Consider the following 56,008-nt stretch of genomic DNA (forward strand, 5'->3'; position numbering starts at 1 on the left):
CCGTCGCGGCGGCGGTGCTGGCGGTGTGGATCGGCCGCCCGGCGGCCGGTCCCGGCACCGACCGGCCCGCAGGACGAGAGACGGAGGCCCGCGCGGCATGAGCGACCTGACCGTCCTGTGCGTCACCGGCTGGTGCCGCAACGGCAGCACCATCATCGGCAACGTGCTCAACGAGGTGCCCGGCTTCTTCCACGTCGGCGAGCTGCACTTCCTATGGGGGAACTCCACCGGCCGGGGCGTCAACGACCTGTGCGGCTGCGGCGTCCCGCTGACCGCCTGCGACATCTGGTCGCGGGTGCTGCCGGTCGGCCGCCCGGCGGGGATGACGCCGGACGCGCACGCCGCGGCGGTGATCGGCCGCCAGCGGTCCCGGGTACGCACCCGGCACACCTGGCGGGTGCTGCGCCGGGGCCTGCACGACGACGAGATCCGCGCGCACGCCGACCTGATGGGCGAGGTCTACCGGGCCGCCGCCGAGCGCACCGGAGCGCACACCATCGTGGACACCACGAAGATCCCCGGCGAGGCCGCGCTGCTGCCGTACGTCGCGGGGATCACCCCGTACTACGTGCACCTGGTCCGCGACCCGCGCGCGGTGGCGCACTCCTGGCGGGAGCCGAAGCAGTACGTCTACGCGATGTCGGCGGCGCGCAGCACCGCGTACTGGCACGGGTTCAACCTGGCCTCGGCGGCGATCACCCGGCGGTTCCCCGAGCGGTCGACGCTGCTGCGCTACGAGTCGTTCACCGCCGACCCGGCCGGCACCGTCGACGCGCTGCTGCGGCTCTGCGGGGCCGACCCGGCCGGCAACCCGGTGCGCGGACGGACCGTCGAGCTGCACACCAACCACACGGTGACCGGCAACCCGGACCGGTTCCGCACCGGGGTCACCGTCATCCGGGACCGCGACGACTCCTGGCGGAGCACCCTGTCCCGGGCGGACCGGCTGGCCGCGACGGCCCTGGCCCAGCCGCTGTTCGCCCGCTACGGCTACCGGTCCGCCCCGCGCGGGGCGGACCGACTGTCACCGACCAACGGATCAGGGAGGTAACGAGAGTGGATCTCGGGCTCAAGGGACGGGTGGTCCTCGTCGCGGGCGGGTCCAGCGGAATCGGGCTGGCCTGCGCGAAGGAGTTCGCCGCCGAGGGCGCGCACGTGGCGATCTGCGGCCGCGACCCGGACCGGCTCGCCGCCGCCGAGCGGGAGCTGGCCGGGGTGGCCGCCGGCCGGGTTAACGCCACCAGCGTGGACGTCACCGACACCGACGCGGCCCGCCGCTGGGTGGACGGGGTGGCCGCCGACCTCGGCGGGGCCCACGTCCTGCTGGTCAGCGGCGGCAGCCCGCCGGTCGGCACGGCCGCGCTGTTCGAGGTGGCCGACTACCGGGCCGCCGTCGACCGGGTGTTGCTGCCGGCCGTGGGGCTGGCCCTGGCGGCGCTGCCGCACCTGCGCACCGCAGGCTGGGGACGGCTGCTCTTCGTCGCCTCCGAGACCGCGAGCGTGCCGATCGGCCCGCTGGTCCTCTCCGGGGTGACCCGGGCCGCGCTGGTCCGCTTCGCCCAGGGCCTCGCCGTCGACGTGGCCCGCGACGGGATCACCGTCAACGTCCTCGCCCCCGGCGGGGTGCGCACCCCACCGATGGAGCGGGCCGCCGCGCGGCTGGCCGGCGACGGCGACGTCGAGGAGCGGCTCGCGGCCATGGGGCACCACAGCGCGCTGGGCCGGCTGGCCGACCCCGGGGAGATCGCCGCCGTGGCCGCGTTCCTGGCCAGCGAGCGGGCCTCGTTCGTCACCGCGGGCGTGCACCTGCTCGACGGCGGCGCCAGCGTCACCGGCCCGGAGCTGCCACACATGACCGGCGTCCGCAAGGACACCTACGCCTGACCCTTCCCCGGACCGGTGGCGGCGACGCCGACCGGCGGCACAGCACGAAGGAGTGCGTGATGTCCACGACCAGCCCCACCTTCACCGAGCGGGACGTCTCCGAGTTCTTCGACGAGACCACCCAGACGTACCTCAGCTTCTGGGACAGCGAGGGCGTCCTGCACACCGGCTACTTCGCCGACGACGCCGACACCGACTACCACGCCGCCGCCGACCGGACCTCCGACCTGCTCGCCACCGAGGCGGGCGTCGACGCCGGCTCGACGGTGCTGGACGTGGGTTGCGGCTGCGGCAACTTCCTGCTGCGCCTGGCCGGGCAGACCGGCTGCCGGGGTGAGGGCCTGGACCTGAGCATCGAGCGGGTCCGGTTCGCCCAGGCCAAGCGCGCCGAATGCGGGACGCCGGGGATCGACTTCCGGCATGGGTCGGCCACCGCCCTACCGTACGAGCCGGGCAGCTTCAGCCACGTGGTCAGCCAGGACGCGCTGTTCCTGGTGCCGGACAAGCCGCGCAGCCACGCCGAGATGCACCGGGTGCTCGCCCCCGGCGGGATCCTGGCGATCACCGACTTCCTCCAGCCGACCACCGAGATCGGCGAGGCCGCCCGCCGGCACGTCTACGACCGGGTGCGGTGGAGCGGCGGCTACTCCCTCGACGGGTACGCCGGGGCGCTCACCGACGCCGGCTTCGAGGTGCTTGTCGCCCGCAACCTCGACGAGCACATCCGGCAGACGTACCGGGTGCTCGGCGAGACCGCCCGGGAGCGGGCCGCCAACACCGACGACCCGGCCGCCCGGGAGTGGATCCTCGGCTTCGCCGCGTCCTGCAAGGAGATCCAGGCGGCAATCGACCGGGGCGAGTTCGGCTGGGGCATGTTCGTCGCCCGCAAGCCCGCGGCCGCCCGGTGACCGACGAGCTGCGGCACCCCACCGCCCAGTGACCTGACTCGTGCGACACCCCCGCCGCGCGGTACCGACCCGACCCGACCGAAGGTGTGAACCCCCATGCAACGAACCGACGTCATCAAGCGGACGATCGCCGAGGTCGTGGCGGACCGCAAAAAGCAGCTGTCGCCGGGGCAGGTGTTCGCCGACGCCTTCGCCAAGGGTGGCTTCGACACCCGCGTCGACTACGACGTCACCATCACCGACTCGCTGACCAGCTCCCGGCGCAAGCCGCGCTACCCGTCACGGAACGTGCTGAAGGTGGTGGACCTGTCCCGGGATCCGCAGGAGTTCTACTGGCACGAGAGCCCGCCCCGTGCGGGCGACCCGGCGGTCGACGGCGCCGACCTACGCCGGGAGGCGGCCAACCACTTCCACCTCTCCCCCGTCCCGCCGCTGTACACCACGAAGGCGTGGGCGCAGGTGCCGGAAGGGCTCTGGGACGACCCGACCAGCTTCGCGGAGTTCATCAACTACCGCCTCGTCGTGCGCCTGTGCACCGCCGAGAACGTCACCATCCTGCGCGGCGAGGGCGGGCTGCTGACCATGCCGGGCATCGCCCGGATCACCGATCCGGGCCCATTCGGTTCCACCATCCTCTCCGCCTGCAACGAGGTGGAGCAGAACGGCAGCACCGCAGACGGGCTGATCATCAACCCGGCGGACTACTACCGGCTACTCGGCTCCGGCACCCTGATGCGCGACATCGAGGAGAACGGGGTCTTCATCGTCCGGACCCGGCTGGTCGACCCGGGCACCGCGATCGTCGGCGACTTCGGCCACGGGGCGCTGCTCCTCGACGCGGGCCGCTCGATGATCTCCTTCGCCGAGCCGCCGCCCGGCACGTTCGCCGAGCCGGGGCTGGCGCTGACCGCCGAGATCTACGAGCGGGTGGTGCTCAACCTGCCCACCTGCTTTTACATCGTGAGCCTCTAGGCGGCCCCGATGTCGACGACGCCCGCGCCACGCCCGCCCGGCGACGACCCCGACGTGCTGGTCGTCGGCGCGGGCATCGTCGGCCTCTTCTGCGCCTGGTTCCTGGCCCGCGACGGTCACCGGGTCACCGTCGTCGACCGGGGTGAGGTCGGCGACCCGGCGGCCTGCTCCTCGGGGAACACCGGCTTCGTCGGCACCCAGGGCTCCGCGCCGCTGGCTGAGCCCGGCGTGCCGGCCAAGGGGCTGCGCTACCTGCTGAACCCGGAGAGCCCGTTCCACATCCGGCCCCGCTGGGATCCGGCCCTGCTCACCTGGCTCTGGCACTTCCGCCGGCTCTGCACCGAACGCGACGCCCGGGCCGCCTTCGACGTTCTGCTGTCGCTCAAGCAACGCAGCCTGGCCATCCTGCACGAGGTGTGCGCGGCGGGACCGCTCGCCGACACCCTCACGGCCCAGGGCATGCTGCTGGCCTGCAAGACCCCGGAGGGCTTCGACCAGGCCCGCCGCTCGGTGCCGGTGGCGGTCGCCCGGGGCGTTCCGCTGCGGGTGCTCGAACCCGGCGAGCTGGCCCGCCTCGAACCGGGCGTCGAGTTCGACGTGGCCGGGGCGCTGCTCAACGCCGAGGGCGCCGCGCTGCGCATCCCGGCGTTCCTCGTCGAGTTCGCCCGGGTGCTGCGGGACATGGGCGTGGACATCCGCACCCACACCGAGGTCCACGACTTCGAGGTGGCCGGGGACCGGGTCCGGGCCGTGCGCACGAGCCGGGGGGACCTGCGCCCGGCCGAGGTGGTGATCGCCGCCGGGATCTGGTCCGTGGCCTGCGCCCGCAAGCTCGGCCTGGACCTGATGCTCCAGCCGGCGAAGGGCTACGCGGTCACCGTCGCCGCCCCGGAGACTCCGCCCCGGTTGCCGATCCTGCTCAGCGAGGGCAAGGTCGCCGTCATGCCGCTCGGTGACCGGCTGCGCCTCGCCGGCACCCTGGAGCTGACCGGAATGGACACCTCCGTGGCGCCCCGGCGGGTCGACGGCATCGTTCGCACCGTCCGGTCGTACCTGCCGGGGCTGGACACCGACCGCCGGGTGCAGGTGTGGAGCGGGCTGCGCCCCTGCACCCCGGACAGCCTGCCGCTGCTCGGCCGCGCCGGGGCGTACCGGAACGTCTGCGTCGCCGCCGGGCACGGCCACATCGGAATGGGCCTGGCGCCGGCCGGCGGCCGGCTGATCGCCCAGCTCGTCGGCGGTGTCCGTCCGGAACTGGACCTGGCCCCCTTCGCCGTGGACCGCTGGCGGCGCCGCTTCCCGCGCCGCCGCCCGACCCCTGGGAGTACGCGATGACCGCCGCGCCGATCGGGATCCTCTGCCTGAACACCTCGTTCGAGAAGGTCCCCGGGCACATCCGCAACCCGACCACCTTCGACTTCCCGGTGATCTACCAGGTGATCGAGGGGGCGACGCCGCAGCGGCTGGTCCGGGAGGCCGACCCGACCCTGCTGGAGCCGGTGATCGCGGCGGCGAAGGACCTTCAGGTCGCCGGGGCCGTGGGGATCACCGGTGCGTGCGGCTTCCTGGTGCTCTTCCAGGCCGAGCTGGCCGCCGCCGTCTCGGTGCCGATCTGGGCGTCCAGCCTGGTCCAGCTCCCGATGGTGCACCGGATGGTCGGGCGGCCGGTCGGGCTGCTGGTCGCCGACGAGGCCGCGCTGACCCCACGCCACCTTGCCGCGATCGGCGCCGAGTCGGTGCCGGTGCGGGTCATCGGCATGGCCGACCAGCCGGAGTTCCGCGAGGTGATGATGGAGGGCCGCCGCGACGACCTCGACACGCACCGGCTCGGACGGGAGGTGCTCGACCGGGTCGACCGGCTCGCCGAGGCCCACCCGGACCTCGGCGCGCTGGTGATCGAGTGCACCGATCTGGTGCCCTACGTGCACGCGATCCAGGCCCGGCTGGGTCTGCCGGTCTTCGACATCGTCACCCTCACGAACATGGTGCACGCCACCCTGACCCGCCACCCGTACCCCCGCCACCCCTGACCCGCACCCCGCACCCCGCACCCCGCACCCCGCACCCCGCACCCCGCACCCCGCACCCCGCACCCCGCACCCCGCACCTGCGCGCAATTTCACGGAAAGAGTGGTCATTCCCGGACGGGATAGCCACTCTTTCCGTGAAAGAGCGGGCAAGCGGGCAGGAGCTGCCGCGAGCGCGGGACGGCGGGGCGGGGGTCAGGGGCGGCGCGCGTACGGGGCGATGGGGTTGGTCAGGGTGCCGGCGAACTGGAGGGCCGCCGACGGGTCGGACAGGTCCACCATCTGCTCGTTGTTGCGCAGCTGGAGCCGGTTGAGGCAGGAGTGGGTGAACTCCGGGGCGAACAGGTCGTAGCGGCGCAGCCGGTCGGCCAGGTGCGGGACGCGGTCGGCGTAGTCGCCCGCGCAGTCCGCGACCGCCCGCCAGAACTCCTCCTCGGTGAGCAGCCCCGCGTCGGTGAACACGACGTTGAGGTGGCGCAGGAAGCAGGAGAACACGTCGGTGAAGATCGACAGCAGCTTCTCGTCGTCGGGGATGTCGGCCCGGACGCGGTGCACCGCCTCGGGCAGGTCGGCGTTCGGGTCCATCACCACGATCTCCTCGGCGATGTCCTTGAAGATCGCCCGCTCCACCGCCCCGTCGCGCAGCACCAGGATGACGTTCTCGCCGTGCGGCATGAACGCCAGGTCGTACGCGTACAGGGAGTGCAGCAGCGGGACGAGGTACGCGTCGAGGTACCGGCGCAGCCAGACCCCCGCCGGCAGGCCCGATTCGGCGACCAGCGCGGCGGCGAACGACCCGCCGGCCGAGTCGACGTGCAGCAGCGACGCCATGGTGGCCAGCCGCCGCCCCGGCTCCAGACCGGGGACGGGGCTCTCCCGCCACAGCGCCGCCAGCATCTTCCGGTACGGGGAGTACCGGTCGGTGGCCGCCTCGAACCGGCGGTTGCGGTACCCGATCGCGGCCCGCTCCCGGATGATCGTCAGCCCGGTGGCCCGGAGCACCTCGTCGCGGTCGATCAGGTCGGCGAGCCAGTCGTTGATGGCCGGGGTGGCCTCCATGTACGCCGCCGAAAGCCCCCGGATGAAGCCCATGTTCAGCACGGACAGCGCGGTCTTGACGTAGTGCCGTTCGGGGCGGGTGACGTTGAAGAAGGTGCGCACGGACTGCTGGGGAAGGTACTCGTCCGGGCCGGGGCCGACCAGGACGAGGCGGCGCTCGGCCACGTCGGCGGCGAAGGTGACGGCGAGCCGGTTCCACCACTGCCACGGGTGCACGGGGATGAACAGGTAGTCGGCCGGGTCGAGGCCGAGCCCGGTCAGCGTGGCGGCGAAGCCGGCCAGCGCGTCGTCGCCCAGTTCGTCGCGCAGCAGGGTGTCGGCGTCGGTGTCGGTGGAGCAGGTGAAGGTGGTGTGGTCGCGGTGCGCGGCCAGCCAGAGCAGCCGCACCGGCCGGCCGACCTCCGGGGCGTACCGGTGATACTCGTCGATGCCGAAGCCGATCCGGCCGTTGTTGGCGACGAAGCCCGGGTGGCCCTCGGTCATCCGGGTCTCGATGGTCTGGAAGTCGGCGCGGGCCAGCTCGGCGGCGCCGATCTCCGGCCGGTCCAGCTTGTACGCCCACCCGGCCAGGGTGGAGGTGATCTCCTCCAGGTACACGGGCAGCACCCGGTCGGTGAGGCCGAGCGCGCCGCGCAGCTCCACGCACAGGTCGAGGGCGTCCAGGGGCAGCTCCGCGCCGTCGCGGCGGCGGGTGATGCTGTCCGGGTCGATCCGCCAGTGGTCGAGGGCGAGCCGGCGGGCGGCGAACCGGTAGGTCACGGTGCCGTCGTCGCTAACCACCTCGTACTCCCCCGGCTCGCCGGGGGCGGCGGCGGGGCCGACGGGTTCGGGGGTGAGCAGCCGCTCGTGGGCGAACTCGGCGAGCGCCTTGCGGACCAGCAGCCGGTTGGCCCCCGCCCAGGTGTCGGGGGTGAGGTGGGCGACGGCGTCCTGGGGGTCCACGGTGGTCGGTCCTTCGCTGCTGGTCGGGGCCGGGCCGGTGGCGGCGGCGAACTGGGCGCGGGTGCAGAAGCTGAGCAGGCCCGTCTTGTCGGGCAGGGCGAGGGGCCCGACGGGGACGAAGCCGACGGCGGCGTTCAGCGCCTGCACGGCGGTGTTGCGCACGTCCGGCTCGACCACCACCCGGCGGTGCGCCGGGTCGGCGAACAGCCAGTCCATGACGGTGGTGATGACGGCCCGGGTGAAGCCGGAAACCGGAGGGTCGGCGGGCGCGCAGAGGAAGTGCATGCCCACGTCGCCGGGGCGGGCCGGGTAGCGGCCGGCCAGCTCGACCCGCGCCGGGTCGTACCGCTCGACGAGGAAGGCCGGCTCGCCCCGCCACAGCCCGACGAACGCGTCGTGGTGCTCCTCGGCGGCGATGCGCGCGTACTCGGCGGCGACCCGGGCCACGTCGGCGTCGGCCATCAGCCAGAACGCGGCCTTCGGGTGGGTCACCCAGGAGTGCAGCAGCGCGGCGTCGGCGACCGGGTCGAGGGTACGCAGGGCGAAGTCGCCCAGCCGGGGGTCGGTGCGGGTGTGCACGACCTCGGTCACGCACCCACCCCCGCCGACACGCCGAACTCCTGGAACGCGATCCGCCGCTCGACCGGGTAGTGCTCGCGGCCGAGCAGCTCACGGATGATCACGGCGTTGCGGTACGGGCCCATGCCCAGGTCGGGCGAGGTGACGCTGTGGGTGTGGGTGCCGGCGTTCTGGAGGAACACCCGGCCGGCGTGGTCGACGCTGTAGTCGCGGGCCACGTCGAACCGGCCCTGGGTGTCGAAGCGCAGCAGGTGACGCACCGGGTCGAGGAAGTCCGGCACCGCGTAGCGGTACCCGGTGGCCAGCACCAGGCCCTCGGTGGCCAGGGAGAACTCCCCCTCCTGCTCGACGTGGCGCAGCCCGAGGGTGTACCCGCCGGCGGCCGGGTCGTGCCGGGCGCTGGTCACCTCGGTGTTGGTGAGCAGCCGGCTGTCCACCGGCCCGTGCACGCTCTTGGCGTAGAGCAGGTCGTAGATCTCGTTGATCAGGTCGGCGTCGATGCCCTTGAACAGCCCCTTCTGCTCGGCCTCCAGCCGGTAGCGGGTGGGCTCGGGCAGGGCGTGGAAGTAGTCGACGTAGTCGGGGGAGGTCATCTCCAGGGTGAGCTTGGTGTATTCCAGGGGGAAGAACCGGGGCGAGCGGGTGACCCAGTTCAGCCGGTAGCCGTACGTGTCGATGTCGCCGAGCAGGTCGTGGTAGATCTCGGCGGCGCTCTGCCCGGAGCCGACCACGGTGACGCTGTTCTTCTCCCGCAGGGCGGCCCGGTTCTCCAGGTACGCCGAGGAGTGCACCACGTCGCCGTCGAGCCCGGCGCAGGCGGCCGGGACGTGCGGCGGGGTGCCGGTGCCGAGCACCAGGTGCCGGGCCCGGTGGGTGACGGTCTCCCCAGTGGCGGTGACGCTCACGTGCACGGTGAACAGGTCGTCGGCCTCGTCGTGGGTGACGGCGGTGACCCGGTGGCCGAAGCGCACCCCGGCCAGCTTCGCCGCCGCCCACCGGCAGTACGCGTTGTACTCGCTGCGCAGCGGGTGGAACCGCTCGCGGATGTAGAACTGGTACAGCCGCCCGGACTCCTTGAGCCAGTTCAGGAAGGAGTACGGCGAGGTGGGGTCGGCGAGGGTGACCAGGTCGGCCAGGAACGGGGTCTGCAACCGGACGGTCTCCAGCAGCATCCCGGGGTGCCAGTCGAACGAGTCCCGGGCCTCCAGGAACAGGCAGTCCAGGTCGGTCAGCGGCTCGGTGAGGCAGGCCAGGCCCAGGTTGTACGGGCCGAGCCCGACGGCGATGACGTCGTGGGTGGACATGGGTTCGCTTTCTGCGCGGGGTCGGGGGGTGGGCACGTTCGCGGTCAGCCGACCGGGCAGGGGGTGACGGCGGTGGCCCGCTCGTGCGCGTACCGGCCGGCGTGTTCGGCGATGAGGTCGACGACGTGCGCCACGTCGTCCAGCGTGGTCTCGGGGTTGAGCAGGGTGAACTTCAGGTACTGCCGGCCGTCGACCTTGGTGCCGGCGACGACGGCCGCGCCGGAGGCGGCCAGCGCCCGGCGGGCGTACCGGTTGGCGTCGTCGGCCAGCCCGGCTGCGGTCCCGGTGGGCAGGTAGCGGAACACCACGGTGCTCAGCGCGGACCGGGTGACCACCTCGAAGCGGGGGTCGCCGGCGAGCAGCCGCCACGCCCCGTCGGCCCGGTCGATCACCTCGTCGAAGAGCGCGCCGACCGCGTCGGGGCCCATCACCCGCAGGGTGAGCCAGAGCTTCAGCGCGTCGAATCGGCGGGTGGTCTGGAGGCTCTTGTCGACCTGGTTGGGCAGCTGCTCCCCCGTCGCCCGGGGGGCCGGGTTGAGGTAGTCGGCGTGGTAGGTGGCGTGCCGCAGCGCCTCGCCGTCGCGGACCAGCAGGGCGCTGGAGGAGACCGGCTGGAAGAAGGACTTGTGGTAGTCGACGGTCACCGAGTCGGCGCGTTCGATGCCGGCGAGCAGGTGCCGCCGGGTGGGCGAGACCAGCAGCCCGCAGCCGTACGCGGCGTCGACGTGCAGCCGCACCCCGGCGGCGGCGCACCGGTCGGCGATGGCGTCGAGGGGGTCGATGGAGCCGAAGTCGGTGGTGCCGGCGGTGGCGACGACCGCCATCACGGTGAGCCCGTCGGCGTGGCAGCGGGCCAGCTCCGCGTGCAGGGCGTCGGGGCACATCCGGCGGTCGGCGTCGGTGGGCAGGGCGATCACCGCGTCGGCGTCGAGGCCGAGCAGGCTGGCCGACTTCTGCACGCTGAAGTGGCCGGCGCCGGAGGCGATCACCCGCAGCCGGGGCAGCAGCTCACGGCGGGGCGTCGGACTGCGGGCGCACGCCTCCTCCCGGGCCAGCAGCAGCGCCTGGAGGTTGGACAGGGTGCCACCGCTGGTGAACACGCCGTCGGCGGCGGGGCCGAGGCCGATCCGCTGGGCCGTCCAGTCGATCAGGCGGCGCTCGATGAGGGTGCCGCCGGCGCTCTGGTCCCAGGTGTCCAGGGAGGAGTTCACGGCGGTGAGCACGGCCTCGCCGAGCAGCGCGGGGATCACCACCGGGCAGTTGAGGTGGGCCAGGTAGCGGGGGTGGTGGAAGTAGACCGCGTCGCGCAGGTACACGTCCTCCAGCTCGTCGAGGGCGGCGGCCGGGTCGGCGAGCGGGCGGTCCAGGTCGACGGCGGCGACGGTCGGGGCGAGCGCGGCCGGGGTGACGCCGGTGAACGGGCGGTCGGTGTCGGCGATCCGGGCGCTGACCCGGTCGATCCCCTCGGCCAGCACCCGCCGGTACTGCTCGGCGGTGCCGTTGGTGAACAGGTGGGCGCGGGGGCCCGCCGGAGTGCCGGTGGCGGGCGGCACGTCCGGAGCGGGACGACCCGGGATGCTCATGCGGTTCCTCGACGGTCGGTGGGACTCGGGGCCGGGGGCGCCACGGGGGCGGCCGGTGATCCCGACGGGCGGGGCGCTCGGGGCCACGGTCAGGCGGTCGGTGACCCCGGCGGGCGGGGCGCTCGGCGTCACGGTCAGGCCGCCGCGGCGGCGGGGGCCTCGCCGCGCAGGGCGTCCTCGGACACGCCGCACCGCCAGTAGCCGGAGAAGGCCACCCGGCGGCGGTCGGTGCCGCGCTCCTGCACGAGGTGGCGGCGCAGGCCGCGGACCGTGGCGGACTCCCCGGCGAGCCACGCGTACGGGACGACGCCGGGCAGCCGGGCCGCGCGGACGGCGTCGCGCAGCAGGCCGGAGCCGGGCGGGGTGGTGCCCCGGACCAGCCAGGTCACCTCGACCCCGGGCGGGGCGGGCAGGTCCTGGATGTCGGCGACGTGCGGGACCTCGATCCAGGCGCGGGCGCGGGTCCCGGCGGGCAGCCACTCCAGGATGGCGCCGACGGCCGGCAGCGCGGTCTCGTCGGCGGCGAGCAGCATCCAGTCGGCGTCGACGGGCGGCCGGAAGCAGACGGCACGGTTGTCGGCGACGGTCGGGCCGAGCAGCATCACCTGGTCGCCGGGGCGGGCCCGGCCGGCCCACCGGGAGGCGGGGCCGGTGTCGCCGTGGCCGACGAAGTCGATGTCGACCTCGCCGACCTCGGGGCGCTGGGCGCGGACGGTGTACGAGCGCATCACCGCACGGACGGCCGGGTCGAGGGCCCGCCACCGGCCGTACCAGTCGTCACCGGCGTCGACCGGCACCACGGGGGCGCCCTGGCCGGGGTGGGGCAGGAAGAGGTTGACGCTCTGGTCGCGCCCGCCACCGGCGAAGGCGGTGAGCTGTGGGCCGCCGAGGGTGATCCGGGTCATGGTCGGGCCGAGGCTGCGGGCGCGCACGACCTGCGCCTCGTAGAACCGGAACCGGGTGGCGACCGGGTCGAGGGTGGTGCTGGCCAACTCAGCTCACCTTCTTGGCGGCGGCGATCGCCTTCGCGAGGTTCTCCAGCAGCGGGGCCGCGCCGGCGTACGAGAAGCGCGGCACGGCGTCCCACGGGGTGACCTGGTTGGCCTTGACCGCCGGAAGCTGGGCCCAGGTGGGCTTCTTGGCCATGTCGGCCGGTTGCAGGGCGGTGGCGCGGTTGTCCAGCAGGATCAGGTCGGCCGGGAACTTGCCGGCGTTCTCCCAGCTCAGGCTCTCGAAGTAGTCGCCCTGTTCCAGTTTGGTCGGCACCACGATGTCGACGCCCAGCTCGGCGAAGTACATCAGGTCGGTGCTCACCTTCGGGTTGGAGGCGTAGAACAGGTCGGGGCTGCCGGACGCCGCGAGCACCTTGATTCCGGGGTTGGCCTTGACCGCCTGCCGGACGGACTCGGCGGCGGCCTCGAACCGGGCCTTGGCGTCGGTGACCTTCTTCGCCTTCAGGTCGGCGCCGAGGGACGCGGCCAGCTCGGCGTACCGCTCGATCGGGATGTTCATCGGCACCCGGGCGGTCTTGATCGCGACGGTGGGGGCCAGGCCGAGGATCTTGTCGCGGCTCTCGTCGGGGACGTACCAGAAGGCGCCCGGGTCGTACATGTGGGTGACCAGCAGTTCGGGGTTGAGCGCGGCGTACTTCTCGATGCTGAACTCGCCCCAGACGTTGCCGAGCACGGCCACCTTGGCCACGTCGAGGTCGCCGGCCTGCGGCTCCTTCGACCCGTCGGCCCGGGTGGTCTCGCCGAAGACCCCGACGATCTGGGCGTCGAGTCCGAAGTCGACCAGGGCGGCGGCGACGCCGGTGAAGGCGACGACGCGCTTCGGCGTGGCGTCCCGGGTGACCTTCTCGGGCCGGTCGTCGGTGAACGACCAGGGGCCGCTTCCGGCGGCCGGCGAGGAGGCTTCGTCGTCCTTGCCGCCGCAGCCGCCGAGCAGGGCGCCGAGGGCGAGCGCGCCGCCGGCGGAGAGCAGGCCACGGCGGGTCAGACGCGGGCGGGACACGGGTACGGGCATGACGACTTCTTTCCACTCCGGGGTGGTCTGATGACCAAGTGCGAGGTTAAGTTACCCTAACCTAAGTCCTTGTCAACAGCGTCGTCGGTCGATTCCTACCCACACAGGAGCTTGCACTGTCCGTCATCGACTCGTCGCCGACCGCCCTCGCTCCGCCGGCGACGCCCCCACCCCCGCCGCCCCGCCGCGGCCGGCCCGCGGCCCGCCTGGCCGGGCTGCTGGCCGCGTTCCTGCTGCTGGCGGCCGTGGCCGCGGTCAGCCTCGCGGTCGGCGCGAAGCAGCTCACCCTCGCCGAGGCCTGGCAGGGGCTGTGGGATGCCGACTCCCCCGCGCACGCCGTGGTGCGGCAGATGCGGCTGCCGCGCACCCTGCTCGGCCTGATCGCCGGCGCGGCGCTCGGGGTGGCGGGCGCGATCATGCAGGCGGTCACCCGCAACCCCCTCGCCGACCCCGGGCTGCTCGGCATCAACGCCGGCGCGTCGGCGGCCGTGGCCACCGCCGCCGCGTTCCTCGGCGTCACCGGCGTCGACGGGTACGTCTGGTTCGCCCTGGCCGGCGCGGCGGCCGTCACCGCCCTCGTGTACGCCGTCGGCGGCGGCCGGGGCGCCACCCCGGCCCGGCTGGCCCTCGCGGGGGCGGCGCTCAACGCGGCCCTCTACTCGTACGTCAGCGCGGTGATGCTCCTCGACGCGGCCTCGCTGGAGAAGATGCGGTTCTGGACCGTCGGCTCGCTGGCCAGCGCCGACCTGGCGACCGTGGTCCGGGTGCTGCCGTTCGCGGCGGTCGGGCTGGTGATCGCCCTCGCCACGGCCCGGCCGCTCAACGCCCTCGCGCTCGGCGACGACCAGGCGCGGGCCCTGGGCGCCCGGCCCGCCGCGACCCGGGCGGCCGTCGTCGTGGCGGTGACCCTGCTCTGCGGCGCCGCGACGGCCGCCTGCGGGCCGCTGGTCTTCGTCGGGCTGCTCGTGCCGCACCTGGTCCGCGCCCTGACCGGGCCGGACCTGCGCTGGCTGCTGCCGGCCTGCGCGCTGCTGGCCCCGGTGCTGCTGCTCGGCGCCGACGTGGCCGGCCGGGTGCTCGGCCGCCCCGGCGAGATCCAGGTGGGCATCATGACCGCCGTGCTCGGCGGCCCGCTCTTCCTGCACCTGGTCACCCGGACCCGGGCGGTGCGGTCGTGACCGTCGTACGGGTACGCCACTGGTCGGTGCGGTTCCGGGCCCGGGCCCTGCTCGTCGGCCTCGGCTGCGCGCTGGCCGCGCTGGCCCTGGGCGTGCTGTCGATCGGCGGCGGCGACTACCCGATGGGCCCCGCCGACGTGCTGCGCACCCTCACCGGGGGCGGCACCCCGGCCGAGAACTTCATCATCGGCGAGCTGCGGCTGCCCCGGCTGGTCACCGCCCTGCTGGTCGGGGCCGCCCTCGCGCTGGGTGGCGCGGTGCTCCAGGCCCTCGTGCGCAACCCGCTCGGCAGCCCCGACATCCTCGGCGTCACCCAGGGCGCGGCCACCGGCGCCCTCGTCGTGGTGGTGGTCGGCGGCAGCACCCTCGCCCTGGCCGGCGCGGCCGTGGTCGGCGGCCTGTCCACCGGGCTGCTGCTGTGGGCGGTGGCCTGGGCGCGCGGCGCGCACGGCCACCGGCTGATCCTCGCCGGCATCGGCGTCGCCGCGATCCTCACCGGCGTCAACGGCTGGCTGCTGACCCGCGCGCAGCTCATGGACGCCGCCCGCGCCGTGCTGTGGCTCACCGGCAGCCTCGACGGGCGCGGCTGGGCGCAGGCCGTCCCGCTCGCCGTCACCCTCGCGGTACTGGTGCCGGTGGTGCTGTTCGGCTGCGGGCCGGCGCTGCGGATGACCGAGCTGGGCGACGACACCTCCGCCGCGCTCGGCGTACCGGTGCGGGCGCTGCGCACGGTGCTGCTGGTCGCGGCGGTGCTGCTGGTCTCCGTCGCCGCCGCCGCGGCCGGGCCGGTCAACTTCGTCGCGCTCACCGCGCCGCACCTGACCCGCCGGCTGACCCGCGCGCCCGGGCCGAACCTGGCCGCCGCCATGGCGCTCGGCGCGGCGATGCTGGTCGCCGCCGACCTGGTCGCCCAGCGCGCCTTCACCGGGCACCAACTCCCCGTCGGCGTGGTCACCGGCGCGCTCGGCGGCGGCTACCTGGTGTGGCTGCTGGCCACCGAACGCAAGGCGGGCCGGCTGTGACCGGCAAACTGGAGACTGGAGCACCCCTGATGCAGCCCGGCACCACCCGGCTCAGCGGCGACGGCCTGACCCTCGCGTACGACAAGCGGACCATCACCGAGCGGCTCAACGTCGCCGTCCCCGACCGGTCGTTCACCGTCGTGATCGGGCCGAACGCCTGCGGCAAGTCCACCCTGCTGCGTGCCCTGGCCCGGATGCTGAAGCCGGCCGCAGGCACGGTGCTGCTCGACGGGCGGGACATCCACGCCCAGCCGGCCCGCCGGGTCGCCCGCACCCTGGGGCTGCTGCCGCAGTCGTCCATCGCCCCCGACGGCATCACGGTCGCCGAGCTGGTGGCCCGGGGCCGGTACCCGCACCAGGGCCTGCTGCGGCAGTGGTCCCGCGACGACGAGCGGGTGGTCGACGAGTCGATGGCCGCCACCGGCGTGGCCGACCTGGCCGACCGGCTGGTCGACGAGCTGTCCGGCGGGCAGCGGCAGCGGGTGTGGATCGCCATGGCCCTGGCCCAGCAGACCGAGCTGCTGCTGCTCGACGAGCCGACCACGTTCCTCGACATCGCCCACCAGATCGAGGTGCTCGACCTGTGCGCGAGCCTGCACGAGGAGCAGGGGCGCACGCTGGTCGCGGTGCTGCACGACCTCAACCAGGCCGCCCGGTACGCCACCCACCTCATCGCGATGCGCGACGGTGCCGTGGTAGCCGCCGGGGCGCCCCGGGAGATCGTCACCGCCGAGCTGGTGGAGCGGGTGTTCGGGCTGCCCTGCCGGGTCATCGACGACCCGGAGACGGGCGGGCCGCTGGTCGTCCCCGCCGCGCGGCGTCCGTCGGCGGTACGCCGCTGAGCAGAGGCAGCCGGACGCCGACACTCACCTCTCGGTGATGACGTGAACGACTCAGCTCCATAGGCGGCGTCCCACGGCATCGAGCCGCCGCGCCCACAGCTTCGCCCGGGCCACGGTCCCCGGCCGACCGGGAACCGCACCTGCGGACAACGCAATGACACCTGACACCGCCACCGAGCTTCTCAGGATCTACTGCGCCGCGAGGGCTTGTCCGATGGCTCGTGCGCCGTCGGGGAAAGCGCCGGGGTTGGGGCCGGAGTAGTTCAGGCGCAGGTATCGGCCGGTGGGTTCGGCAGGGAACCACTCGCCTCCGGCGGCGACCAGGACACCCGCTGCCTCGCAGTCGCGGGCCAGGCGCGTCAGGTCGGTGTCGTCGGGCAGCCGAAGCCAGAGGTTCAGTCCGCCGTGCGGCACCGCGTCGAGGTGGGAGTCAGGCACGTGCTCGCGCAGCGCGCCGACGAGGAGGTCGCGGCGCGCGGCAAGTTGATGTCTCAGTCCGCGCAGATGGGTATGCCAGGCGGGCTGGGTGACGACCTCGAGGGCGGCGGTTTGCAGGACGCCGCTGACGTACATGGATTGGGCCTGCGCATCGGCGAGGATACGGTCGCGGGCGGGCCCGCGGGCGATGAGCCCGGCGACGCGGATAGCCGGTGACACGCTCTTGGTCAGCGACCGCAGGTAGACGACGTGCCCCCCGTCGTCGCGCGCGGCCAGCGGCGCGGCTTCGGCGGTGATCCCGAAGTCGTGGGCCCAGTCGTCCTCGATGAGGAACGCCCCGTGCTCGCGCACGATGCCCAGCACCGCGTCGGCGAGGTCTGGCGGCCACTGCGCTCCGGTGGGGTTGGCGAAGTTCGGCTGGGCGTAGAACGCCCGCGCCCCGGTCCGGGTGAACGCGCGGTCGAGTTCGTCGGGGTCCGGGCCGTGGGGGCCACTGGTGATCGGCACGAGCTGCACGCCGGTCTGCTCGGCGGCCAGGATCGCGCCCCAGTAGGTCGGCGACTCGATGAGCACGGGCCGATCAGCTCCCACGAGTGCCCGGAAGATCGTGCTCAACCCGCTCTGGCTACCGGGCAGGACAATCACATCGCTCGCAGCCGGGGACGCCAGACCGGGCGGGGTGACCGCACCGAGTTCTGTGGCGAACCACGCCTGCAACTCCGGCAGCCCCGCAGCCGGTGGTCGCCCGACAGCGGCATCGCTGCGGGTGGCACGTGCGAACGCTGACCGCACCAATCTCTCGGGAAGGAGTTCCCTGTCGGGGTAGCCCGCGTGCAGGGCGATCACATCGTTGGGTGTCGTGCGCAGCGCCGTGAACGCCTGTGCCCTGCGGTTCGGCGGGGAACCGAGCGCGGCGGTCTGCCACCCGTAATCGTTCGGTCGGGCCGTGCGGACGGCCCGGACGAAGGTGCCCACGCCCGGCCGGGCTTCCACGAGCCCCTGCGCGGTCAGCGTCCGCAACGCCTTCTGCACCGTGACCGGGCTCGCCCCGTGACGCGCCACGAGGGCCCGCGTCGAGGGCAGCCGCGTCCCGGCGGGAGCCGCCGCCACCCAGCTGCGCAGTTCATCCAGGATCCGCTGACTGCTACCGTTGAACATGAAGACTGACGATAGCGCTACTCTAGTTTCGCCGCCACCGCTACCGAAGGCTTATGCCGGTCTGTGGTGGGGCCTGCTCGGCGTGGCGGCGTTCTCGTTCACGGTGCCGTTCACCCGCGTCGCGGTCGGAGGCGGGCACATGTCACCGCTGTTCGTCGGCTCCGGGCGCGCCGTCATCGCGGCGTTCCTCGCCGCAGCCGCGCTGTGGCTGACCCGGCAGCAGACGCCGCGCGGCACCCAGTGGGTCCGGGTAGCGGTCGTGGCCGGTGGCGCGGTCGTCGGGTTTCCGTTGCTGACCTCGTACGCGCTCACCACCGCACCCGCTAGCCACGGGGCGGTCGTCATCGCGCTCCTGCCCGCCGCGACGGCCGTGATGGCCGTGGTTCGGGGTCGCGAGCGGCCCCGGACCTCGTTCTGGGTCGCCGCAGGGATCGGCGCGATCGCGGCCGTGGTGTTCGCCGCGCTCCAAGGCGGCGGCCTCGCCGGGCTGCACCGGTCGGACCTGCTGCTGTTCGCTGCCGTCATCGTGTGCGCGATCGGCTACGCCGAGGGCGGGCTCCTCTCCCGCGAGCTGGGTTCGTGGCAGACGATCTCCTGGGCCCTCGTGCTGGCCTCCCCGCTGATGATCGTGCTCAGCGGCGTCTCGATCGTTCAGCAGCCGCCGACCGGCTCGGTGATCGAGTGGGGCGCGTTCGCCTATCTCGCCGTGGTGAGCATGTTCCTCGGGTTCTTCGCCTGGTACCGGGGTCTGGCCATCGGACCGATGGCGCAGGTCAGCCAGGTGCAACTCACCCAACCGGTGATGAGCATCTGCTGGGCCGCACTCCTGCTGCGCGAGCACCTGGCCTGGCCCACGATCCTCGGCGGCCTCGCCGTCATCGCCTGTGCGCTCCTCGCCGTTCGAGCCAGGAATCGCGGGAACCGACCCTGAACGGTAGGCACGCAGGATCTTGAAGCACTTCATCCTGGCCAGGGTGTGTTCGACCCCTGCTCGGACGGTTCTGTGTTCGACGTTGAGGGCTCGCTTCCAGGCTGGGAGGTCGGTGCCGTCGGCGGGCTTGCGGTACGGCATGGTCACCTGCGGGTTGCCCCGGTAGCCGCCGTCGGCCCATCACTGGCCGCCCGGTCAGCCTCTGGTCGATGCCCGAGGCGCAGTAGACGACCGTGTCGTTGCGGTTGCCGGGCTGCGGGTCCCCGACGGCGATGACCAGGCAGGTGCTTGCGTCGATGGCGACCTGCAAGTTCGTCGAACACCGGTAGTTCTTGCTGCGGGCGGCCAAGCGGTGGTCGCGTGTGGGGATCAGGGTGCCGTCGACGATCGCGATCTGCTCGGCCGGTCGCTTTGGCACGGTGGAGTCGCTGACGATCGGCAGGGCCGAGCGGGCGTAAGGCGCGTGCGGCGAAACGCTCGGCTGGAGGTGTCCAGCCGAGCGTTTCGCCGCACGCGGTGTCAGTCCTCCCAGCACTCCGACTCACCCGGGGTCGGCTGGTTCGCCACGTTGGGGGTGTTCAGGTAGCGGTCGGGAATCCAGCCGATCTGCCCCTGCGCCGGGCCGTTGGTCGGGGTGACCAGATGCCAGCGACGGTTGGCGTACGGGCCGACCGCCTCACCCCAGGTGCCGCAGTGCAACTCGACGGTGTTCCCGTAGTACATGTAGTTCTGATACACCCGGTCGACCTCGGCCATCGTGGTCCAGTACCGCAGGTAGATGCCCGAATAGGGGTCGTTGTCGGCGTCCACCACCTGGTAGTAGAGCGCGTTTGTGCCGACGTGCCCGGTCGTGCCGGTGGGAGCAGCCACGGCGGACGGCGCGGCTACCCCGGAGCCGGCGAGCAGCGCAGCCGCCAAGAACGCAGCCGCTTTGATTCGGTTCCCCGCCAGGATCATTTTTCGCCCTTTCCATCATCTCGGATACGGCCGGCCCTTCGCTGGCCGCCGACCCAGTTGTAGTGCCCGGCCAGGTTGTCCAGCCCTGGCGACGGTCTACGGGCCCGGCGACGGTCTATCGGTTCAGAAAGCGATCATTGAAATCGACTGTCGCCATACTGATCGACACCTGCCGAGGAAGCCCCGCGTCGGTAAAATCGATCCGGCCGGACGTGGGAGATCGACGGCCGGCAGGGTCAATCACGCCGCGCTGTGGAGCCGCCATGCCTCGCCCCGAGCGTCCCGTCGATCCCGAATCCGGGCCTGTCCAGGCATTCGCCGCCGACTTGCGACAGCTCCGGACAAAGGCCGGCACACCGAAGTACCTACAGATGTCCCGTGCCTCGGGTCGGTCGCGGACGGCGCTGGCCGAAGCTGCCTGTGGCGACCACCTGCCGACCTGGGAGACGGTGGAGGCGTTCGTCCAGGCTTGTGATGGTGACGTTCGGGAGTGGCGCCTGAGGTGGGAGGCGACCCGCGATCAGGTTCGCCCTGCCGAACCGGTCACCGAGCCAGCACCGGCACCGGCACCGGCACCGGCACCACAGACCCCATCGGAGGAGGACAACCCGGTGGCGGTGGCCGCCGCCACCGGCTTCAACCTGCGGTCCGGCAAGCTGCTCACCGTGGCGGTCGGTGTGCTGGCCGTGGTGGCAGTGCTCGGGTTCGTCAGTTATCGGCCCACGTCCAGCAGGACCCAGACGGAACACCCAACGGTCGACGAAAGTGGCGGGCCGCCCCTGTCCGCGACCATCGTGGTGCAGAACAAGGTAGCTGTCGGCGCGAGCGGCATCGCCGAGGATTCGACGCCGGCCTACCTGTCGAGCAAGCCGGTCTCGTTCTGTGCCCGGCGCGGTTGCAAGGTGCCGGGCACCGAGGTGTGGAGCGGCACGATCCTGGTGGCCAGGTGCTGGACCCGGGGCGCCACCCTGACCAACCGGGACCTGACCAGCACCGGGATCGAGAACAATCCGGCGGGGGTGTCGTCGGACCTCTGGTATGAGGTGGTGCTGCACGACGACCGCGCTGGCTATCTCTCGGAGGTTTACGTCGAAGCCCGCCACCGGGGCGGCTTGAGATTGCTGGAATGCCCCGCCCCCACGGCGCTCAGGTAGGTCGCACGCATCGCTGTCGATGCCAGCCGGACGGGTCAGCCGACATCCGACGCCGATCCGTCCGCTGAACTGTCCGGGAGCCACCCCGTGCGGGTGAAGTACCCGACGTAGGTGTCGAACAGCGCCTCGTCCACCTCCGGGCGGGACACGCCGGAGCCGGCCAGGGCGGCGTCGGTGGCGCGGGGGTCGAAGACCAGCCCGCCCTCAGAGCCGGCTCCGGTCAGCTCGGTAGCCAACGTGCCCAGCAGCGGGAACGCCGCGTTACCCGCGTCGGCGCCGATCCGGTCCAGCCACTCTCCCGGCTCGACCTCGGGCAGCGCGAAGCCTCTCGACCGCAGCCAACCCAGCGCGGTGTCCAGCCGCAGCAGCCGCCCGGCGGCCAGATGGAAGGTGCGGCCGGCCGCCGAGGGCTGCCGGGACAGGGTGACGATGGCGTCGCTGACGTAGTCCACGGGCACCAGATCGAATGCGGCGTCCACTTTGGCGGGCGCGGCCTGGGCCTGGACGCAGCCCTTGAGCAGCAGCCACAGGTAGTCGCCGCGCTGGCAGGCGCCGGTGCGGCTGTGCCCGGCGATCCGGGTGGGCCGGTAGATCGTGGCGGGCAGCGACCGGGCGCGGGCGGCCTCGATCAGCCCCTCGGCCACCCACTTGCTCCGCGGGTAGCCGTGCTCCAGGGCCTCCGCCGGGCCGGTGGGCTGCTCGGGGCCGATCGGGTGGTCCGCGTGTCCCGCGTACACGCCGACCGTGGAGACGTGGTGCACCGGCACGCTGCGGTACCGGGCCGCCAGCCGCAGTATCTCGGCGGTGCCGCCCACCGTGCTGGCCCTGAGCTGCTCGTACGGGGAGAAGAGGTTCACGGCCGCGCCCACGTGGTACACCGCGTCCACCCGGCGGGCCAGCTCGTCGAAGACCCCCTCGGGGAGCCCCAGGCGGGGCCGCGCCAGGTCGCCGAGGACGGTCACGATCCGCCGCTCGTCGCGGTCGTCCCAGATGCCGTAGCCCGCCATGACCCGGCGCAGCCGCGCCGCCGCCTGCTCCCGGTCCGCGTCGCGGACCAGGCAGTGCACCACGGCACGGGTACGGTCCAGCAGGGCGCGCACGGTGAACGCGCCGAGGAACCCGGTGGCGCCGGTGAGCAGCACGTGAGCGGGGTCCTGCGCCACCCGGATCGTCTCGCCGGCCGGCACGATGTCGACCGGCAGCGCGACCTCGGCGGCCAGGTCGAGCCCCCTCCCGGCGTCCTCCCGCCCGGGGGTCTGATCGCGGTCGACCAGCGCGGCGAGGCCGGCGACGGTCGGTGCCGCCGCCAGGGCCCCGAGCGGGATCTCCACCCCCAGCGTCTGCCGGAGCCGCAGCATCAGGCGGGTGGCCAGCAGCGAGTGGCCGCCCAGGGCGAAGAAGTCGTCGTGGACGCCGATCCGGGCCGCCCCCAGCACGTCCCGCCAGATCCCGGCGATGCTCCTCTCGGTCGGGGTTTCCGGCGTCACGAACGAGTTCGCCGGCTCCACCTCGAGGGCGTCCGGCGGCGGCAGCGCGGCCAGGTCCAGCTTGCCGCTCGACGTGCGGGGGAACGCCTCCACCGGCACGCAGACCGACGGCACCAGGTGCTCCGGCAGCCGCCCGGCCACCGTACGGCGTAGCAGGTCCGGCGGCAGGACGACCCCGGCGGCCGGCTGGTAGTACGCGACCAGGCGCTTGCCCCCCGAGCCGGCGTCCTGGGCCAGCACGGCGGCGTGGGCCACTCCGGGCACGGCCTGGACGGCGGCGGCGACCTCCCCGGTCTCCACCCGGTGCCCGCGGATCTTGACCTGGTCGTCCAGGCGGCCCAGGCACTGGATCCGTCCGTCCGGCAGGTACCGGGCCAGGTCGCCGGTGCGGTAGAGCAGGGCGCCCGGCTGGAACGGGTCGGCGATGAACCTCTGCGCGGTCAGCTCGGGACGCCCCAGGTAGCCGACGGCCAACGCCTGGCCGCCGACGCAGAGTTCCCCCACCGCGCCGACCGGGCTGAGCTGTTGCCGCCGGTCCAGCAGAACCACCCGGGTGCCGTCCACCGGGCGGCCGATGGGCGGCAGGTCGGGCCAGGCGTCGGGGTCGTCGTCCAGGCGTTCCGCGGTGACCACGTGCGTCTCGGACGGGCCGTACTGGTTCTCCAGCACCGCGCCGGGTGCCCGCCGCCGGAAGAACTCCCGCAGGGCGGGCGTGGCGTGCAGTTGCTCCCCCGCCGTGACGACCTCGCGGAGGGTGGCCGCCGAGCGGTTCGTGGCGCAGGCGTACTCGGCGAGCTGTTGGAGGGCGACGAACGGCAGGAACAACCGCTCGACGCGCTCGGCGGCGATCAGGTCGAGCAGGCGAGCGGGGTCGCGCCTCGTCTCGTCGTCGACCATGACCAGGGTGCCCCCGGTGGCCCAGGTGCTGAAGAGCTCCTGGAAGGCCACGTCGAAGCTGAGCGCGGCGAACTGCAGCGTCCGGGTGCCGGGCCCGGCGAGGGAGCGCGTTCGCTGCCAGGCCAGCAGGTTGGCCAGGGCCCGGTGCGGCATGGCCACGCACTTGGGGCGGCCCGTCGAGCCGGACGTGAAGATCAGGTACGCGAGGTCGGCGGGCGCCGCCACGGGCAGCTCCACTTCGGGTGCGGCCGGCAGGTCGTCCAGGGCGATCGTCTCGGTGGTCTCGGGCAGGAGCCCGGCCAGGTCCCGATGGACCAGGGCGACCCGGATTCCGCTGTCGGCCGCCATGTGGGCGATCCGGTCGGTGGGGTACGCGGGGTCGATGGGCAGGCAGGCGCTGCCGGCCTTGAGCACCCCCAGGACCGCGACGGCCAGTTCCGGGGAGCGCCGCAGGCAGACGCCCACGGGACGCCCGGCCGCGCCCCGCGCGACCAGGTGCGCCGCCACCGCGTCCGCCGCCCGGTCCAGCTGCGCGTAGGACAGGACCCGGTCCCCGTGTACGACCGCCGGGGCGTCGGGCGTACGGCGGGCCTGGGCGGCGAAGGCCTCGTGCGCGAGGGGCTGTCCGGTCGGGGCGACGGGCCCCGGCGCCCAGGTTTCGAGGATCAGTCGACGCTCGGCGGCCGGCAGGATGTCCAGGTCGCGCAGGGGCAGGTCGGGGTGGGCGACGGCCCCGGTCAGCAGGGTTCGCAGCCGCTCTGCCAGGCGCTGAGCGGTGCTGCGGTCGAAGAGGTCGGTGGAGAACTCCAGGAAGCCGTCGAATCCGCCCCGGGCGGGCACCAGGTGCAGGAAAATGTCGTACTTGGCCGTGCCCGAGTGGACGTAGAGCCGTTCGGCGGCCACGCCCGGCAGGTCCAGGGCCGAGGGCGGGGCGTCGTCCAGCCCGATGACCACCTGGAACAGTGGGAAGCGGCTCGGCGAGCGTTCCACCTCCAGCTCGCGGACCAGGTGTGAGTAGGGCACGTCCCGGTGCGCGACGGCACCCCACACCTGCTCCTTCGTGCGGGTGACCAGCTCGGCGAAGGACGCGTCGGCCGGTACCCGCTGACGCAGCGGCATGACGTCGGTCAGGCAGGCGATCATCGGTTCGAGGATCTCGTCGTCCCGGCGGGAGACGGGCGTGCCGACCACCACGTCGTCGGAGCCGGCCAGCCGGGAGATCAGCGCGGTCAGCGCTGCGGTCAGGACCGTGAACGGCGTGCTCCTGGCCCTGCGGGCGAGCCGGCGGATGTCGGTGCCGAGCGTGGCGTCCAGGGTGAACTCGACCCGGTCACCTCGGGTGCCGAGAATCGCGGGCCGGGGCCGGTCCGTGGGGAAGGAGGACTCCTGCGGGGCTCCGCGCAGCGCCTCCCGCCAGTACTTCACCGATTCGCTGCGGTCGGCGGCGTCCACCCGGCGGCGCTGCCGCGCGTACGGGCCGAACTGGAGGGGAAGTGCGGGCAGCCCGGGTTCCGTGCCGCCCAGCGCGGCCCGGTAGAGGGCGCTGAACTCGGTGTCCAGCAGGCTGAAGCACCAGCCGTCGATCACGGCGTGGTGGATCGCCACCACCAGGACGGCATCGTCGGAGGCCAGTTGCAGCAGCGTCGCCCGCAGCAGGGGCGGCCGGTCCAGGGCCACCGGCCGGGTCGCCGCCGCGACCTGGGCGGCGGGCAGCTCCTGCGGGCTCACCCGGCGGACGTCCAGCTCGACCGGGGACGCCGGCAACACCGTCTGCCACGCCTCCCCCGCGACCAGGGACAGGCGGCTGCGCAGCGCCTCGTGCCGGGCCACGATCGCGGTGAGCGCCCGCCGGGTGGCCGCCGGGTCGATCCGCGCGCCGCGCAGCCGGTACGCCCACGACTCGACGTACCGGGAGGCCCCCTGTTGGAACTGGTCGTTCAGCCAGATCGACTCCTGTTCGAACGACATCGGGTAACCGTGGGTCGGGGTGCCGTCAGGGGGCGTGGCGGGCGTCATGCGGGGCGCTCTCCGGTTCGGGACGGGACCAGGTCGGTTCGGAGTGGGACCAGGTCGGGTTCGGACGGGCCCCTGTCACAGGGCGGCGAGCAGGGCGCTGCGGTCGAGCTTGCCGGTGGTCGTGGTCGGCAGGGCGTCGCGGCGGTGCACGCTGTGCGGCACCAGGTAGCGGGGCAGCGTGGCGGCCAGCGCGCGGCGCACCACGGCGGGGGTCGGCGCGGCGGCATCGTCGGCCGTGTAGAACAGGGCCAGCCGGTCGTACCCGCCGCCCGGGGCCGGGACGGGCACCACGGCGGCCTCCCGGATCCCGGGGATCCGGCGGGCGACGCTCTCGATCTCGCCCGGCTCGATCCGGTGCCCGGCGATCTTGACCTGGAGGTCGGTCCGGCCCCGGAAGTGCAGCACCCCGTCGGGGTCCAGCAGGCCCAGGTCCCCCGTCCGGTACACGCGCACGGGCTTCCCGTCGACCGGAACGAGGGTGAAGGCGGCGGCCGTGGCGGCGGCGTCACCGACGTACCCGAGGGCCAGCCCTTCGCCGGCGAGGCAGATCTCCCCCACCGTCCCCGGGGCGAGAGGCTTTTCCCCGTCCAGGATGTGCACGGTGGTCTCGGGCGCCGGGACGCCGAGCGGGATGCCGCCCGGGTCGTCGCAGTCCGCCAGGCTGACCCGGTGGGTGGTGGCGAAGACGCAGCTCTCCGCCGGCCCGTAGCCGTTGATCAGGGTGCAGTCCGGGTACCGGGTCAGGAACCGCTCCACATGGGTGGGCGAGAGCCGCTCGCCGCCGGTGATGACCTGGCGCAGGCCGGCGAGGCAGGGGCGATCCGGGTCGTCCTCGTCGACGAGGAAGTTGAACAGCGAGGAGGTCAGCCAGGCGGTGTCCAGCCCGGTCGCGGCGACGAGATCGGCGAGGTCGTCGGGGAGGAGGTAGTCCGCGTCCGCGATGGCGCAGGTTCCGCCGCTGGCCAGCGGCCCCCACAGCTCCAGGCTGAGGGCGTCCCAGGAGACCGGGGCGGCCTGCAGCACCACCCGGCCTGGCCCAAAGTCCGCGAAGCCGCGCCCGGGAAAGAGCCGGGTGGTCGCGTGGTGCGGGGAGAGCACGCCCTTGGGTACGCCGGTGCTGCCCGAGGTGAAGAAGACGGTGGCGGCAGCGGCGCTGTCGACGTACACGGTCGGGGGTTCGGTGCGGCGGGACGCCGCCTGGGTCAGCGGCTCGTCCGGCACGGTCCACACGGGTACGTCGGCGCGCGCCTCGGCGTCGGTGACCAGGACGGACGCGCGTACCAGCCCGGTGACCTGGTCGATGCGCTCGCGCGGCCAGCGGCGGTCCAGGGCCGCGTACCCGGCGCCGCACTTGAGGACGGCCAACAGGACGGCCACCAGGCGGGGCGACCGGGGCAGCAGCACCGGAACGACGGTCCCGGGCCGCACGCCGGCCGCCCAGAGGGCAGCGGCGTAGGCGTTCGCGGCTGCGTCGAGGGTCGCGTAGTCGACGCGCTCGTCGCGGTGGGCGAGCGCGACGGCGGAGGAACGCAGGCGCGCCTGACGGGCCACCGCCTCGTGGATGAGCCGTGGGGCTGCGGGCAGGGGGTGCGGCACGAAGTTGGCTCCCGAACGTCCGGCAGGGATGGGGGCGTCGCGCGAGATCGGGTTCGGTGCTCAGGCCTCGGTCGCCGAGACGACGTCGGCCAGGGTGTCGCTGTCGAACAGGACCTCCGGGCTGATGCGCAGGCCCAGTTCCTTCCCGATCCGGGCGCAGATCCGCATGGCCTGCAGGGACGTGCCGCCGAAGTCGTAGAAGCTGTCGGTCGCCGCGACGTGCGGCACCTTCAGCACGTCGGCGACGATCCGGAGGACGGCGTCGTGGTTACCGGCCCGCTGTGCGGGGGTGTGCTGCTCGGTCAACGTCCTGTTCCCACTCTCGCCTCGGATGGGGGTCTCGCCGGAGCGATGCTCGCCAGCAAAGTAGTCAACCCTGCTGACCCCACGTCAGCGAGACCGCCGGCCGTACCCACGCACCGTGGCCAGGATTCGCGTCGACGGCGTCGATTACCGATGGGTGGTCCGTCACGTCGACCAGTCGACTCGCGAAGGTGTTACGTTCGCGGTTACTCAGTCGAGGCAGAACTCGTTGCCCTCGATGTCCTGCATCACGAGGCACGACTCGTTGTAGCCATCGGCACGCAGTAGCCGCTCGCGTACCGCGCCGAGCGCGACCAGTCGTGCGCATTCGGCCTCAAGTGCGGCCAGGCGCTCTTCACCCACGAGCCCGGTCCCGACCCGTACGTCCAGATGCAGCCGATTCTTGACGACCTTGCCTTCGGGAACGCGCTGGAAGAACAGTCGCGGGCCCACACCTGAGGGATCGTTACATGTAAACGCTGAACCCTGACGCTCAGGCGGCAGCGCGCGATCGAAATCGCCCCAGGTGGCAAACCCCTCCGGTGGCGGCGGCACGACGTACCCCAACACCTCGCACCAGAAACGAGCGACACGCTCGGGTTCTGCGCAGTCGAAGGTGACCTGGACCTGCTTGACCGACGCCATCGGTCCACTATAGGGGGCGGTCCTACGGGCGGTACGCTCGCCGCTGTGACTGACGCGCCGATCGGCAGCGGCGACGAGGCTCCCAGTACGGCGATGGTGGAACGGGTGCTGGCCGATGCTGCTGAGGTGCTGATCATCGAGGCGTCCGTTGACGAGCTCGACCGGCCCGCCGCGGCTCGAATTGTGGTGTCGGACAGGGACATCGCTGAGCTGACCCGGTTGCTGGCGGTCGTGGACGGCGGCACCGGAGATCGCTGTCTGTGCCTGGGATGGCCGACGATCCTCGTGTCGGATGCCGCCGGCCGCGAGATCGCCCGGTGGACGCTGCACCACCAGAGCGGCATCAGAGGCCTCGGGAGTTGCGATGCGGACCTCCGTGATGGCCCTGGCCTCACCGGCTGGCTGGCTGACCGAGGCTTGACCGGATCGCGCGAGGTCCAGCAGATGCTGGCCCGTCAAGCGGCTGAGGGCGAGGCGCGTCGCGTCCAGTGGGTGAAGGCCGCGCCGTCGGCCCTGGCCGAGGCCGCCGAGGCGACGTCGCGCCGGGAGAGCGGCGCGGAGGAACGGCTCGCCGACCTGGTAACCCGGCGTTACCCCGAGGCCAACGAGCGCATCCGAACGCTGGTGGCCTGGGCCGGCTTCCCGCCCCGCCACACGACCATGGGTGGCACGCCGTGGCACGAGCTGGCGCCCCAGCGCATGCTGCTGGCCGAGCCAACCGAGTCGATCTTCATCGCGTTGACGTCGGTATCGTTGGCTCCGATCCAGCTCGACGGTGCGGCAGAGCTGTTCACGTCCCTACAGTGGACTGGTTCGCGACGCGCCGACATTCCCGAATCGCTGAGGTCTCTGCTGATCGCGCATGTGTCGGCGACCGGGACCGATCCGATGAAGTTCCGGATGCGCCATGGATACGGCACCGAGCAAATGGACTGACGCCGGTCGGGGCAGGTCCCGTTGTCAATGTAGCGTTGACAGATGACACCCGAGGTGATGGAGCTGGTTGATCTCGCGATCGACCGCGCGCGGCTGGACGAGCGCGAACTGGAGCTGATCGACCGTGCGCGCCACGGGGGTGCGACGTGGGTTCAGATCGCCGCCGCGCTCGGCCTCGGCAGCCGGCAGGCCGCGGAGCAACGCCGGCAACGCCTGGCGGCCGTACGACGGTCGCGGCGGCACGTACGGGACCTCGGGTATTCGACGCGGATCGCGGCGATCCGGGGTGCGGTCCTCGACCTGCAGCGGTGGATCGACGCGGACCGACGGTGGGACACGCGGTTCGGGCGTGCGGCTCTCGTGCGGAAGACCGCGGAGATGGCCCTCGACGCCGATCCGGGCTCGCTGTACGCGTTGGTGTCGCTTCTCGCGCTCGACCTGACGGAAGCGGGGCGCGAACGGTTGCCGGGGCCGGTGCAGGCTGTCGCGGCACGATTCGCCGATCTTCTGTCAACGAAACCTTGACACGTCAAGAACGTATTGCCTGCCCTTCGCTCAACATCAAGGATCTGAGTCGTCCCGACTCAACCTTGGAGGGCTCATGCGCCGGAACGCTGGCCTGTTCGTGGCGATCTCGCTGCTGTCCGGCTTCGGCAGCAGCGCCATGTCGCTGGTGGCCGGGATCTGGATCCTGGACCTCACCGGTTCCACCGGCCTCGCCGCCCTCGCCGGGCTCTGCGTGTATGCCCCGGTCCTCGCCGGCCCGTGGCTGGGCGGCCTGCTCGACCGGGCGTCACGGCGATCGCTGGTCATGGCGGTCAACCTCGCCCTGGCCGCTGCTCTGCTCAGTCTCCTCACGGTTCGCGGACCAGGTCAGACGTGGCTCATCTTCCTGGTGTCCTGCGCGTACGGCGTCAGCTACGTGCTGATCGACGCGGGCGAGACAGCGCTGCTGCCCTCCGCGCTGTCGCCTGCGGAACTCGGCGACGTCAACGGCTGGCGTGCCAGCGCCCAGGAGGGCATGAAGCTCGTGGCGCCCCTGGCCGGCGCGGGCCTCTACGCGTGGCACGGGGGTCACGCGGTCGTCCTGCTCAGCGCGGCGATGCCGGTCCTGGTCGCCCTCCTGTACGCGGCCGTACGTCTGAAGCAGACGCCACCCGACCTGCCGACCGAGCGGCAACGCGGCCTGCGCGCGGGCCTCGCCGTCCTGCTCGCGCAGCGGGCGACCCGCGTCACTGTCGCGCTCGCCGCCGTGTCCATCGCCATGTCCGGCTTCACGACCGCCGCCAACTACGCGATGGTCACCGGGACGCTGGGCCTACCGACGACGTTCCTCGGAGTGCTGTTCAGCGCACAGGGCGCCGGTTCCATCATCGGCGGTCTCATCGTGGGCCGACTCATCGCCCGGTGGGGCCCGGTCACCGTGGGCGTCGCCGGCACGACGTTGTTCGCCGTCAGCTGCCTGGTGCGCTGCCTGCCCTGGTGGCCCGGCACGGTGGCCGCCTCGGTGATCGCCGGCATCGGTCTGCCCTGGGCCCTGGTCGCCGCAGTGACCGCGGTGCAGACGCACACGCCGACAGCGGTGCTCGGCCGAGTGGCCGGGACCGCGAACACCGCGATGTTCGGTCCCATCGTGCTGGCGATCCCCCTCGGCTCCGCCGCCGTCCATCTCGGAGACCGCCCGACGCTTGTCGCAGCCGCCGCGATCTGCCTGGCTTCCACAGTCGGCGTAGCCTACCGCCCTGGAAGGCAGCGGGAAGAGGAGCCTACGTCGAAATCGAGAGGCCATTCGGCCGCCGGCTCCCCTACGATCGCGTGATGTTCCGCCCGACGTACCCGATTCGCACCGCGCGGCTCACCCTGCGCCCGTTCACCCTGGACGACCTCGACGACGTGTACGCCTATCAGCGCCGCCCCGACGTCGTGCGCTGGATGCTCGGCGCGGAGCCGCGTACCCGTGAGCAGTCGCGGTCGTCGGTGATCGCCATGGCGGGCGAGGACGCGCTGCGCGCGGAGGGCAACTGCCTGACCCTGGCCGTGACCACCGACGCCGGGGTGATCGGGACCGTGGAGCTCGTCTGGCGCAGCCGGCTCGATCGCACGGCCGAACTCGGGTACGTCCTGCACCCCGACCATTGGGGACGCGGGCTGGCTGCGGAAGCCGTGACGGCGCTCCTGGACTGGGGGTTCGACGAGTTCGGGCTGCACCGGATCTACGCGCGGTGTCACGGCCGGAACGAGGCGTCCGCCCGCCTGATGGCCCGGCTCGGCATGCGCCAGGAGGCGCGCCACGTCGAGAGCTACCTGTTCCGGGGAGAGTGGGCCGACCGACTCGTCTTCGCCGTTCTGGCCCACGAATGGCGGTCGCGGCCCAGGTAGGTCCCAACGGCGGACAGCTCGTAGGTGACGCCGGTAAGGCGTTCGGAGAGCTGCCACAGGCGTTCGGCGGTGGCGGTGTCGCGGATGGCGCGCTCACGAGTACGACGCGTGGGCTCACCTCGCAGTTGCAGCAGCCCGTCGGGAACGATGTAGCTCCCCCCGGGCAGGTCCGGAACGGTCGCCGCATACAGGGAGGTCTTCGCCCCTTCCGGGGTGGGACGGAAGGCCACGCGCACGAGCAGGCGCGTGGCCGTCGCGTAGAGCCGTCCTCTGCCGCTGTTGGCGCCGCCGGTGAGCACGTTGGTGCGGGTGAGTCCGGGCGCGACGGCCATGCTGCTCAGCTTCAGCCCGGCGGTGTTCGCTCGGCGTTGCAGTTCCATGGCGAAGTAGAGGTTGGCCCGCTTGGACTGCACGTAGGCGAAGGCCGTCAGGTAGCGGCGCTCGGCGTTGAGGTTGCCCAGGTCGAAACGGGCGAAACGCTGCCCTTCGCTGCTGACGGTGACTACTCGCGGATCGGGTGCGGCAAGCAGATGCGGCAAGAGTAGGCCGGTCAGGGCGAAGGTGCCCAGGTGGTTGATGCCGAACTGCGACTCGAACCCGTCCGAGGTCAGGGCGTAGGGCACCATCGCCAGCCCGGCGTTGTTGATCAGTAGGTCGAGTCGACCGTGGTCCCAACCGGTAGCGAACTGTCGAATGGAGGCCAGGCTGCCCAGGTCCACCTGGCGAAGTTGCAGGCGAGCGTCGGGCACCTCAGCCTGCATGCGGACCAGCGCGGCCCGGCCACGCTCGGGATCACGGCAGGCCAGCACAACCTGCGCGCCACGGCGGGCCAGTTCGCGGGCCGTGACGTAGCCGATGCCGCTGTTGGCTCCGGTCACCACCGCGACTCGCCTGGACTGGTCGGGGACGGTACGCAGGCTCCACGGGGAAGGGTTCCGCATGATGTGCCACCTCGGGGGACGCAGAAGAGTATTGCAACTTTGAGTTGCGATACTCTCATCGTGTCAGCCGCTCGCAAATATCGCAACTTGGAGTTGCAATGAAGCCTGGTCGTTCGACCGCCCCGCAGGTCGGCCGCGGTGCCAAGGTGCGCGCCGCGGTCCACGCCGCCACGCTCGCCGAACTCCTGGACAAGGGTTACGCAGCATTGAGCGTCGAGAACGTCGCCCAGCGCGCCGGAGTGCACAAGACGACGGTGTACCGGGGGTGGAAGGATCGCGACAGCCTGCTCACCAAAGCCCTGGCCGAACACATTGCGATGGACATACCGGTGCCCGACACCGGAGCGATCGAGACCGACCTGCGGGCACTGGCACGCTCGCTCGTCCAGACGTTCACCAGTCCGACCGGGCAGGCCATCCTCGCCGCCATGTTCACCGGGGCAGCCCATCTTCCGGAGATCGCCGCGGCCAGACGGCACGTGTTCGGCGACCGGCTCGCGAGAGTCGAATCGGTCGTGACGCGCGCCATCGAGCGCGGCGAACTCGTCAGGGACACCGATCCCGCCGAGCTCTTCAGGACCCTTGCCGCACCGATCTACCTGCGCCTGCTCATCACCGCCGATCCGGTCGACGAGGCGACCGCCGACCAGGCGGTGCGAGTCACGCTTGCCGCCGCGCGCGCCGGCGCTCTGCGGTCGGCACCCGACGGCGAGCCGGCTACGGGGTGAGGATGCTGACGCCGATCAGGCAGGCGAGCGCTCGTCGAGATCCGACTGGCTGTGCCGGTACATCAAGCCGATCCCCCGCTGCCGTCGAGCCGTTCTATGACCGTAATCAGCGGGTGACCTTCGATGTTGACCCTTGAAGGCATGCGACGCACGGGGATTCTTGGACTGATCTGCGTGTTGGTGCTGGCCGGGCTGACCAGCTGCAGCGCGGCTATCGAAGGCGCGGTCGGGGTACGGCTGGACGCCGACGGCCGGTTGGTCGGGGTGTTCGACTGGTGCCGAGGCAAGGCCGGGGCCGACGAGATCACTCTCTACCTCGGCAGGGGGGACGACGGTGGGGTCACCAAACGGGTTGTCCAGCTCGATCGGGATTCCGGCCGCCGCGCCCGCACCGCGGAGGAAGTCGTGCTGCTCAGCCCATCGGCTGGCTGGCAGACGAAGCTGGCACCGCCCACTTTGAACGACCCCCAGATCTACAACCTGCGTGCGTGGAACAGGAACCAAGGCGCAGTAAGGGACTTCCCGTTCCGGATCAGCGAGCTACGCAACCGCACCGGCCCTGACGTGATCCTCACCAAGCGGTGGAAGGGTGATGAGCACGGCTACGTCGCCACGTTCCACACGCCCGAGGACTTCGTCCGCTACGCCGACACGGTGTGCGACGGCTGAAGGGGCGCACCGGGTGATGACCACGCCGTTCCTCTCCCCGCCCAGATCCGCAACCGGCTCACGCTGCCGGCCCGGCGGGCCCTCCGCGACCACCGGCCCTGCCCGGACGGCCGCCGCCCCCGCTGCCGGGGGCGTTGCTTCGCGCGATACGCGCGGTGGACCATCCGGGCTGCCTCCGGCCGTCACCAGGGGACCTCACCGGCGGGCACGTCGGCCGGCGCGGGCCGGCACGGGTGGTGTGCCGCCCTTGGCTGCTGGTCGACGCGGCAGTCCGTGGCCTCACCTGGCCTGTCTCGGTGCTGCCGCACTCATCCGCCGGGAGCGGCGGGCCGCCCACACCAGGCCGGCGAGCACTACGGCGGACGCTACCGCGAGTGCCCCGCCGACTGTGGGCCAGTTGGTGCTGACTCCGGACAGTCTGCTCGGCTGGCCTGGCTCGCCCGCCCGGGGAAACGTGATCGTGCCGGCCGCGCTGTGCGTGACGGTGCCGCCGGTCAGGTTGACGCGGACCTTCCAGGGTCCGTCCGCGAGGTTGTCCGGCAGCGACGCGGTGACCTTGCCTGGTTCGCCGGGCGCCAGCGTCGTGGTATCGAAGGAGAAGGGTCCGGCGCGGGTGTCGTCGGGTCCGTCGGAGAGGCTCACCTCGCCAGTGATGTCCAGGGCCCGCCCGCCGGTGTTGTTCACCTCGACGGCGACGGTGGGTTTACCTTTGTCGTCGAGGGCCGGGACCATCGTTCCGATGGTGAAGTCCGATGGCGGCTCGTCACCGGGGCCGACGTTCAGGTAGATGCGGATACCGACCCGATTGACGGCGTCGATCTGGCCGCCGCCCGGGCGTGCCTTGTCCTTCGAGGACAGCGAGGCCCACACCATCGCGTACCGCTCCCCCGTCGTGGCGGTGCTCGGCACGCGAATGGTCACCTCGACCGGTGTCTTGTCACCAGGTGACACGTTCACCCGGTCCTGGTCGAGCGAGATCCAGGACGTCAACTCGTTCGTGGCGTGCCCCTCGCCCACCCGGAGCTTGCCGTTCTCGATCGCTGCGGCGCCTGGATAGACCCCGATGACCCTGCGCTGGTGCAGCTCGCTGATCAGTAGCACCCGCCGCCTGATGACAGTGCCGGGTGCCAGGTGGTCCACGATCTTGGTCAGCGCGCGAGGGTCCGAGCGGTGGCTGGGCGTCACGTCGAGCAGCGAGATCCCGAACTTTCCCTTGTCCTCAGCCGGATCTGCGGCGCTGGCCTGGGCGGGTACCCCCAGGCCAGCGACGCACAGCAGCACCACGCAGGACCATCCGGCGAGCCGGCGGCGCGGGCTAGAACACCGAATGTGTCACCGTCCCGCGGTAGGTGCCCGGGGCCGATCCCGCCGGGACCGTGAACTGGAACTGGGGGTTCCAGGTCGCCGTGTCCCCGGTCGAGGCGGTGGTGGCGTTGACCACCGTCTGAGGTGCGCCGCTGAGGGTGACCGGCGCTGTCGGAGTGCAGGTGGTGGTGCCGACTACCGTGCAGAACGGGATGACATAGGTGATGGCCGACGCGGGAACCGTCGCCCCGGCCGCCGCGTTGGCGAAGGCGGTGGACGACACCTGCGCTGTCCACGTACCCGTGCTCGGGGCCTCGCTACGCCCGTCGGTGACCTGGACGTTCCCGAACGAGACAGCGGCAGGGACACCCACCTGGACAAAGCCGAGGTCCACCGGGTCAGGCGCGGTGATGTCCAACGAGCCGCTGAAGGCGGTGAATGACGTATCTGAGTCAACTGAGGGGGCGGCGGCTGCCGGGGTGGCGACCGCCACCAACGCAAGGGCGGCGACGGTGCCCCCCAGCACGATTCTCACAGAACGCACGAGACGTGACTCCCTTTCGACGAGTGGCTGTCACCAGACACCTCCTTGACGGAGGTATCTGGATTATCCCGGTATGGGCGGTTTGAGGTTACCCGTCCTGACAGGGGCTGCGGCGCGAAAGGGCCAACCCGCTGGTTCAATCCTCCCCGACCACGGTCAGGTCGTCGCCGAGGGCCGCGGCGATGGCCGCGGCGCGCGAGTGGTCGCCCAGTCTGCGGGTGAGGTACGCGCAGGCGTGGTGGTGGGTGAGTGACCACCAGGCGGCGGAGCCTCCGATGCCACCTTTCGCGATCTTGCCGCGGTCGCGGATGAATCCGAGTGTCCAGGTGAGCCTGGTGCCGAAGACCTCGTCGTATCCGGTGACCTGGGATCTCAGCAGCTCCGCGTGCAGGCTGGGACCGAGTAGCCGATGCAGGGCTCCATCGTCGCTGGTGAGGTCGGCGAAGAAGCCGGCCACGGCGGTTGCGGTGGCGTGCAGGTTGACTGCCGCGAAGACCGACTGGCGCCAGATCCTGGAGTTCGCCCGCGTGGTGTCGAGCACGCCCGCAGGTATCCGCAGCCACGGGGCCGCGTGGAGTTGAGTTGGCCAATCCGGGCTTGCGTACTCCAGGTCGGCGACGCGGTCCAAGGCGCCGTCCGGTACGCCGAACCACGCGTCCAGCCCGAGTGCGGGGCGTACGACGCCGTCGTACACCTCCTGCAGTGTGGTGCCGGCAGCGGCGCGCAGGATGCCGTCGATGAGGTGGCCATAGGTGAGCGCGTGCTCTCCCAGCGACGTGCCGGGTACGTACTCCGGTGCCGCCTCGGCCAGGCTCGCCCGGAGCGCGGCGTCATCGAGCAGGTCGAGTGCGGCGGCCTCGGCCGGGAATCGGGGTAGACCCGCCTGGTGGGTGAGCACCTGACGTAGCGTGGTCCGCTCCTTGCCCCTGCTGCCGTACGCCTTCCAGTAGGTGGCGATCGGCTCGTCCAGGGACAGCGCGCCGTCGCGGACGGCGATCAGGGCGGCGAGCGTGGCGAAGGTCTTGGACAGTGAGTACGGCTGCACCAGGGTGTCTTCGCGCCAGGGACGCCGCCGTTCGGGGTCGGCCCAGCCGCCGCTGAGCCGGACGACCTCCCGACCGTCGCGCCAGACCGACACCCCCGCCCCGGTTTCCCGACCGTCGTCGAGTAGCTGTTGGAAGACCTGGCGCACCGCGTCGTACCCGTGCTCGGCGAACCCCTCGACCTGAACCATTTCCGCCTCCCCGCTTCGCGGCAACTGGGCGCTGCGGGGCCCCGGGACAAGCGATGGTCGTTCCGGCGGCACCGCAGACAGCCTCTGATGTCACAGACACACCTCGGACAGGTCGAGGCGCGCCATTCGCAAAATTTACCCCGGGGGGGTATCTGAGGCAATGGGCGACGCCGGCACGACGGCTGGTTTCGGACTTTTCGCGCTCGATGGCATTGCCCGGACCAGGCGGGGTACGCCTCCGAGTCCGGAGAGCCAGGCCCCAAGGGGGGAAGCTCGCTCCACCCCTTGCACTCATACCCCGGGGGGGTATATTGGCCCACCAGGATGAGGAGGCAATGAGATGCGGCACGACGTTACAAGCGATGGTGCGGTCCAGCCGGCGAGCGGGCATGATCAGCACGCCGGCCACGGTGGGCACCAGGGGCACGACAAGCACGCCGGGCACGACCCCGAGATTTTCCGCCGCAAGTTCTGGCTGAGTTTCGCGCTGACGGTGCCGATCGTGGTCACCAGCCACATGGTGATGGACTGGTTCGGGTACTCGCTCGACTTCCCCGGCATGTCATGGGTCGGGCCGGTGCTCGGCACGGTCGTGTTCTTCTACGGCGGCTGGCCGTTCCTGGTCGGCGCGGTCCGCGAGCTGCGCGACCGCGCGCCCGGGATGATGCTGCTGGTCTCGATGGCTATCACCGTCGCCTACGTCGCGTCGCTGGCCACCACCTTCGGAGCGTTCGACCTCGACTTCTGGTGGGAGCTGGCCGCGCTGGTGACGATCATGCTGCTCGGGCACTGGCAGGAGATGAAGGCCATCGGCCAGGCCCAGGGCGCGCTCGCCGCGCTGGCCGCGTTGCTTCCCGACGACGCCGAACGCGTCACCGAAGACGGCGTCCAGCGGGTTCCCGTGGATCAGCTGCGCGTCGGCGACGTGGTGCTCGTCCGCCCCGGCGCCCGGGTGCCGGCCGATGGGCAGATCGTGGACGGCAGGGCCGAACTCGACGAATCGATGATCACCGGCGAGTCGCGGCCAGTGCCGCGAGGTATCGGCGACCGGGCGGTCGCGGGCACGGTCGCCACCGACTCCGCGATCCGGGTACGCGTCGACGCGATCGGTGAGAACACCGCCCTGGCCGGCATCCAACGCCTCGTCGCCGAGGCGCAACAGTCACAGGGGCGGGCGCAACTGCTCGCTGACCGGTTCGCCGCCTGGCTGGTCTACATCGCCTCCGGTGCCGCCATCCTCACGTTCGTCGTGTGGTCCGCGCTCGGCGACGTCAACGAGGCGGTGATCCGTACCGTGACGGTCCTGGTCATCGCCTGCCCCCACGCCCTCGGCCTGGCCATCCCCCTCGTCATCGCCCTGTCCACCGCGCTGGCCGCGAAGTCCGGCATCCTGGTCAAGGACCGGCTCGCGCTGGAACGGATGCGCACCGTCGACGCGGTGCTGTTCGACAAGACCGGCACCCTGACCAAGGGCGAACATGCCGTCACCGCAGTCGCCGCGACCGCCGGCGGCAGCGACGACGAGGTGCTCCGGCTGGCCGGGGCGGTCGAGGCGGACAGCGAGCACCCGCTCGCCCGCGCGATCGTGGCCGCCGCCGCCCGACACGGGCAACCGCTACGGGCGACCGGCTTCGAGTCGCTGACCGGCCGAGGGGTACGCGCCACCGTCGACGGCGCCCAGTACGCCGTGGGCGGCCCCGCGCTCCTACGTGAACTCGGCGCGGACGTCCCCGACGACATCACCCACGCGTCCGGGCAGTGGTCGGACCGGGGAGCGGCGGTGCTCTACCTCGCCCGACTCGACGCGACCGCGAAGATCGTAGGCGCACTCGCACTCGAGGACGAGGTACGCCCGGAGGCCCGGCAGGCGATCGACCAGCTCCGGCGGCTGGGCGTCAAGAAACTGATGATGATCACAGGCGACGCCCGCCCGGTCGCCGAGGCTGTCGCCGCCGACCTGGGGTTCCGGCCCGGCGTCGACGAGGTGTTCGCCGAGGTCCTGCCGGCGGACAAGGACGACACCGTCGCCGACCTGCAACGCCGCGGGCTGACCGTGGCGATGGTCGGCGACGGGGTGAACGACGCTCCCGCCCTGGCCCGCGCCGACGTCGGCATCGCCATCGGCGCCGGCACCGACGTCGCCATCGAGTCGGCCGGGGTCGTGCTCGCCTCCTCCGACCCCCGCGGCGTCACCGGGATCATCCGCCTGTCCCGCGCCTCGTACCGCAAGATGATCCAGAACCTCGCCTGGGCCGCCGGCTACAACGTCATCGCGCTTCCGCTCGCCGCCGGAGTGCTGGCCTGGGCCGGTTTCGCCCTGAACCCCGCCATCGCCGCCGTCCTGATGTCGGCGTCGACGATCGTCGTGGCACTCAACGCACAACTGCTCCGGCGGGTGCAGCTCGCGCCGACCGAACAGTGAGATGGCTTTCACCGGTACCCGCACCGGACCGGCTCGGCCCGCATGACCAGAGGCACCTCGCCGTCAGCGCGCCGAGCCAGGTCAGGCCGGGTCGGCGATGCGGGCTGATCCCGGCGCGCTGTTGCTGCACCCGGTAGACCGGACCGCCACCTCGCGGACGGTGGAGCGACGCAGGGCGTCAGTCGTCCTCGGCCCAGGTGCCGGGATAGCGGGCGTGTACCAGGTCGACCAGTTCGGAATCGACCCCACGTAGGGTGCGGACGCTGGCGGGATCGTCGACGGCATCGAGGAAGTACATCTGGAACGTGTAGGAGATGCTGAACGGGTCCGGGCCGGAGTGGTCGAGCATCTCGCGGCAGAACAGGCAGAACCGCCGCACCAGGTCGGGATCCAGGTCGCCCACGAGCCGCCGGGCGAACAGCAACGGCCCTGCTGCACGGATGAAGTACACGTACTGCTCGGCGGGCTCGGGTTGCCGGTCGTCGCAGATGGCGTTGTCCAGCTCGTCGCAGACGAGCCTCTTGATGGACTGCCGTGCCTCCGGAAAGTGTCGCCAGGTGGCGTTGCCGATGGGGCCGAAGTCCCAACTTTGGGCCACCATTCGCCGCCTCCGAGGATGACCGGGTGAAAGTGCGGACGGCCTCCGGTCGCGCCCGGTACATGATCATGTTATCCGGCGGCGGCTGAAGGGGGTGACCGGCGTTGCCGGCCAGGCGTCGACCCAACTTTCACCCCGGTGGTGATCTCAACTCTCACCGCCGTCCCGAGCCTGCCGCCTCCCTTCCACTTCTGGGAGCCGGTGCTCAACCAGTTGGGAGGAGCACCGGCGTTGCGTTCGGGGCGAGCGCGCCCGCCACGGCGGGCGTGAATTCGTTGATCAACCGCCAGATCATGGGCGCACCAGCGCCAGCGGCGGCGGCGACGGTGGGATCGGTCTGCCGCAGGAAGGCGAGGTGACGGCAGGCATGAACAGCGACGTCCACGGGCCGGATCTCGGCGGGGGACGGGGCGAGGGGGTCGCCGGAATTGAGCACCGGAGTGGGTTCGATCGGCGTCGTGGGAGCGCCTGGACGAGGGTCGGGCAGTGCCACGTAGGTGACGGTCAGGCGGCGGCCGACGAAGCGCCACGACGTGGAGTGCAGGAGCCCGTCGAGGCGACCCGGCGGCAGTTCTGCCAACGACCGCGCGACGACGTCGGGGTGTTCGTCCCGCAGCGGCGCGGAGGTGGCCCGGAACCGTAACCCGTCCTGGTCGGCGCTGATCAGGAGCACCTCGACGACGACGGTCGGGGGCGGCAGCGTCGTCGGTGCGGCGGCGATATGCGGTGACGGTGGCACCCGATCAGCTTAGGGAGAAGGTCATCCGGAACTCGGTCGGTCCCCGAGGATTCACCCCTGCCGGAGATCGGGGCGGACCGCTCAGGCGGCGGAGGCATCGGCGGGCACGGCCACGTCCCATTCCGTGCCCGCCCGGGTGTCGTGGATGGTCAGGCCGGCGGCTGTCAACGCCGCCCGGATGCTGTCCGCAGCCTGGTACGCCTGTTCCCCGCGTAGCCGCTCGCGTAGCGCGAGGAGCGGTTCCACCAGGGGGCGGAGCCGGTCGTGTGGGTCTCGAAGACCTGCCGCGGCGGCGTGTCCGAGCCGCACGATCAGGCTCCGGAGCACCGCGCGGGCCTGGGTGGTGCCCTCGTCCTCGTCGGTGTCCGCGCCCCAGACGCCGATCGTCTCCTCGAGGTCGAGGACGGCTTGCACCATGTCGTCGGCCGCACCGGCGAGCCGGGCCACCTCGAAGCGCCGCTCGCAGTCCAGGGTCACCTCCGGCAGGGGTGCCGGTTGAGCCGCCCGTGACGGTTGGACGGGAACACCGTCGACCCTCCTCGCGGCAAGTCGGTCGCTGCGGGTCAACGCGCGCAGCTCGGCCAGGCTCAGCGTGGCGCCGGCCGTCAGTACGCGGCTGCGGCCGGCGCGGCGTACGGTCAGGCCACCTCGGCCGGTGATCTCCACGCTGCCGCGGAGCAGGTCGACGATCACCGCGGTGTGTTCGTCCACCCCGAGAATCGCGGCGTCGGCCGGCAGTTCCCGTTCGAGGATGGTCAGCCGGCGCTCTCCCAGGTAGGAATAGCGGGTGTCGTGGGTTCCGCCCTCGGTGTTGTCGTAGTGCGGGATCACCACCACCCGGAGATCAAGGCAGGCGAGCAGGTTCAGCCCCTCGCGCCAGTGCGGTGCGGCTCCGACCTTGTAGATCTCGTAGACCGGCACGGCGAGACACCCCATCGTGGCGGCGGCGGCCGAGGCGAACACGACCGCGCCTCGCGGGTGTCGGATCCGTTCGGCGAGGGCGGCCGCGACGGGCTGTCGACGCCAGTGGTCGAGGGCGTAGGACGGGCTCCCCGGGCCGGAGAAGATCCAGTCCGCGGTCTGCACCATCGCCAGACCCCGGTCAGCATCCGCCGATGTCTGACCGCGCATGCCCGGTGCCACCGACACCCGCAGCCCGACGCTGCGGTGGAAGTACTGCTGCGCGCGGGCGGAGATGTCGGCGACATTCTCCTGAAAGCCGTACGGCGTCTCAAGGAGCACCGCGTTCGGCCGGTCCGGCGACAGCCGGTCGACCACCGCCCGGTGAACGCTGACCATGGTCGGGCTGGTCTCGCCGGATCCCATGATCGCGAGCAGGCCGCACTCGACTCGCTGCATGAGCTGCCTCCTCGGCCAGACTCCAACCCGCGACCATCTCGGACCGTAACCCACCGAACTGGTGATGTCACTCCGACCCTCCCCCGACCGGACCCCCGACCGGCTCACGCCGGGTCAGCGCGAGTCGTGCTGCTCCCCACGCGCCCGCCGGTGCTCGCCGGCCGCCCGGCGGTGCGCATGGGCGAGCAGCCGGTCGACCTCGGGAAGCCGGTGGATGCCGGGGTTGAGCACGCACGCCCAGCCGTACGTGCCGTAGGCGGGGTGGGGCAGGACCTCGTCGCACCGGGTGAAGTCGATTCCCGGCCGGTGGTCGGGGAGCTCCACGGGCGGATAGCCGAACCGGCGCTGGAACTCCTCGCGGCCGACGTGCACGTTCAGGCGGAAGATTCCCGGGCGGTCGAGGTGCGAGTCCTCGTCGAACCCGGGGACGTCGTGTTCCACGATGGTGGCGAACGGCCGGCGACGGTCGGACCCGACGAAGAAGAAGCGGTCGCCCCAGCTCACCTCCGGCGCACCGGACCGCTCGTCGGCCTGCACCTGCGTGACGTGCGGCAGCGCGACGATCCGCTCGACGAGTTCGGCCACGGCCGGTGCCGCTCGATCGCCGTAGTACCCAGGCAGAGTAGTCATGACCTTTACCGTATCGTTGACCCACCCTGTGAAGGTTTGGCGTTATCTGCTGCTTGGAGGCCGGGCTGAAGTCTCAAACGGGAGAACGCGGACGTTCGTACCGTCCGGCGGACCTCGCCCGGGAACACGGCATCTCCACCCAGGCGGTCCGCAACTACGAACGCGACGGGGTGCTGCCGCCGGCCCCGCGCACGCCGAGCGGCTACCGCGCCTACTCGACCCTGCACGCGCACGCCCTGCGCGCCTACCTCGCGCTCGTCCCGGCGCACGGCTACGCGACCGCCGGCGAGATCATGCGCGCCGTCAACGCCGGCGACGTGGACACCGCGCTACGGGCGATCGACCGCAGCCACGCCCAACTGCTCCGCGACCGCGAGACGCTCGACGTCGTCGAGGCGACCGTCGGGGTCCTGGCGGGCACCGGCGTACGCGCCGAGGCCGCACCGGCAGGGTCGCCGGCCGCGGGCCGGCCCGACCGTCCGCTGACGATCGGCCACCTCGCCCACCGGATCGGCGTGACGCCGGCCACCCTGCGCAAGTGGGAGCGGGCCGGCGTCCTCGTGCCGCAGCGCGGTCCCGACACCGGCCACCGGCTGTACCGGGTCGACGACGTCCGCGATGCCGAGCTGGCGCACCTGCTCCGGCGCGGCGGCTACCGGCTCGACCACATCGCCACGGTCCTGCGCCAGGTCCGCGCCGCCGCCGGCCCCGAGGCGTTGGCCGGCTCGCTGGAGGGCTGGCGGCAGCGGCTCACCGACCGGGGGCGGGCCATGCTCACCGCCGCCGCGCGGCTCGCGGACCACCTGTCCCCGCCGGACGCGCCCCGGGACTAGAGCGGGGGTCGAAGTGCGGGAGACGCACGGCCACGTCTCCGGCGGCAGGCAAGCACGACCGCCACCAACCAAAACCGACCGCTGCCCTGCGCGGACATCTACCAGTTCAGGAGCGCTCCCGGGCCGGGCGGCCTCCCGAGAACCGCCGGCGAACGGCCCCAGCCGTGCAAGATCGTGCTCGATCCCGGAAAGAGTGGCCTCCTACCCGTAACGAGGCCACTCTTTCCCTGATCGAGCACGATCTTGTTCCCTGACCCAGCGCGCGCGACCCAGCGCGCGCGACCCAGCGCGCGCGACCCAGCGCGCGCGACCCAGCGCGCGCGACCCAGCGCGCGCGACCCAGCGCGCGCGATCCAGCGCGATCGTGTGCGCTCGTGTGCGCTCGTCCGGACCCAGACCACCGTCAGGGGTTCGCCAGGGCCCGCCCGCGCAGGAAGCAGCCTGAACGCCCGGAGCGGGCCGACCCCGACGAACCCCACCCCGCTCACCCACGCCGAACAACAGCGCCGAACCGACAGCGCCGAACCGAGCCGAGGCAGGCCGACCTCGACACAAGCTCCAGCGTCGGTGCGTATCAGAGTGGGTTGAGGCGGGCCTTGAGCAGGCAGAACTCATTACCTTCGGGGTCGGCCAGGACATGCCACCGCTCCTGCCCTGTCTGGCCGATGTCGGCCGGGCGCGCACCGAGCTTCAGAAGGCGTTCGAGCTCGGCGTCCTGATCGCGGTCGGTGGCGTTGACGTCGATGTGCAGCCGGGATTTCCCCTGCTCCGGCTCATCCCTGCGACTGAGGAAGATCGTCGGCTGCGGACCGCCGAACCCTTCGCGCGGCCCGATCTCGATCGAGCCGTCGTCCTCGCGATCGAGCACGACGAAGTCCAGGACCTCGCACCAGAACCGCGCCAGCACCTCGGGGTCGCGGCAACCGAGCACGAGCTCACCGATACGACATGCCATGAACGTAACCTGCTCTCAGCCGGGGAAGTGCCGGGAAGACCACAGGCGAACCTCATGGGCTCCCAGCAGTGGAAACAATCCCGCGACCGTACCGGACGGCGCAGCAACGGCGCTGCGGACGGTCGTCGGCCGTGCGCCCGGCCCGCGAAGGGGCAGGTCGGACGCGCGGTCGGTCACTTCGGCAGGTTCGCGCTCGACTTGGCCAGCTGGTACGCCGGCAACATCGCCTCGAACTCCTCGTCGTCCATACCTCCGAGGGTGAGCATGAGCCGGCCCTGCGGGGTGGAGACCACGATCGCCCGCTTGCGGCTGCCCTCCTCGGTCCAGGTCGCCTCGAACGAGTCCAGCGGCCCGGCCTTGGTCGGGCGATACTGCGAGTCCTCGGCCTTGCTGCTGTACTCGTTGAGGAACTTGTCCACAGTGAGCTGCGGGTCCAGCGGGGCGGCCTCCTCGATCCGCCAGACCCGCAGGAAACCGATGTGCCCGGCCGGCTTCGCGTCGATCTCGCAGAGCAGCAGGGCGGGGCCGGCCCGGTAGTCCGTCCCCGATTTGACCGCCTTCACCTTCCACTCCGGTGGCACCGAGAAGGTCATCGACAGCGGGCAGGCGCTGCCCTCGGGGCCGACCGTGGTGCCGGCCGTCGCCGGGGCGACCTCGTCGTACCAGGGCGGGCCGGCCGCGACCGGCGACGCGGTCGGGCCGGCCGACGACGCGGGCGTCACCGCGGGCGTCGCCTTGTCGGCGCAGCCGGCCGTCGTGGTGAGGGCGAGCGCGGCCAGTACGGCCACCCGTCGGAACATCTGTCGTCGCCCCCGTCGTGGTTCGCGCCGCCGGTGTCGCGGCGACGGATGCTAACCCGCCCGCGCCCCGCCGTGCTGCCCCCGCCGCAACCCTGGCGCGGTCAGGTTCGGGTTCCCGGGGCCGTCAGGCGGCCTCCTGATCGGCGCGGGACCGCCGCTGGGGCGGGGCCGTTGCGGCGGACTGGGCGCGGGATGCGGGCCACGGGGATTCGACGGCGCCGGCCCCCCGGGCCAGTTCCATGGCGCGCTCCGCGTTGTGCAGCGTCTCGCACGGGCCCTGCTGGCCCGCGCAGAGCAGGCTGCGGCAACGGCCGTTCTCGTCGGGTTGGTGGGCCTCGGCGACGTCGTACGCCAGGCGCCACAGCAGCGGGTCCGTCACGTCGCTCGGTGCGGTTGCGTCGTGACTGGACCGGTGGTGCGTTGTGCCGGACACGCGGGACCCCTCTCGTCATCGCTGTCCCTGAACGTTCACCTTCCCGGGGCACGCTAAACCTCTGCCGGACGGGGGCGTCCGTCACATCCTCGCGGTAGCGTCAGATGATGAAGTGGGTCCAGTAGGTCAGCCAGACCACGAACAGGGCACCCTGGAACAGGGCCAGGGCGGCGGTGAGCCAGTTGTCGACGGTGGCGCGGCGGGCCCACCGGGCGAGGACCAGGGCGACCGGGAACGCGGCCAGCAGGTAGCGCAGCAGACTCTTGTACACCGGCGGCCCCATCGACAGCGGCACCAGCACCACGATCAGGGTGTAGACCAGGTAGGGCAGCTCGGCGCGGCGGAACCCGGCGACCGCCACCGCCACGACGGCCAGGGCCAACCAGACCCGGGCGGCGTCGGCGGCCGAGCCGCCGGTCAGGCCGTGGTACGCCACCCAGAGCGGGTTCTGCACCCTGATCCCCCAGCCCCGCTCCTGGGCATGTTGGTAGGCGAACCAGTCCCCCGTCTGCCACCCGGCGAACGCCATGAAGGCGAGCCACCCGGCCGGCAGGAGCAGCAGCGGCCAGCCGAGCCGCAGGTACCGGCCGAGCGTGCGCGGGTCCAGCCGGTACGCGTGCTGGCGCAGCAGGACCAGGGCGAGCGGGACGACGACGAGGAAGCCGACCGACCTGCTCAGCGCGAGGAAGAAGCCGACGACGCCGACGAGCAGCCACCGCCGCCGCTCGGCGTACCAGAAAGCGGCGAGGGCGAGGCAGAGGAAGAGCGACTCGGTCAGCGCCGCCTGGAAGAGGAACGCGGCGGGCAGCAGCAGCAGGTACCGGACGAAGCGCCGGGCCGCCGCCTCGTCGCCGCAGAGCCGCTCGCCGAGCCGGTGAGCGTAGTAGAGCTGGAACAGGAACGCGACATTGGCGACCAGCAGCAGCGCCCATGCGGTGTTCCCGCCCAGCAGCGCGGCGACCGGCCGGGCCAGGAACGGGTAGAGCAGCGGGAAGCCGAACTCGCTCCACCCGCCGGTGAGCGGCAGCCGGGCCAGGTGGTCGTAGAGCACGGAGTCCCAGGCGTACCAGAGGGAGAGCCATCGGTGCGGCGACACGGCGTCCTGCTGGGCGCGCATCGTCGCCTCGTCCACCGGGGGTGCCCCGGGAACCCCGTCCCAGGCGGTCAGCGCGGTCACGGCGACCAGCGACAGCACGAGCTTGGAGCCGACGAAGACGGCCAGCACGAACCCCCACGGCGCGGGGACCCGGGCGGCGAAACGGGCGGCCCCCCGCATGGCCCGGCCCGACCAGCCCCGTACCCCGGCCGGCCGGTCTTCGGCGTCTGCGCGCCCCTCGCTCATCTGGTGGTCCCCCGGCTCGTCCGCGACCGGCCGGGGATCCCCGCTCCCGGCCGGCTCACACCCGGCGGGCAGGTGAATTCGGCGGCGGACCGGGTAAGGGCGCTGCCTCATCCGGCAACTACGGGGGGCGGCACGGGCATGGGCGCGGAACCCGGCACGGTGGTCATCGGCGCGGGCCCGGCCGGCCTGACCGCGGCGTACGAGCTGCTCCGGCACGGCGAGCCGGTGCGGGTGTACGAGGCCGACGACGTGGTCGGCGGCATCAGCCGCACGGTGGAACGCGACGGGTGGCGCTTCGACATCGGCGGGCACCGGTTCTTCACGAAGGTGTCCCGGGTCGAGGCGTTCTGGCACGAGATCCTGCCCGACGAGGACTTCCTGCTCCGCCCCCGGATGAGCCGGATCTTCTACCGGGGCGCGCTCTACGACTACCCGCTCAACGTGCGTAACGCGCTGGGCAACCTCGGCCTGCGGGAGGCGGTGCGCTGCGTCGGGTCGTACGGCGTGGCCCGGCTGCGCCCGCCGAGGGACCAGTCGCACTTCGAGGGCTGGGTGTCGGCGCGCTTCGGCTGGCGGCTGTACTCGATCTTCTTCAAGACGTACACGGAGAAGGTCTGGGGAATGCCCGCGGACCAGTTGCAGGCCGACTGGGCGGCGCAGCGGATCAAGAACCTCTCGCTGTCCCGCGCGGTGTGGGGCGCGCTGCTGCCCCGGCGCAACCGCAAGGACGTGACCAGCCTGATCGAGGAGTTCCAGTATCCGAAGTTCGGGCCGGGGATGATGTGGGAGCGCTGCACCGAGCAGGTCCGGGCCCGCGGCGCGACGGTCAGCACCGGCACCTGGGTACGGGCGGTGCACCGCGATCCGGACGCTCGACGGGTGACCGGCGTAACCGTCGCAGGGCCGGACGGCGAACGACGGGAGGAGGCCGCGCACGTCGTCTCCTCGATGCCGATCTCCGAGCTGGTGGCGGCGCTGGACCCGCCGGCACCGGCGGAGGTGCTCGCCTGCGCCGCCGACCTGCGCTACCGGGACTTCCTGACGGTGGCGCTGGTGGTGCCGGAGGAGTTCTCGTTCCCGGACAACTGGATCTACGTGCACGACCCGACCGTGCGGGTGGGGCGGATTCAGAACTTCGGCTCCTGGTCGCCGTACCTGGTCAAGGACGGCCGGACCTGCCTGGGCCTGGAGTACTTCGTCTTCGAGGACGACGAGATGTGGCGGCGGTCCGACGAGGACCTGGTCCGGCTGGCCACCGCCGAGCTGGAGCAGCTCGGCCTGGTCGTGCCGGGCGTCGTCGAGGCGGGCCACGTCGTCCGGATGCCCAAGGCGTACCCGGTGTACGACGAGCGCTACCAGCACAACGTCGACGTGATCCGGGGCTGGCTGGCCCGCGAGACGCCGAACCTGCACCCGGTGGGGCGCAACGGGATGCACCGCTACAACAACCAGGATCACTCCATGCTGACCGCGATGCTCACCGCGGAGAACATCGCCCACGGCATGACCCACGACGTCTGGTCGGTCAACGTCGAGCAGGACTACCACGAGCAGCGCACCGACGGGGGCGACGGCCGGCGGGGAACCGGTCGCGACGCCCCGACGGTCCCGGCCCCGCCCGGTGGCCCACGCCGACGACCGGCTACCACGCGCACATCTGGCCCAGTCACCACGGCCCCGCCGAACTGACCGCCCGGGCCGACCACCTCACCGCCGTTCGCCATGCGCTCGCATGATCGTCTGCTGATTTCGGAGACTACGGCTGGCGTGTCGTCTCACTTTTCGTCAAACGATCATGAAGTGCCGGTCCGGCCTGTGCGGGTGACCACTTCGAGCGTCACCCGCCCTCCTGCGGGGTACTGCGCTGCTCGGAACTGGCTGGCCGGGGTGACGGCGATCCGTGCCCCGGTCCGCCGTGGCGGCAGGCGGGCGGGAGGCGCGGGATGCGGAGCTGGGAACGGGGCGTGGCGGGCCGGTCACGGGATCGGGTACGAGCCGCGGCGAACCGGCCGTGGGACCGGGCTCGGGAGTGGGCGCGGGCGGCGGTGGGCCGGGCGCGGGGCCGGGCGCGGGCGGCGGTGGGCCGGGCGCGGGGCTGGGCGCGGGCGGCGGTGGGCCGGTTGCGGCGGAACTGGCTGGACGTGGTCGAGGCGGCCCTCGCAGCGACGGTGGCGTGGTTCGTGGCCTCCCGGCTCATCGGCCACCCGGACCCGTTCTTCGCCCCGACCGCAGCCCTGGTCGTCCTCGGCGAAGCGCGCGGGCAGCGGCTCCGACAGACGGTCGAGATCGTCCTCGGCGTCGCGGCGGGGGTGCTGATCGCCGAGCTGGTGGTGCAGGCCCTCGGCCCGGGCAGCGGAACGCTGCTGGCGGTCCTGGTGCTGACCATCGGTCTCATGGTGACGATCGGGGCGAGCAGAACCCTCGTCGTCCAGGCGGCGATCTCCGCCCTGTACCTGGTCGCGGTGGCCGCGCCGAAGGGCGACCTGGTGCCGTTCCGCTTCGTCGACGCGCTGGTCGGCGGCGCGGTGGCGCTCGCCGCCAGTCAGCTCACCGTGGGCCGCAACCCGCTCGCGCCGCTGGTCGCCGAGGCGCGCCGGACGTTCGCCGACCTCGCCGAGGTGCTCACCCGCGTCGACGAGGCGCTGGCGCGGTGCGACGAGGCGGCGGCCCGGGCGGCGCTGGAGCGGGCCCGCGAGGTCGACGGCTGCGTGGAGCGGCTTCGGACGGCGGTGCAGGCCTGTGGCGAGTCGCTGCGGCTCGGCGTGCGCCGCCGCCGGCACCTGGGCCGGGTCGGGACCGTCGAGGCCACCGTCCGGCAGCTCGACTACGCGGCCCGCAACATCCGGGTGCTGGCCCGCGCCGGGGTCACGCTGGCCCGGCTGCACGAGGCCACCCCGCCCGAGGTGGGTGCCGCGATCCGCGCGCTGGCCGAGGCGGTACGGGCCGCAGGAGCGGCGCTGGCCACCGACCTCGCCGGCCGGCAGGAGGCGGCCCGGCACGCCGAGCAGGCGGAGGCGACGGCACTCGAGGCGGTCCGAACCGCCGCCCAGCTGCTCAGGTCCAACCCCCCGCTACCGGTGGTGATGATCATCGGACAGATCCGCGCCACCGCCATCGACCTGCTACGCGGCGTCGACGGGGAAGACGACTCGGTACTGACCCGAGTGGACGAGGCCCTCTCCCCGCCCACCCCGGCTCCCGCCCGCTGACGTTGGTCAGGAGGTGTGCGTCAGGACCGGAGCCTGACGCACACCTCTTGATCGACGCTAAAAGCGGTCGGGTGGTGGTCCAACCAGTTGACGGGTTGATGTGGTGGGGGACACACTGCTCGGCATGGAGTTTGTGCCTGTGCCCCGGGGGTCCGTGTCCGATCACGTCTTCGGGCAGCTCCGCGACGCGGTGGTCAGCGGCGCGTACCGGCCCGGCGACGCGCTGCCCGGCGAGCGGGAGCTGGCCGCCACCTTCGCGGTGAACCGGCACGCCGTCCGGGAGGCGCTGCGCCGGCTGCAACAGCTCGGCCTGGTCCGGGTCAGCCAGGGCGGCGCGACCCTGGTACTGGACTGGCGGGTGCACGCGGGGCTCGACCTCGCACTGTCCCTGGTCCGCTCCGGCGACGTCCTGCCCGTCGACACGCTGGTGCGGGACATGCTGGAGATGCGGGCCTGCATCGGCGTCGACGCGGCCCGGCTCTGCGCCGAACGGGCCGACGCGGCGACGCGCGAAACCGTCGCCCGCGCCGCGCAGGAGTACGCCGGGCTCGCCCCCGACCTGCCCCGGATGGCCGAGGCCAACATCGCCCTGTGGCGGCATGTGGTGCGCGGCTCGGGCAACACGGCGTACCTGCTGAGCTTCAACAGCCTCGTGGCCGGCGCGCTCGCCGTCGGCGAGGTGCCGCCCGAGCGGCACGCCGCCGAACTGCTCGACGTGGCCGGGCACCACCGGCTCGCCGAGGCCATCGCCGCCGGCCGGGGCGACGCCGCCGCCGAGCAGGCCCGGTCCCTGCTCACCGCCGCCCTCGCCACCCCCACCACCCCACCCGGAAGGGAATGCCGAGCATGATCCCCGCCGTGCTCTACGCCGTACCCGCGTTCCTGCTGCTCATCGTCGTGGAGGCGCTGTCCTACCGGTTCGCCCCCGACGACGACGAACGCGGCTACGAGCTGCGCGACACCACCACCAGCCTCACCATGGGCGCCGGCAGCCAGGTGATCGGCTTCCCCTGGAAGCTGCTCACCGTCGGCCTCTACGCCGCGGTGTGGACGGTCGCGCCGGTCCAGCTCTCCCCCACCAGCGTCTGGACCTGGGTGCTGCTGTTCTTCGCCGACGACCTGGCCTACTACTGGTTCCACCGCACCCACCACGAGGTACGGCTGTTCTGGGCCGGTCACGTCGTGCACCACTCCAGCACGTTCTACAACCTGTCCACCGCACTGCGGCAGAGCTGGACGCCGATGACCTCGCTGCCGTTCTGGCTGGCCCTGGCCCTGCTCGGCGTCCCGCCGTGGATGATCTTCCTCCAGCAGTCGGTGAGCCTGTTGTACCAGTTCTTCCTGCACACCGAGCGGGTCCGGGTGCTGCCCCGGCCGATCGAGTGGCTCTTCAACACGCCGTCGCACCACCGGGTCCACCACGGCGTCAACGCCGAATACCTGGACCGCAACTACGGCGGGATCCTCATCGTCTGGGACCGGCTGTTCGGCACCTTCGAGCCGGAGCGCGCCCCCGCCCGGTACGGGCTGACCAAGAACATCGGCACCTACCACCCGCTGCGGGTGGCCACCCACGAGTACGGGGCGATCTGGGCCGACGTGCGGGCCGCCGGGTCCTGGCGGCACCGGCTCGGCCACGTGTTCGGCCGTCCCGGCTGGCAGCCCGCCCGATGAGGCGCCTCATTCCCTTCGGCGTGGCCGCCGCCGTCGAACTCGTCGGCGTCGCCACGGACAGCACCGTGCTCCAGTGGCTGGCCAAGCCGCTGCTCGCCCCGCTGCTGCTGCTCTGGCTGCTGCGCTCCGGCCGACGCTTCGACGGGTTCGCGTTGGGGCTGATCTTCGCCACCGCCGGCGACGTGGCGCTGCTGCTGCCCGGCGAGCCCGCGTTCCTGGTCGGGATGGGGTTCTTCCTCGGCGCCCAGGTCAGCTTCATCGTGACGTTCATCCGGCACCGACGGCCGCCGGTGCCGGTGGTGGTCGGCTACCTCGTGCTGTGGGCGCTGGCCAACGTCGTGCTGTGGGGCCCGCTCGGGGAACTGCGGCTGCCCGTGCTCGGCTACAGCCTCGCCCTGTGCCTGATGGCCGCCGCGGCGGCCGGCGTGTCGGCCCGCGCGGCGGTCGGCGGGGCGTTCTTCCTCGTCTCCGACCTGCTGATCGGCCTGGACGCGGCCGGCACCACCCTGCCCGGCCACGGCCTGCTCGTGATGAGCACCTACATCACGGCGCTGCTGCTGCTCACCACGGCGTGGGCGGCTGCCGGTGGGCCCGACGCCGCGCGCCGGCCGACCCGGCGTACCGGCGGGGGCCCGGCCGCCCGGGCGGACACCCCGGCCACGCCCTGACGCCGGCCGCCGGCCCACCCTTGGTTCGGGCGGGCCGGCGGCCGGCGGGGCGAGCGCCGACGGCGGCGGAGCGGCGCGGACAAGGATCGGTCCCGACGGCGGGGCGGATCAGTGCCGGCGGCGGAGCGGCCGTCGGGCGCGGCGGGTCAGTGTCGGCGACGACCGTAGGCGCCGGCGGCGAGCGACACTCCGACCGCGGCGAAGATGACCTGGATCAGCAGCTCGATCCAGTCGATGCCGGCGGTGTCGTCCACGCCGAACGCGCCGGCCACGAGGGTGCCGAGGATCGCGGCGACCACACCGATCAGCAGGGTGAGCCAGATCGGAATGGTCTGCTTGCCCGGTACGACCAGCCGGCCCAGCGCGCCGACGATCAGACCGATGATGATGGCGGTGAAGAACCCGGTTACTTCCACGGTGGGCCGTTCCTTTCAGAAGGGTTGTCGCCTGCGTCCTCCACGGTGCCCCCGGAGACCGCCCGGCCAAACCGCCGACGGCCCGACCGGCGGATTCTTCACAGGACTGTCATGGTCCCGCGCGGCAACCGTCACACCCCGTGGCCGTCCCGGGTCAGCCGGCGCAGTGGGCGTACCTGGCGGCCCGCTCGGCCAGCCACAGCCAGCGGCGCTGCGTCTCCCCGGCGGTGGCGGCGACCATGGCGAGGGCGTCGCCGCGCACGGCGGTGAGGGCCGCGCCGGTGGCCGACGGGTCGTCGAGCAGGGCCGCGCCGTCGCGGAACGCCTCGGCCTCGGCCGAGCCGCCGAACCGGGGGGCCACCTCGTCGCGCCAGAAGTCCGCCCAGGCCAGCTCCGGATCCCAGGAGAACCGGGCGTACGCCAGGTAGCTGATCTCGTTGGTCGGGTGGTACGCGGACGGCTCGGCGAAGATGGTCAGCCCCCGCATCCCGGCGGCCCCGGAGCGGGTGGCCATGTCGGCGTACATCTCGGGAACCCAGGAGTGCCGCTGCCGGTTCCACTGCGACCCGGCGTGGGTGCGCAGCACGCTGGTCGTGTGTGGCAGGCGGTCGACGTGCTCGGCGGTCAGCCGGTCCCGCTGGTCGTACCAGAACCCGCGGTTGACGCAGTACTGGTACGCCACGTCGTCGGGCAGGTCGGCCAGTGGCTTCTGGGCGTCCAGGTCGAAGATGTTGTCCCAGTACACCTCGACGAGGTGGCGCAGCGGCACCCCGGCCGGGCCGGTGCGGCGGGCGGTCTCCAGCAGGGTCGGGTAGACCGACCGCATCGCCTCGTACGACCAGGAGGTGCGCTCGCCGCCGGCGCGGGCGGCGCACCGGGCGCAGGCGCAGCTTCCGTAGTCGCCGGTCTCGAAGTTGATCCCGCCGACGGGCAGGGTGTCCAGCAGCCAGTCGATGGCGTCGCGGTGCCAGGCCAGGTTGTCCGGCTGGGACGGGCAGGCGGCCATCATGTACTCGCTGGCCGGGAAGTGCAGGTCGCCGAACTCGTCGATGTCGAAACCGACCTTCTTCGGCAGCTCGGCGGCGAGGTCGGGGCGCCGGCGCAGCCAGGTGGCCAGGTTGTACCGGTGCCGGCCGTCGAAGTAGATGCCGCCGTAGGCGTTGATCCCGACCCCGGCGATGATCCGCACGCCCCGGGCGTTGGCGTACTCGCACAGCTCGCGGGCCGCCTCGACGCCGCCGTGGGCGTCGCGCAGCAGCCCGTACACGACGATCCCGCCGATCCGTTCGCGGCTGCAGAAGTCGACCAGCCGGCGGTAGTCCGCGCCGAACGCGTCGGCGGACTTCGCGTACGGGTTGAGCGCGCCGATCTCCTGCTGGCCGAGCTGCCGGGTGTCCCAGTTGGTGGAGTGGTCCCAGGTCCACAGGGTGCGCAGCGGCAACCCGGGGGCGGCGGCGGACGCGCCGACGGGCAGGCCGGCCGGGGTGGCCGACGCGACCAGGGCACGCGCGGCGTACACCAGGCCGGCGAACGGGTCGCCGGTGAGCCGGATCTCGCCCCGCTCGGGCACGTCGATCCGGTGGCCGCCCTCGGGCAGCGCCGGGTCGACGGCGAGGCGGACCGGCACGGCGTCCGGCCCGCCCTCGCCCAGAGCCTCGCGCAGCAGCCCGGCGGCGAAAGGCGCATGCTCGGCCCCGAGCACCCGCACGCCGGAAACCTGGCGGTACGACGACATCATGTCCTCCCGATGGTGTGGGCGGTCGCGGCGAGGTAGTCGACCACGTCGATCGCGGTCCACACGCCGTGCCGCCAGTAGGGGTCCTGTTCGGCGAGGGTGCGGGCGGCGGGCGCGTCGGCGGCCCGCAGCACCAGCACGGAGGCGCTCAGGTCGGCGCGCGCCCCGGCGATCAGGGCGGTGCCGTCGGCGAGCAGGGCGCGCACGTGCGCCAGGTGCGCGGCCCGGTGGGGTTCGCGCCGGACGACGGCGTCGGCGGCGAACGTGGCGGTGACCAGGTAGGTCGGTTCGAACTTCACGCGATCCCGGCCTTCACGCCTCGGCCCCGATCGCGCCGAGCAGTCGCCGCATGGCGACCCGGTAGACGGTCTGCGGGCGGCCCGCTCCGGTGCTGACGTGCACCCCGACCTCCTCGGCGAAGCCGGCCGCGCGCAGCGCCTTGAGCAGCCGGCGGGCCGAGCGCGCCTCCACCCCGTACGCGTCGGCCAGCCCCCGGGCGGTGACCTCGTCGGGGTCCATCTGGTGCAGGGCCTCCAGCAGCCGCCGGGTGGACAGCGGCCCGATCCCGAGCTGCTCGGAGACCCGCAGCACGCCCGGGCCGGTCTCCCGCAGCCGGGGCCGCACGGCGGTCTCCCGGCTGGAGTAGACCTCCCCGTCGGGGAACACCACGTGCGTGTCGCCGCTGTGCCGGCCCAGCGCGAGGGCCTTGCGGGCGTTGTCCTCGGCGGCGGCGATGGTGGTGCCTGCGCCGAAGCCGACGGCGTGCTCGACGTCGACCCCGCGCAGGGCGAGCAGGGAGGCGTGCCCGTCCCGGTGCCGGGCGATGGCGCTCTCCACGGTGCCCCGGGTAGTGGTGATCAGCAACGTCCGGTCGTCGATGGTGGCCAGCCGGCCGCGCATCCGCTCGGCGTGCTCCAGCAGCGCCTCGCGTACCCGCAGCCGTTGCCGTTCCGCCTGGTACGGGTCCTGCGCCCGGGTCGTCGGCACACCCAGGTCGACCATCATCACGGCGATCTGGGTGGCCCGGGACTGGCGGATCTCGGCGGCGAGCCAGGCCCGGCGCAGCGCGTCGCGCACCGACGCGCGGGTGTGCTCGACGCGCCACACCGGGACCCCGCTGTCGACGAGGTCCCGGTGCACCGCGCCGAGGCAGGTCAGGCACGCCTCGACCGCGCCGGAGGCGTACCGCTCCCGGTGGTACGCGGTGATCTCGTCGAGGCCGGTGAAGAGCAGCCCGGAGGAGTCGGCGATCGGCAGGATCTCCGTGGGCGGGGCGACCTCGATGTCGTGGTACGTCTCGCGGACGGTCTCCGCCTCTATGGTGTCCACGCTGACCCGGGGCAGCTTCCCGCCGGTGGCCAGCAGCATCCGCGACAGCGTCCGGTACAGGTCGATGCCGGCGTGCGGGACGTAGTCGATCTCCGCCCGCAGCTCCCCGGACGCGTTGGCGAACGCGTACGGGATGCGCCCGGTGAACAGCAGCACCTGGCACACCTCGTCCAGCTCGCGGGCCAGCTCGGGGGCCTGCTCGGGGCGGGTGTACACGCGTGTG

The 56,008-nt window shown here is 72.5% G+C and carries 52 protein-coding genes and 1 pseudogene (2 of these 53 only partly in view); 25 read left to right on the forward strand and 28 right to left on the reverse strand.

The genetic code is table 11. The features are described 5' to 3' along the window. The 7 genes from ACQPZO_RS16845 to ACQPZO_RS16875 form a co-directional block, all read left to right on the forward strand. Positions 1-101: the 3' end of an MFS transporter gene (locus ACQPZO_RS16845; RefSeq protein WP_433342060.1), read on the forward strand. It extends 1,105 nt beyond the left edge of the window; the window shows 101 of its 1,206 coding nt (coding positions 1,106-1,206); the start codon falls outside the window, past its left edge; it ends in the stop codon at positions 99-101. Continuing rightward, positions 98-1,051, forward strand: coding sequence for a sulfotransferase (locus ACQPZO_RS16850; RefSeq protein WP_433342062.1), 954 nt, complete (start codon positions 98-100; stop codon positions 1,049-1,051). The genes ACQPZO_RS16845 and ACQPZO_RS16850 overlap by 4 nt, the downstream gene beginning before the upstream one ends. Positions 1,052-1,056: 5 nt before the next feature. Next, a complete protein-coding gene (locus ACQPZO_RS16855) occupies positions 1,057-1,884 on the forward strand; it encodes an SDR family NAD(P)-dependent oxidoreductase (protein ID WP_433342064.1) in 828 nt (275 codons plus the stop codon). A gap of 59 nt (positions 1,885-1,943) precedes the next feature. Next, positions 1,944-2,792, forward strand: coding sequence for a class I SAM-dependent methyltransferase (locus ACQPZO_RS16860; protein WP_433342066.1), 849 nt, complete (start codon positions 1,944-1,946; stop codon positions 2,790-2,792). Positions 2,793-2,888: 96 nt separating this feature from the next. Further along, positions 2,889-3,764 carry a family 3 encapsulin nanocompartment shell protein gene (locus ACQPZO_RS16865; protein ID WP_433342068.1) on the forward strand — a complete coding sequence of 292 codons (876 nt, stop codon included), beginning with the start codon at positions 2,889-2,891 and terminating at the stop codon, positions 3,762-3,764. 9 nt (positions 3,765-3,773) lie between these two features. Then, positions 3,774-5,099 carry an NAD(P)/FAD-dependent oxidoreductase gene (locus ACQPZO_RS16870; protein WP_433342070.1) on the forward strand — a complete coding sequence of 442 codons (1,326 nt, stop codon included), beginning with the start codon at positions 3,774-3,776 and terminating at the stop codon, positions 5,097-5,099. Further along, positions 5,096-5,794, forward strand: a complete 699-nt coding sequence (locus ACQPZO_RS16875; protein WP_433342072.1) for an aspartate/glutamate racemase family protein — start codon at positions 5,096-5,098, stop codon at positions 5,792-5,794. The genes ACQPZO_RS16870 and ACQPZO_RS16875 overlap by 4 nt, the downstream gene beginning before the upstream one ends. 192 nt (positions 5,795-5,986) lie before the next feature. Here the strand turns inward: ACQPZO_RS16875 and ACQPZO_RS16880 are convergent, their stop codons facing one another. From ACQPZO_RS16880 to ACQPZO_RS16900, 5 genes are all read right to left on the reverse strand, one after another. Then, positions 5,987-8,383: a GNAT family N-acetyltransferase gene (locus ACQPZO_RS16880; protein WP_433342074.1), complete on the reverse strand. Its 2,397-nt coding sequence runs from the start codon at positions 8,381-8,383 to the stop codon at positions 5,987-5,989. Then, the gene (locus ACQPZO_RS16885) at positions 8,380-9,675 is read right to left on the reverse strand and encodes a lysine N(6)-hydroxylase/L-ornithine N(5)-oxygenase family protein (protein WP_433342075.1); all 1,296 of its coding nucleotides are present in this window, start codon (positions 9,673-9,675) and stop codon (positions 8,380-8,382) included. The genes ACQPZO_RS16880 and ACQPZO_RS16885 overlap by 4 nt, the downstream gene beginning before the upstream one ends. A 44-nt stretch (positions 9,676-9,719) precedes the next feature. Further along, a complete protein-coding gene (locus ACQPZO_RS16890) occupies positions 9,720-11,258 on the reverse strand; it encodes a pyridoxal phosphate-dependent decarboxylase family protein (RefSeq protein ID WP_433342077.1) in 1,539 nt (512 codons plus the stop codon). Between the two features lie 134 nt (positions 11,259-11,392). Then, complete coding sequence (locus tag ACQPZO_RS16895; protein WP_433342078.1) at positions 11,393-12,250, reverse strand: siderophore-interacting protein; 858 nt, start codon at positions 12,248-12,250, stop codon at positions 11,393-11,395. 1 nt (position 12,251) lies between these two features. Continuing rightward, on the reverse strand, positions 12,252-13,283 hold the full coding sequence (locus ACQPZO_RS16900) for an ABC transporter substrate-binding protein (RefSeq protein WP_433342080.1): 1,032 nt from the start codon (positions 13,281-13,283) through the stop codon (positions 12,252-12,254). A 116-nt stretch (positions 13,284-13,399) separates the two neighbouring features. Here ACQPZO_RS16900 and ACQPZO_RS16905 point away from each other — a divergent pair, with 116 nt between their 5' ends. The 3 genes from ACQPZO_RS16905 to ACQPZO_RS16915 are packed head-to-tail and all read left to right on the forward strand — an operon-like array spanning position 13,400 to position 16,325. Continuing rightward, a complete protein-coding gene (locus ACQPZO_RS16905; protein ID WP_433351045.1) occupies positions 13,400-14,461 on the forward strand; it encodes a FecCD family ABC transporter permease in 1,062 nt (353 codons plus the stop codon). Then, positions 14,458-15,483 (forward strand): FecCD family ABC transporter permease, encoded by a 1,026-nt coding sequence (locus ACQPZO_RS16910; RefSeq protein WP_433342082.1) that lies wholly within the window; start codon positions 14,458-14,460, stop codon positions 15,481-15,483. Before ACQPZO_RS16905 ends, ACQPZO_RS16910 begins: the two co-directional genes overlap by 4 nt. A gap of 29 nt (positions 15,484-15,512) precedes the next feature. Beyond that, complete coding sequence (locus ACQPZO_RS16915) at positions 15,513-16,325, forward strand: ABC transporter ATP-binding protein (protein ID WP_433342084.1); 813 nt, start codon at positions 15,513-15,515, stop codon at positions 16,323-16,325. Between the two features lie 189 nt (positions 16,326-16,514). On the opposite strand, the gene ACQPZO_RS16920 is transcribed toward ACQPZO_RS16915, so the two are convergent. Continuing rightward, complete coding sequence (locus tag ACQPZO_RS16920) at positions 16,515-17,921, reverse strand: PLP-dependent aminotransferase family protein (protein ID WP_433342086.1); 1,407 nt, start codon at positions 17,919-17,921, stop codon at positions 16,515-16,517. On the opposite strand from ACQPZO_RS16920, the gene ACQPZO_RS16925 reads away from it, so the two are divergent. Continuing rightward, positions 17,920-18,852: a DMT family transporter gene (locus tag ACQPZO_RS16925; protein WP_433342088.1), complete on the forward strand. Its 933-nt coding sequence runs from the start codon at positions 17,920-17,922 to the stop codon at positions 18,850-18,852. The two genes, ACQPZO_RS16920 and ACQPZO_RS16925, sit on opposite strands and share 2 nt — an antisense overlap. Here the strand turns inward: ACQPZO_RS16925 and ACQPZO_RS16930 are convergent. Both ACQPZO_RS16930 and ACQPZO_RS16935 read right to left on the reverse strand, forming a co-directional pair. Next, a pseudogene (locus ACQPZO_RS16930) lies at positions 18,853-19,255 on the reverse strand (transposase family protein); the annotation flags it as partial. A 116-nt stretch (positions 19,256-19,371) separates the two neighbouring features. After that, the gene (locus ACQPZO_RS16935) at positions 19,372-19,770 is read right to left on the reverse strand and encodes a hypothetical protein (protein WP_433342090.1); all 399 of its coding nucleotides are present in this window, start codon (positions 19,768-19,770) and stop codon (positions 19,372-19,374) included. A 302-nt stretch (positions 19,771-20,072) separates the two neighbouring features. On the opposite strand from ACQPZO_RS16935, the gene ACQPZO_RS16940 reads away from it, so the two are divergent. Further along, positions 20,073-20,963, forward strand: a complete 891-nt coding sequence (locus tag ACQPZO_RS16940; RefSeq protein ID WP_433342092.1) for a hypothetical protein — start codon at positions 20,073-20,075, stop codon at positions 20,961-20,963. A gap of 35 nt (positions 20,964-20,998) precedes the next feature. On the opposite strand, the gene ACQPZO_RS16945 is transcribed toward ACQPZO_RS16940, so the two are convergent. The 4 genes from ACQPZO_RS16945 to ACQPZO_RS16960 form a co-directional block, all read right to left on the reverse strand. Then, entirely contained in the window at positions 20,999-25,315 is a 4,317-nt protein-coding gene (locus ACQPZO_RS16945) for a non-ribosomal peptide synthetase (protein WP_433342094.1), read from the reverse strand. 123 nt (positions 25,316-25,438) lie between these two features. Next, complete coding sequence (locus ACQPZO_RS16950; RefSeq protein ID WP_433342096.1) at positions 25,439-26,959, reverse strand: amino acid adenylation domain-containing protein; 1,521 nt, start codon at positions 26,957-26,959, stop codon at positions 25,439-25,441. A 60-nt stretch (positions 26,960-27,019) separates the two neighbouring features. Beyond that, the gene (locus ACQPZO_RS16955; protein ID WP_433342098.1) at positions 27,020-27,265 is read right to left on the reverse strand and encodes an acyl carrier protein; all 246 of its coding nucleotides are present in this window, start codon (positions 27,263-27,265) and stop codon (positions 27,020-27,022) included. 207 nt (positions 27,266-27,472) lie between these two features. Then, positions 27,473-27,907, reverse strand: coding sequence for a VOC family protein (locus ACQPZO_RS16960; protein ID WP_433342100.1), 435 nt, complete (start codon positions 27,905-27,907; stop codon positions 27,473-27,475). 45 nt (positions 27,908-27,952) lie between these two features. Here ACQPZO_RS16960 and ACQPZO_RS16965 point away from each other — a divergent pair, with 45 nt between their 5' ends. The 4 genes from ACQPZO_RS16965 (at position 27,953) to ACQPZO_RS16980 (ending at position 31,222) form a co-directional block, all read left to right on the forward strand. Next, on the forward strand, positions 27,953-28,843 hold the full coding sequence (locus tag ACQPZO_RS16965; RefSeq protein WP_433342102.1) for a hypothetical protein: 891 nt from the start codon (positions 27,953-27,955) through the stop codon (positions 28,841-28,843). Between the two features lie 42 nt (positions 28,844-28,885). After that, the gene (locus ACQPZO_RS16970) at positions 28,886-29,368 is read left to right on the forward strand and encodes a hypothetical protein (RefSeq protein WP_433342104.1); all 483 of its coding nucleotides are present in this window, start codon (positions 28,886-28,888) and stop codon (positions 29,366-29,368) included. A gap of 76 nt (positions 29,369-29,444) precedes the next feature. Next, positions 29,445-30,662 carry an MFS transporter gene (locus ACQPZO_RS16975; protein ID WP_433342105.1) on the forward strand — a complete coding sequence of 406 codons (1,218 nt, stop codon included), beginning with the start codon at positions 29,445-29,447 and terminating at the stop codon, positions 30,660-30,662. Then, a complete protein-coding gene (locus ACQPZO_RS16980; RefSeq protein WP_433342107.1) occupies positions 30,662-31,222 on the forward strand; it encodes a GNAT family N-acetyltransferase in 561 nt (186 codons plus the stop codon). Before ACQPZO_RS16975 ends, ACQPZO_RS16980 begins: the two co-directional genes overlap by 1 nt. Here ACQPZO_RS16980 and ACQPZO_RS16985 read toward each other — a convergent pair. Beyond that, positions 31,144-32,100, reverse strand: a complete 957-nt coding sequence (locus ACQPZO_RS16985; protein ID WP_433342109.1) for an oxidoreductase — start codon at positions 32,098-32,100, stop codon at positions 31,144-31,146. The genes ACQPZO_RS16980 and ACQPZO_RS16985 overlap by 79 nt on opposite strands. Positions 32,101-32,261: 161 nt before the next feature. On the opposite strand from ACQPZO_RS16985, the gene ACQPZO_RS16990 reads away from it, so the two are divergent. Together ACQPZO_RS16990 and ACQPZO_RS16995 are read left to right on the forward strand one after the other, a co-directional pair. Further along, positions 32,262-32,891 carry a TetR/AcrR family transcriptional regulator gene (locus tag ACQPZO_RS16990; protein WP_433342111.1) on the forward strand — a complete coding sequence of 210 codons (630 nt, stop codon included), beginning with the start codon at positions 32,262-32,264 and terminating at the stop codon, positions 32,889-32,891. 141 nt (positions 32,892-33,032) lie between these two features. Next, the gene (locus ACQPZO_RS16995; RefSeq protein WP_433342113.1) at positions 33,033-33,560 is read left to right on the forward strand and encodes a hypothetical protein; all 528 of its coding nucleotides are present in this window, start codon (positions 33,033-33,035) and stop codon (positions 33,558-33,560) included. Positions 33,561-33,839: 279 nt separating this feature from the next. Here ACQPZO_RS16995 and ACQPZO_RS17000 read toward each other — a convergent pair whose 3' ends face one another. From ACQPZO_RS17000 to ACQPZO_RS17010, 3 genes are all read right to left on the reverse strand, one after another. Then, the gene (locus tag ACQPZO_RS17000) at positions 33,840-34,844 is read right to left on the reverse strand and encodes a hypothetical protein (protein WP_433342115.1); all 1,005 of its coding nucleotides are present in this window, start codon (positions 34,842-34,844) and stop codon (positions 33,840-33,842) included. 31 nt (positions 34,845-34,875) lie between these two features. Further along, positions 34,876-35,409 carry a hypothetical protein gene (locus tag ACQPZO_RS17005; protein WP_433342116.1) on the reverse strand — a complete coding sequence of 178 codons (534 nt, stop codon included), beginning with the start codon at positions 35,407-35,409 and terminating at the stop codon, positions 34,876-34,878. A gap of 136 nt (positions 35,410-35,545) precedes the next feature. Next, positions 35,546-36,643 carry a serine hydrolase domain-containing protein gene (locus tag ACQPZO_RS17010; protein ID WP_433342118.1) on the reverse strand — a complete coding sequence of 366 codons (1,098 nt, stop codon included), beginning with the start codon at positions 36,641-36,643 and terminating at the stop codon, positions 35,546-35,548. A gap of 340 nt (positions 36,644-36,983) precedes the next feature. On the opposite strand from ACQPZO_RS17010, the gene ACQPZO_RS17015 reads away from it, so the two are divergent. After that, entirely contained in the window at positions 36,984-39,065 is a 2,082-nt protein-coding gene (locus ACQPZO_RS17015) for a copper-translocating P-type ATPase (protein WP_433342120.1), read from the forward strand. 178 nt (positions 39,066-39,243) lie between these two features. Here ACQPZO_RS17015 and ACQPZO_RS17020 read toward each other — a convergent pair whose 3' ends face one another. The 4 genes from ACQPZO_RS17020 to ACQPZO_RS17035 form a co-directional block, all read right to left on the reverse strand. Continuing rightward, complete coding sequence (locus ACQPZO_RS17020; protein WP_433342122.1) at positions 39,244-39,666, reverse strand: hypothetical protein; 423 nt, start codon at positions 39,664-39,666, stop codon at positions 39,244-39,246. A 202-nt stretch (positions 39,667-39,868) separates the two neighbouring features. Then, positions 39,869-40,402, reverse strand: a complete 534-nt coding sequence (locus tag ACQPZO_RS17025; RefSeq protein ID WP_433342123.1) for a hypothetical protein — start codon at positions 40,400-40,402, stop codon at positions 39,869-39,871. An 81-nt stretch (positions 40,403-40,483) separates the two neighbouring features. Further along, on the reverse strand, positions 40,484-41,761 hold the full coding sequence (locus ACQPZO_RS17030) for a hypothetical protein (RefSeq protein ID WP_433342125.1): 1,278 nt from the start codon (positions 41,759-41,761) through the stop codon (positions 40,484-40,486). A gap of 114 nt (positions 41,762-41,875) precedes the next feature. Then, entirely contained in the window at positions 41,876-42,391 is a 516-nt protein-coding gene (locus ACQPZO_RS17035) for a DUF6194 family protein (protein WP_433342127.1), read from the reverse strand. A 53-nt stretch (positions 42,392-42,444) separates the two neighbouring features. Between ACQPZO_RS17035 and ACQPZO_RS17040 the strand changes: the two genes are divergently transcribed. Next, on the forward strand, positions 42,445-43,224 hold the full coding sequence (locus ACQPZO_RS17040) for a MerR family transcriptional regulator (protein ID WP_433342129.1): 780 nt from the start codon (positions 42,445-42,447) through the stop codon (positions 43,222-43,224). Positions 43,225-43,798: 574 nt separating this feature from the next. Here the strand turns inward: ACQPZO_RS17040 and ACQPZO_RS17045 are convergent. From ACQPZO_RS17045 to ACQPZO_RS17060, 4 genes are all read right to left on the reverse strand, one after another. Further along, positions 43,799-44,179: a VOC family protein gene (locus ACQPZO_RS17045; RefSeq protein ID WP_433342130.1), complete on the reverse strand. Its 381-nt coding sequence runs from the start codon at positions 44,177-44,179 to the stop codon at positions 43,799-43,801. Between the two features lie 173 nt (positions 44,180-44,352). After that, on the reverse strand, positions 44,353-44,979 hold the full coding sequence (locus ACQPZO_RS17050; protein WP_433342132.1) for a lipoprotein: 627 nt from the start codon (positions 44,977-44,979) through the stop codon (positions 44,353-44,355). Between the two features lie 124 nt (positions 44,980-45,103). Beyond that, positions 45,104-45,358 (reverse strand): hypothetical protein, encoded by a 255-nt coding sequence (locus ACQPZO_RS17055; protein ID WP_433342134.1) that lies wholly within the window; start codon positions 45,356-45,358, stop codon positions 45,104-45,106. A 154-nt stretch (positions 45,359-45,512) separates the two neighbouring features. Next, the gene (locus ACQPZO_RS17060) at positions 45,513-46,754 is read right to left on the reverse strand and encodes a hypothetical protein (protein WP_433342136.1); all 1,242 of its coding nucleotides are present in this window, start codon (positions 46,752-46,754) and stop codon (positions 45,513-45,515) included. Between the two features lie 138 nt (positions 46,755-46,892). On the opposite strand from ACQPZO_RS17060, the gene ACQPZO_RS17065 reads away from it, so the two are divergent. The 5 genes from ACQPZO_RS17065 to ACQPZO_RS17085 all read left to right on the forward strand — a co-directional run bounded on the left by ACQPZO_RS17065 (position 46,893) and on the right by ACQPZO_RS17085 (position 52,305). Next, positions 46,893-48,443, forward strand: a complete 1,551-nt coding sequence (locus ACQPZO_RS17065; RefSeq protein WP_433342137.1) for an NAD(P)/FAD-dependent oxidoreductase — start codon at positions 46,893-46,895, stop codon at positions 48,441-48,443. A 254-nt stretch (positions 48,444-48,697) separates the two neighbouring features. Next, positions 48,698-49,963: an FUSC family protein gene (locus ACQPZO_RS17070; RefSeq protein ID WP_433342139.1), complete on the forward strand. Its 1,266-nt coding sequence runs from the start codon at positions 48,698-48,700 to the stop codon at positions 49,961-49,963. 124 nt (positions 49,964-50,087) lie between these two features. Continuing rightward, positions 50,088-50,813: a FadR/GntR family transcriptional regulator gene (locus ACQPZO_RS17075; protein WP_433342141.1), complete on the forward strand. Its 726-nt coding sequence runs from the start codon at positions 50,088-50,090 to the stop codon at positions 50,811-50,813. Continuing rightward, positions 50,801-51,637, forward strand: coding sequence for a sterol desaturase family protein (locus ACQPZO_RS17080; protein ID WP_433342142.1), 837 nt, complete (start codon positions 50,801-50,803; stop codon positions 51,635-51,637). Before ACQPZO_RS17075 ends, ACQPZO_RS17080 begins: the two co-directional genes overlap by 13 nt. After that, positions 51,634-52,305, forward strand: coding sequence for a lysoplasmalogenase family protein (locus ACQPZO_RS17085; RefSeq protein ID WP_433342143.1), 672 nt, complete (start codon positions 51,634-51,636; stop codon positions 52,303-52,305). The genes ACQPZO_RS17080 and ACQPZO_RS17085 overlap by 4 nt, the downstream gene beginning before the upstream one ends. Before the next feature lie 146 nt (positions 52,306-52,451). On the opposite strand, the gene ACQPZO_RS17090 is transcribed toward ACQPZO_RS17085, so the two are convergent. The 4 genes from ACQPZO_RS17090 to ACQPZO_RS17105 all read right to left on the reverse strand — a co-directional run. Next, positions 52,452-52,721 (reverse strand): GlsB/YeaQ/YmgE family stress response membrane protein, encoded by a 270-nt coding sequence (locus tag ACQPZO_RS17090; protein WP_433342145.1) that lies wholly within the window; start codon positions 52,719-52,721, stop codon positions 52,452-52,454. 154 nt (positions 52,722-52,875) lie between these two features. Then, complete coding sequence (locus ACQPZO_RS17095) at positions 52,876-54,459, reverse strand: hypothetical protein (protein WP_433342147.1); 1,584 nt, start codon at positions 54,457-54,459, stop codon at positions 52,876-52,878. Next, positions 54,456-54,755: a YciI family protein gene (locus ACQPZO_RS17100; RefSeq protein WP_433342149.1), complete on the reverse strand. Its 300-nt coding sequence runs from the start codon at positions 54,753-54,755 to the stop codon at positions 54,456-54,458. Before ACQPZO_RS17100 ends, ACQPZO_RS17095 begins: the two co-directional genes overlap by 4 nt. A 13-nt stretch (positions 54,756-54,768) precedes the next feature. Beyond that, positions 54,769-56,008 carry the 3' portion of a hypothetical protein gene (locus ACQPZO_RS17105; RefSeq protein WP_433342151.1) on the reverse strand. Its footprint extends 83 nt past the window's final position, so 1,240 of the gene's 1,323 nt are visible here — the last part of the coding sequence; its start codon lies off the right edge, out of view — the gene reads right to left on this strand; its stop codon occupies positions 54,769-54,771.

This window comes from Micromonospora sp. CA-111912 (genome assembly GCF_050948415.1).
Lineage (GTDB): Bacteria > Actinomycetota > Actinomycetes > Mycobacteriales > Micromonosporaceae > Micromonospora.

Coding starts and splice junctions, on each gene's coding strand:
- ACQPZO_RS16850 (WP_433342062.1), top strand. CDS start 98: ATGAGCGACCTGACCGTCCTGTGCGTCACCGGCTGGTGCCGCAACGGC.
- ACQPZO_RS16860 (WP_433342066.1), top strand. CDS start 1,944: ATGTCCACGACCAGCCCCACCTTCACCGAGCGGGACGTCTCCGAGTTC.
- ACQPZO_RS16865 (WP_433342068.1), top strand. CDS start 2,889: ATGCAACGAACCGACGTCATCAAGCGGACGATCGCCGAGGTCGTGGCG.
- ACQPZO_RS16870 (WP_433342070.1), top strand. CDS start 3,774: ATGTCGACGACGCCCGCGCCACGCCCGCCCGGCGACGACCCCGACGTG.
- ACQPZO_RS16875 (WP_433342072.1), top strand. CDS start 5,096: ATGACCGCCGCGCCGATCGGGATCCTCTGCCTGAACACCTCGTTCGAG.
- ACQPZO_RS16885 (WP_433342075.1), bottom strand. CDS start 9,675: ATGTCCACCCACGACGTCATCGCCGTCGGGCTCGGCCCGTACAACCTG.
- ACQPZO_RS16890 (WP_433342077.1), bottom strand. CDS start 11,258: ATGAGCATCCCGGGTCGTCCCGCTCCGGACGTGCCGCCCGCCACCGGC.
- ACQPZO_RS16900 (WP_433342080.1), bottom strand. CDS start 13,283: ATGCCCGTACCCGTGTCCCGCCCGCGTCTGACCCGCCGTGGCCTGCTC.
- ACQPZO_RS16915 (WP_433342084.1), top strand. CDS start 15,513: ATGCAGCCCGGCACCACCCGGCTCAGCGGCGACGGCCTGACCCTCGCG.
- ACQPZO_RS16925 (WP_433342088.1), top strand. CDS start 17,920: ATGAAGACTGACGATAGCGCTACTCTAGTTTCGCCGCCACCGCTACCG.
- ACQPZO_RS16920 (WP_433342086.1), bottom strand. CDS start 17,921: ATGTTCAACGGTAGCAGTCAGCGGATCCTGGATGAACTGCGCAGCTGG.
- ACQPZO_RS16940 (WP_433342092.1), top strand. CDS start 20,073: ATGCCTCGCCCCGAGCGTCCCGTCGATCCCGAATCCGGGCCTGTCCAG.
- ACQPZO_RS16945 (WP_433342094.1), bottom strand. CDS start 25,315: ATGTCGTTCGAACAGGAGTCGATCTGGCTGAACGACCAGTTCCAACAG.
- ACQPZO_RS16960 (WP_433342100.1), bottom strand. CDS start 27,907: ATGGCGTCGGTCAAGCAGGTCCAGGTCACCTTCGACTGCGCAGAACCC.
- ACQPZO_RS16970 (WP_433342104.1), top strand. CDS start 28,886: ATGACACCCGAGGTGATGGAGCTGGTTGATCTCGCGATCGACCGCGCG.
- ACQPZO_RS16975 (WP_433342105.1), top strand. CDS start 29,445: ATGCGCCGGAACGCTGGCCTGTTCGTGGCGATCTCGCTGCTGTCCGGC.
- ACQPZO_RS16980 (WP_433342107.1), top strand. CDS start 30,662: ATGTTCCGCCCGACGTACCCGATTCGCACCGCGCGGCTCACCCTGCGC.
- ACQPZO_RS16990 (WP_433342111.1), top strand. CDS start 32,262: ATGAAGCCTGGTCGTTCGACCGCCCCGCAGGTCGGCCGCGGTGCCAAG.
- ACQPZO_RS16995 (WP_433342113.1), top strand. CDS start 33,033: ATGCGACGCACGGGGATTCTTGGACTGATCTGCGTGTTGGTGCTGGCC.
- ACQPZO_RS17010 (WP_433342118.1), bottom strand. CDS start 36,643: ATGGTTCAGGTCGAGGGGTTCGCCGAGCACGGGTACGACGCGGTGCGC.
- ACQPZO_RS17015 (WP_433342120.1), top strand. CDS start 36,984: ATGCGGCACGACGTTACAAGCGATGGTGCGGTCCAGCCGGCGAGCGGG.
- ACQPZO_RS17020 (WP_433342122.1), bottom strand. CDS start 39,666: ATGGTGGCCCAAAGTTGGGACTTCGGCCCCATCGGCAACGCCACCTGG.
- ACQPZO_RS17030 (WP_433342125.1), bottom strand. CDS start 41,761: ATGCAGCGAGTCGAGTGCGGCCTGCTCGCGATCATGGGATCCGGCGAG.
- ACQPZO_RS17035 (WP_433342127.1), bottom strand. CDS start 42,391: ATGACTACTCTGCCTGGGTACTACGGCGATCGAGCGGCACCGGCCGTG.
- ACQPZO_RS17045 (WP_433342130.1), bottom strand. CDS start 44,179: ATGGCATGTCGTATCGGTGAGCTCGTGCTCGGTTGCCGCGACCCCGAG.
- ACQPZO_RS17050 (WP_433342132.1), bottom strand. CDS start 44,979: ATGTTCCGACGGGTGGCCGTACTGGCCGCGCTCGCCCTCACCACGACG.
- ACQPZO_RS17060 (WP_433342136.1), bottom strand. CDS start 46,754: ATGAGCGAGGGGCGCGCAGACGCCGAAGACCGGCCGGCCGGGGTACGG.
- ACQPZO_RS17065 (WP_433342137.1), top strand. CDS start 46,893: ATGGGCGCGGAACCCGGCACGGTGGTCATCGGCGCGGGCCCGGCCGGC.
- ACQPZO_RS17070 (WP_433342139.1), top strand. CDS start 48,698: ATGCGGAGCTGGGAACGGGGCGTGGCGGGCCGGTCACGGGATCGGGTA.
- ACQPZO_RS17075 (WP_433342141.1), top strand. CDS start 50,088: ATGGAGTTTGTGCCTGTGCCCCGGGGGTCCGTGTCCGATCACGTCTTC.
- ACQPZO_RS17080 (WP_433342142.1), top strand. CDS start 50,801: ATGCCGAGCATGATCCCCGCCGTGCTCTACGCCGTACCCGCGTTCCTG.
- ACQPZO_RS17085 (WP_433342143.1), top strand. CDS start 51,634: ATGAGGCGCCTCATTCCCTTCGGCGTGGCCGCCGCCGTCGAACTCGTC.
- ACQPZO_RS17095 (WP_433342147.1), bottom strand. CDS start 54,459: ATGATGTCGTCGTACCGCCAGGTTTCCGGCGTGCGGGTGCTCGGGGCC.